Origin of the sequence: Rhodococcus sp. IEGM 1372 (assembly GCF_030056835.1) — a bacterium.
Taxonomy (GTDB): Bacteria; Actinomycetota; Actinomycetes; order Mycobacteriales; family Mycobacteriaceae; genus Rhodococcoides.
Window position 1 is genome coordinate 1 of record NZ_JASHKS010000002.1, and the last position, 57,671, is coordinate 57,671.

The 57,671-nt window shown below is 64.9% G+C and carries 48 protein-coding genes, 1 tRNA gene and 1 pseudogene (1 of these 50 running past the window's edge); 21 read left to right on the top strand and 29 right to left on the bottom strand.

What is annotated here, in order from left to right:
* Positions 1 to 634 precede the first annotated feature (634 nt).
* Together tyrS and QM590_RS02485 are read right to left on the bottom strand one after the other, a co-directional pair.
* A complete protein-coding gene (gene tyrS / locus QM590_RS02480; RefSeq protein ID WP_269593978.1) occupies positions 635 to 1,909 on the bottom strand; it encodes a tyrosine--tRNA ligase in 1,275 nt (424 codons plus the stop codon).
* A 38-nt stretch (positions 1,910 to 1,947) separates the two neighbouring features.
* Positions 1,948 to 2,592, bottom strand: a complete 645-nt coding sequence (locus tag QM590_RS02485) for a DNA-3-methyladenine glycosylase (protein ID WP_269593977.1) — start codon at positions 2,590 to 2,592, stop codon at positions 1,948 to 1,950.
* Between the two features lie 80 nt (positions 2,593 to 2,672).
* Here QM590_RS02485 and QM590_RS02490 point away from each other — a divergent pair, with 80 nt between their 5' ends.
* Positions 2,673 to 3,404, top strand: a complete 732-nt coding sequence (locus QM590_RS02490) for an ABC transporter ATP-binding protein (protein WP_269593976.1) — start codon at positions 2,673 to 2,675, stop codon at positions 3,402 to 3,404.
* Positions 3,401 to 4,156: an ABC transporter permease gene (locus tag QM590_RS02495; protein ID WP_269593975.1), complete on the top strand. Its 756-nt coding sequence runs from the start codon at positions 3,401 to 3,403 to the stop codon at positions 4,154 to 4,156. The genes QM590_RS02490 and QM590_RS02495 overlap by 4 nt, the downstream gene beginning before the upstream one ends.
* Before the next feature lie 45 nt (positions 4,157 to 4,201).
* On the opposite strand, the gene QM590_RS02500 is transcribed toward QM590_RS02495, so the two are convergent.
* The 17 genes from QM590_RS02500 to infC form a co-directional block, all read right to left on the bottom strand.
* Entirely contained in the window at positions 4,202 to 4,408 is a 207-nt protein-coding gene (locus QM590_RS02500; protein WP_037192601.1) for a Trm112 family protein, read from the bottom strand.
* An 86-nt stretch (positions 4,409 to 4,494) separates the two neighbouring features.
* Positions 4,495 to 7,515, bottom strand: a complete 3,021-nt coding sequence (locus QM590_RS02505) for an AMP-binding protein (protein WP_149406072.1) — start codon at positions 7,513 to 7,515, stop codon at positions 4,495 to 4,497.
* 105 nt (positions 7,516 to 7,620) lie between these two features.
* Positions 7,621 to 9,069, bottom strand: a complete 1,449-nt coding sequence (gene argH / locus QM590_RS02510) for an argininosuccinate lyase (protein WP_269593974.1) — start codon at positions 9,067 to 9,069, stop codon at positions 7,621 to 7,623.
* Complete coding sequence (locus tag QM590_RS02515; protein WP_094640067.1) at positions 9,066 to 10,265, bottom strand: argininosuccinate synthase; 1,200 nt, start codon at positions 10,263 to 10,265, stop codon at positions 9,066 to 9,068. Before QM590_RS02515 ends, argH begins: the two co-directional genes overlap by 4 nt.
* Positions 10,266 to 10,316: 51 nt before the next feature.
* Entirely contained in the window at positions 10,317 to 10,832 is a 516-nt protein-coding gene (locus QM590_RS02520) for an arginine repressor (protein ID WP_037192611.1), read from the bottom strand.
* Complete coding sequence (argF, locus tag QM590_RS02525; RefSeq protein WP_094640068.1) at positions 10,829 to 11,764, bottom strand: ornithine carbamoyltransferase; 936 nt, start codon at positions 11,762 to 11,764, stop codon at positions 10,829 to 10,831. The genes QM590_RS02520 and argF overlap by 4 nt, the downstream gene beginning before the upstream one ends.
* Entirely contained in the window at positions 11,761 to 12,966 is a 1,206-nt protein-coding gene (locus QM590_RS02530; protein ID WP_269593973.1) for an acetylornithine transaminase, read from the bottom strand. Before QM590_RS02530 ends, argF begins: the two co-directional genes overlap by 4 nt.
* On the bottom strand, positions 12,963 to 13,877 hold the full coding sequence (gene argB / locus QM590_RS02535; protein ID WP_269593972.1) for an acetylglutamate kinase: 915 nt from the start codon (positions 13,875 to 13,877) through the stop codon (positions 12,963 to 12,965). The genes QM590_RS02530 and argB overlap by 4 nt, the downstream gene beginning before the upstream one ends.
* Entirely contained in the window at positions 13,874 to 15,076 is a 1,203-nt protein-coding gene (argJ, locus tag QM590_RS02540) for a bifunctional glutamate N-acetyltransferase/amino-acid acetyltransferase ArgJ (RefSeq protein WP_269594004.1), read from the bottom strand. Before argJ ends, argB begins: the two co-directional genes overlap by 4 nt.
* A 32-nt stretch (positions 15,077 to 15,108) precedes the next feature.
* Positions 15,109 to 16,164, bottom strand: coding sequence for an N-acetyl-gamma-glutamyl-phosphate reductase (argC, locus tag QM590_RS02545; RefSeq protein WP_269593971.1), 1,056 nt, complete (start codon positions 16,162 to 16,164; stop codon positions 15,109 to 15,111).
* Between the two features lie 52 nt (positions 16,165 to 16,216).
* Positions 16,217 to 16,774, bottom strand: a complete 558-nt coding sequence (locus tag QM590_RS02550; protein ID WP_269593970.1) for a hypothetical protein — start codon at positions 16,772 to 16,774, stop codon at positions 16,217 to 16,219.
* 113 nt (positions 16,775 to 16,887) lie between these two features.
* The gene (pheT, locus tag QM590_RS02555; protein ID WP_269593969.1) at positions 16,888 to 19,374 is read right to left on the bottom strand and encodes a phenylalanine--tRNA ligase subunit beta; all 2,487 of its coding nucleotides are present in this window, start codon (positions 19,372 to 19,374) and stop codon (positions 16,888 to 16,890) included.
* A gap of 56 nt (positions 19,375 to 19,430) precedes the next feature.
* A complete protein-coding gene (pheS, locus tag QM590_RS02560; RefSeq protein WP_269593968.1) occupies positions 19,431 to 20,498 on the bottom strand; it encodes a phenylalanine--tRNA ligase subunit alpha in 1,068 nt (355 codons plus the stop codon).
* Positions 20,499 to 20,571: 73 nt separating this feature from the next.
* Positions 20,572 to 21,378 (bottom strand): TrmH family RNA methyltransferase, encoded by an 807-nt coding sequence (locus QM590_RS02565; protein ID WP_269593967.1) that lies wholly within the window; start codon positions 21,376 to 21,378, stop codon positions 20,572 to 20,574.
* 38 nt (positions 21,379 to 21,416) lie between these two features.
* Positions 21,417 to 21,806 carry a 50S ribosomal protein L20 gene (rplT, locus tag QM590_RS02570; protein ID WP_032378959.1) on the bottom strand — a complete coding sequence of 130 codons (390 nt, stop codon included), beginning with the start codon at positions 21,804 to 21,806 and terminating at the stop codon, positions 21,417 to 21,419.
* A gap of 86 nt (positions 21,807 to 21,892) precedes the next feature.
* Positions 21,893 to 22,087 (bottom strand): 50S ribosomal protein L35, encoded by a 195-nt coding sequence (rpmI, locus tag QM590_RS02575; protein WP_008715923.1) that lies wholly within the window; start codon positions 22,085 to 22,087, stop codon positions 21,893 to 21,895.
* Between the two features lie 116 nt (positions 22,088 to 22,203).
* A complete protein-coding gene (gene infC / locus QM590_RS02580) occupies positions 22,204 to 22,944 on the bottom strand; it encodes a translation initiation factor IF-3 (protein ID WP_045199680.1) in 741 nt (246 codons plus the stop codon).
* 382 nt (positions 22,945 to 23,326) lie between these two features.
* Here infC and QM590_RS02585 point away from each other — a divergent pair, with 382 nt between their 5' ends.
* A complete protein-coding gene (locus QM590_RS02585) occupies positions 23,327 to 23,713 on the top strand; it encodes a DUF1844 domain-containing protein (protein WP_068050975.1) in 387 nt (128 codons plus the stop codon).
* 112 nt (positions 23,714 to 23,825) lie between these two features.
* Here the strand turns inward: QM590_RS02585 and uvrA are convergent, their stop codons facing one another.
* On the bottom strand, positions 23,826 to 26,756 hold the full coding sequence (gene uvrA / locus QM590_RS02590) for an excinuclease ABC subunit UvrA (RefSeq protein WP_094640381.1): 2,931 nt from the start codon (positions 26,754 to 26,756) through the stop codon (positions 23,826 to 23,828).
* Positions 26,757 to 27,016: 260 nt separating this feature from the next.
* Here uvrA and QM590_RS02595 point away from each other — a divergent pair, with 260 nt between their 5' ends.
* The 3 genes from QM590_RS02595 (at position 27,017) to QM590_RS02605 (ending at position 31,505) form a co-directional block, all read left to right on the top strand.
* The gene (locus tag QM590_RS02595; RefSeq protein WP_269594003.1) at positions 27,017 to 27,706 is read left to right on the top strand and encodes an MBL fold metallo-hydrolase; all 690 of its coding nucleotides are present in this window, start codon (positions 27,017 to 27,019) and stop codon (positions 27,704 to 27,706) included.
* A gap of 137 nt (positions 27,707 to 27,843) precedes the next feature.
* Positions 27,844 to 29,034 carry a DoxX family protein gene (locus QM590_RS02600; RefSeq protein ID WP_269593966.1) on the top strand — a complete coding sequence of 397 codons (1,191 nt, stop codon included), beginning with the start codon at positions 27,844 to 27,846 and terminating at the stop codon, positions 29,032 to 29,034.
* A gap of 149 nt (positions 29,035 to 29,183) precedes the next feature.
* On the top strand, positions 29,184 to 31,505 hold the full coding sequence (locus QM590_RS02605; protein ID WP_269593965.1) for a HelD family protein: 2,322 nt from the start codon (positions 29,184 to 29,186) through the stop codon (positions 31,503 to 31,505).
* A gap of 70 nt (positions 31,506 to 31,575) precedes the next feature.
* Here the strand turns inward: QM590_RS02605 and QM590_RS02610 are convergent, their stop codons facing one another.
* Entirely contained in the window at positions 31,576 to 32,028 is a 453-nt protein-coding gene (locus QM590_RS02610) for a universal stress protein (RefSeq protein ID WP_068050983.1), read from the bottom strand.
* A 184-nt stretch (positions 32,029 to 32,212) separates the two neighbouring features.
* Here QM590_RS02610 and QM590_RS02615 point away from each other — a divergent pair, with 184 nt between their 5' ends.
* Positions 32,213 to 35,074, top strand: coding sequence for an alpha/beta fold hydrolase (locus QM590_RS02615; RefSeq protein WP_269593964.1), 2,862 nt, complete (start codon positions 32,213 to 32,215; stop codon positions 35,072 to 35,074).
* Positions 35,071 to 35,928: an ABC transporter permease gene (locus tag QM590_RS02620; protein ID WP_269593963.1), complete on the top strand. Its 858-nt coding sequence runs from the start codon at positions 35,071 to 35,073 to the stop codon at positions 35,926 to 35,928. Before QM590_RS02615 ends, QM590_RS02620 begins: the two co-directional genes overlap by 4 nt.
* Positions 35,929 to 35,934: 6 nt before the next feature.
* Here QM590_RS02620 and QM590_RS02625 read toward each other — a convergent pair.
* A pseudogene (locus QM590_RS02625) lies at positions 35,935 to 36,802 on the bottom strand (SCO6745 family protein).
* 19 nt (positions 36,803 to 36,821) lie between these two features.
* Entirely contained in the window at positions 36,822 to 38,984 is a 2,163-nt protein-coding gene (uvrB, locus tag QM590_RS02630) for an excinuclease ABC subunit UvrB (RefSeq protein WP_269593962.1), read from the bottom strand.
* Between the two features lie 78 nt (positions 38,985 to 39,062).
* On the opposite strand from uvrB, the gene QM590_RS02635 reads away from it, so the two are divergent.
* A complete protein-coding gene (locus QM590_RS02635; protein WP_269593961.1) occupies positions 39,063 to 39,608 on the top strand; it encodes a ribonuclease FAU-1 family protein in 546 nt (181 codons plus the stop codon).
* A gap of 16 nt (positions 39,609 to 39,624) precedes the next feature.
* Here the strand turns inward: QM590_RS02635 and coaE are convergent, their stop codons facing one another.
* Complete coding sequence (gene coaE / locus QM590_RS02640) at positions 39,625 to 40,842, bottom strand: dephospho-CoA kinase (RefSeq protein WP_269593960.1); 1,218 nt, start codon at positions 40,840 to 40,842, stop codon at positions 39,625 to 39,627.
* Positions 40,843 to 40,971: 129 nt separating this feature from the next.
* On the opposite strand from coaE, the gene QM590_RS02645 reads away from it, so the two are divergent.
* A complete protein-coding gene (locus QM590_RS02645) occupies positions 40,972 to 41,181 on the top strand; it encodes a hypothetical protein (RefSeq protein ID WP_068050934.1) in 210 nt (69 codons plus the stop codon).
* A gap of 157 nt (positions 41,182 to 41,338) precedes the next feature.
* Here QM590_RS02645 and rpsA read toward each other — a convergent pair whose 3' ends face one another.
* Positions 41,339 to 42,817: a 30S ribosomal protein S1 gene (gene rpsA / locus QM590_RS02650; RefSeq protein WP_027497255.1), complete on the bottom strand. Its 1,479-nt coding sequence runs from the start codon at positions 42,815 to 42,817 to the stop codon at positions 41,339 to 41,341.
* A gap of 215 nt (positions 42,818 to 43,032) precedes the next feature.
* On the opposite strand from rpsA, the gene QM590_RS02655 reads away from it, so the two are divergent.
* Positions 43,033 to 43,860 (top strand): class I SAM-dependent methyltransferase, encoded by an 828-nt coding sequence (locus tag QM590_RS02655; protein WP_269593959.1) that lies wholly within the window; start codon positions 43,033 to 43,035, stop codon positions 43,858 to 43,860.
* 15 nt (positions 43,861 to 43,875) lie between these two features.
* On the opposite strand, the gene QM590_RS02660 is transcribed toward QM590_RS02655, so the two are convergent.
* Positions 43,876 to 44,973 carry an isocitrate/isopropylmalate dehydrogenase family protein gene (locus QM590_RS02660; protein ID WP_269594002.1) on the bottom strand — a complete coding sequence of 366 codons (1,098 nt, stop codon included), beginning with the start codon at positions 44,971 to 44,973 and terminating at the stop codon, positions 43,876 to 43,878.
* A 10-nt stretch (positions 44,974 to 44,983) separates the two neighbouring features.
* Between QM590_RS02660 and QM590_RS02665 the strand changes: the two genes are divergently transcribed.
* The 3 genes from QM590_RS02665 (at position 44,984) to trxA (ending at position 47,157) form a co-directional block, all read left to right on the top strand.
* Positions 44,984 to 45,490, top strand: coding sequence for a 2'-5' RNA ligase family protein (locus QM590_RS02665; protein ID WP_269593958.1), 507 nt, complete (start codon positions 44,984 to 44,986; stop codon positions 45,488 to 45,490).
* A 210-nt stretch (positions 45,491 to 45,700) separates the two neighbouring features.
* Complete coding sequence (locus QM590_RS02670; protein WP_269593957.1) at positions 45,701 to 46,699, top strand: GlxA family transcriptional regulator; 999 nt, start codon at positions 45,701 to 45,703, stop codon at positions 46,697 to 46,699.
* 86 nt (positions 46,700 to 46,785) lie between these two features.
* Positions 46,786 to 47,157: a thioredoxin gene (gene trxA, locus QM590_RS02675; RefSeq protein ID WP_037192657.1), complete on the top strand. Its 372-nt coding sequence runs from the start codon at positions 46,786 to 46,788 to the stop codon at positions 47,155 to 47,157.
* Positions 47,158 to 47,241: 84 nt separating this feature from the next.
* Here trxA and polA read toward each other — a convergent pair whose 3' ends face one another.
* On the bottom strand, positions 47,242 to 49,983 hold the full coding sequence (gene polA / locus QM590_RS02680) for a DNA polymerase I (protein ID WP_149406088.1): 2,742 nt from the start codon (positions 49,981 to 49,983) through the stop codon (positions 47,242 to 47,244).
* 263 nt (positions 49,984 to 50,246) lie between these two features.
* Between polA and QM590_RS02685 the strand changes: the two genes are divergently transcribed.
* The 4 genes from QM590_RS02685 to QM590_RS02700 are packed head-to-tail and all read left to right on the top strand — an operon-like array spanning position 50,247 to position 54,471.
* On the top strand, positions 50,247 to 51,587 hold the full coding sequence (locus QM590_RS02685; RefSeq protein WP_269593956.1) for a branched-chain amino acid ABC transporter permease: 1,341 nt from the start codon (positions 50,247 to 50,249) through the stop codon (positions 51,585 to 51,587).
* 7 nt (positions 51,588 to 51,594) lie between these two features.
* Positions 51,595 to 52,584 (top strand): branched-chain amino acid ABC transporter permease, encoded by a 990-nt coding sequence (locus QM590_RS02690; RefSeq protein ID WP_068052136.1) that lies wholly within the window; start codon positions 51,595 to 51,597, stop codon positions 52,582 to 52,584.
* The gene (locus QM590_RS02695) at positions 52,577 to 53,671 is read left to right on the top strand and encodes an ABC transporter ATP-binding protein (RefSeq protein ID WP_230594646.1); all 1,095 of its coding nucleotides are present in this window, start codon (positions 52,577 to 52,579) and stop codon (positions 53,669 to 53,671) included. Before QM590_RS02690 ends, QM590_RS02695 begins: the two co-directional genes overlap by 8 nt.
* Positions 53,671 to 54,471 carry an ABC transporter ATP-binding protein gene (locus tag QM590_RS02700; protein WP_032394315.1) on the top strand — a complete coding sequence of 267 codons (801 nt, stop codon included), beginning with the start codon at positions 53,671 to 53,673 and terminating at the stop codon, positions 54,469 to 54,471. Before QM590_RS02695 ends, QM590_RS02700 begins: the two co-directional genes overlap by 1 nt.
* A 142-nt stretch (positions 54,472 to 54,613) precedes the next feature.
* On the opposite strand, the gene QM590_RS02705 is transcribed toward QM590_RS02700, so the two are convergent.
* On the bottom strand, positions 54,614 to 55,948 hold the full coding sequence (locus QM590_RS02705; RefSeq protein WP_068052226.1) for an ABC transporter substrate-binding protein: 1,335 nt from the start codon (positions 55,946 to 55,948) through the stop codon (positions 54,614 to 54,616).
* 173 nt (positions 55,949 to 56,121) lie between these two features.
* Positions 56,122 to 56,754, bottom strand: coding sequence for an ANTAR domain-containing response regulator (locus tag QM590_RS02710; RefSeq protein WP_269593955.1), 633 nt, complete (start codon positions 56,752 to 56,754; stop codon positions 56,122 to 56,124).
* Positions 56,755 to 56,874: 120 nt separating this feature from the next.
* On the opposite strand from QM590_RS02710, the gene QM590_RS02715 reads away from it, so the two are divergent.
* The 3 genes from QM590_RS02715 to QM590_RS02725 all read left to right on the top strand — a co-directional run.
* Positions 56,875 to 56,951: transfer RNA gene (locus tag QM590_RS02715), tRNA-Leu, on the top strand.
* Between the two features lie 64 nt (positions 56,952 to 57,015).
* A complete protein-coding gene (locus tag QM590_RS02720) occupies positions 57,016 to 57,192 on the top strand; it encodes a hypothetical protein (RefSeq protein WP_188078653.1) in 177 nt (58 codons plus the stop codon).
* Positions 57,193 to 57,195: 3 nt separating this feature from the next.
* On the top strand, positions 57,196 to 57,671 hold the 5' portion of the coding sequence (locus tag QM590_RS02725) for an AAA family ATPase (protein WP_269593954.1). Its footprint extends 256 nt past the window's final position; 476 of the gene's 732 nt are visible here — the first part of the coding sequence; it begins with the start codon at positions 57,196 to 57,198; its stop codon lies beyond the right edge, outside the window.

Below are 57,671 nucleotides of genomic sequence, written 5' to 3' on the forward strand. Positions count from 1 at the left end.
TTAAGCACGCCGCCAGCGTTCGTCCTGAGCCAGGATCAAACTCTCCGTAAAAGACTCTCGATCAACAGTCGAAACTGCAAATCAGTCATAAACATAAAGAGTCAAATCACTAGCAAAAAAAACTCAACTAGCAAAACAAACAAAACCTTCTCACCTCAGACGGGAAGAATGAAGCAAGAAGATGTCACACTCACACCCCAAAAGGTATGAGCGCCAAAAAGATTCGGCACTGACATTCATCGACACACTGTTGAGTTCTCAAAGAACACGCGCACACCTTTCACCTTCGAGCTGAAGCTCGTGGATGTCCGGGGCAACCGTTCCAGCTTAGATCAGATGATCAAGCGCAGTCAAACTGGCTTCACATCCGTGAAGAAGTCGAACCTTTCGGCTTTGACATCTTCATGGTGTCGGAAGCGAACTCCGCGTTGCTCAGGCCTTGCGGTCTGGGCTGGCGTCCGTGTCGCTCTGACCTGGACAAAGTTACGCCCCGGATAACAACGCGTCAAATCCCCAGGTCGTTCACGCGTGAATCACGTGAACGGCCTGGTCGCAACCGGTCACTTACCCACCTGACGGGCGTCGTAACCAAATTACATGGATGTGACTCCGCCCACTGACTACAACTGAAAACTCAGTCCGCGATTCGGGCGCCTGCGAAGTTCCGCTTTCCGCGTCGGACCACCAACCACCGGCCGTGCAGGAAATCGTCCGCACCGGGCGTCCATTCTTCGTCGGAAATCTTGACGTTGTTGACCGATGCGCCGCCCTCCTTGACTGCGCGTCGGGCAGCGCCCTTGCTCTCGCTCAACCCCGTAGCGACGAGCAGATCGACGATGGTGTTCGGTGCACCGGCCTCGATGTCGGCCACAGACGCTTCCTGTAGCGCGGCGGCGAGCGTCTTCTCGTCGAGTTCGTTCAGTTCGGCCCGCCCGAAGAGCGCCTGGCTGGCCAGTTCGACCGAGCGAGTCGCTGCTTCGCCGTGGACGAGCGTGGTCATCTCGGCGGCCAGGCGCTTCTGCGCCTCACGCGCGTGCGGACGCTCGGTGGTCGCCGTCTCGAGTTCTGCCAACTCGTCCTTCGACAGGAAGGTGAACCAGCGCAGGTACTTCACCACGTCTGCGTCACCGGTGTTCACGAAGTACTGGTACCAGGCGTACGGGCTCGTCATCTCCGGGTCGAGCCACAGGCTGCCGCCTCCGGTGGATTTGCCGAATTTCTTGCCGTCGGCGGAGGTGACCAACGGAACCGTCATGGCGTGCACCGACTCGGCGTCCTGGCGCCGGTTCAGCTCCACCCCGGCGATGATGTTTCCCCACTGGTCGGAGCCGCCGATCTGAAGACTGCAGCCGTATTGCCTGCGGAGCTGCACGTAGTCGTTCGCCTGCAACAGCATGTAGCTGAACTCGGTGTACGACATTCCGTCGCTCTCGAGCCTGTTCTTCACCGTCTCGCGAGCAAGCATGACGTTGATCGAGAAGTGCTTACCGATGTCGCGAAGGAAATCGATCGCGGACAGCTCCCCCGTCCACGACAGATTGTTCACCACCACTGCACCCGTCGGGCTCTCGTCCAGGTCGACGAACCGTTCGAGCTGACCACGGATACGCGAGGCCCACTCGGTGACGACCTCGGGGGAATTCATGGTGCGCTCCCCTACATCGCGAGGGTCACCGATGAGTCCCGTCGCACCTCCGGCGAGGATGATCGGGCGATGGCCGGCCCGCTGGAAACGCTTGAGCGCCAGCAACGGCACGAGGTGCCCTGCGTGCAGCGAGGGACCTGTCGGATCGAAACCGGAGTACAGCGTGATCGGGCCCTCGGACGTAGCCTTCTTCAGCGCGTCCACATCGGTGGACTGTGCGATCAGTCCACGCCAGGTCATTTCGTCGATGATGTTCTCACTCACGACGTCGATCCTCCCGTATGGACGCATCCAGGCGTCGGTCAGGCCTCCGAGCCACCGGGAGCGGCGGCGCGGGGACTGCGTTTGTAGCTCGACACCGCCTGCGACCCGAGCATCCAGAAGCGCCACGGACGATCGGCTTCCGAACTCACCCCTACCCGTGGGCCGGATACAACGGCCTTCTCGTTCAACGGGCGCTCGAGTAATTCGAGGGTGACGGCCGACGACGCGTCGAACACGTCCGATCCGTTGTCCGCCAGCGAGACGCCAAGGGCTCGACCAAGATTTCCGGGCCCGCGGGCCCAACCGGCCTCGACCCGTGCGGACCGTGGACCGCGGCCGGCGCGCCTGGTCTCGACGATGTGGTGACCGGCCACCACTTCACCCGCTCGAAGCAACACCGCAGCGGCGGTACCGTCCGGGCCGCAGCTCACGTTCACACAAAGATGCATTCCGTAGCTCAGGTAGACGTACAGACGCCCCGCAGGACCGAACATCACCTGGTTACGAAGGGTCGGGCCCCGGAAGGAATGCGCGGCCGGATCCGGCCATGGACCATCGAGCGGACCACCGTAGGCCTCGACTTCCACGATGCGCACCGACACGTCGCCCACGGTGACGGTTCCGCCGAGGATGCGTCGGGCTGCGGCGTCGGGTTCCCCGATCTTCAAGTCAGCGACATTCATCGATCCCATGATGCTTCGCCCTTGACCACCGTGCGCCGACGGGGCTATGACTTCGACATCCGACAAGTCTGGAGGCCGCTATGGCGTTCACCGGTGAACACGCCGTCGAGATCACAGGGCTGACGGTTCGCCGCGGCAAGCGAACGGTGCTGAACAATCTGTCCCTGACAATCCCCCGTGGTGTCATCACCGGACTTCTCGGTCCATCGGGCTGTGGTAAGACGACTTTGATGCGATCGATCGTCGGCACTCAGATCGTCAGCAGCGGAACCGTGACAGTACTCGGATCGCCGGCCGGCTCGGCACCGTTGCGCCGCACCGTCGGGTACGTGACCCAGGCACCGAGCGTCTACCGAGATCTCACCGTTCGCGAGAACGTGCAGTACTTCGGGTCGCTGTACGGTCGCCGGCGCGCGGACGTCGCGTCCGCCATCGAGACCGTCGGACTGGCCGACCACGCGTCGTCACGGGCGGGCGAACTCTCCGGCGGCCAACTGGGGCGGGTCTCCCTGGCCAGCGCGCTGGTTGCCAAACCCGAGCTGATCGTCCTCGACGAACCGACGGTCGGCTTGGATCCCGTGCTGCGCTCGGAGCTGTGGTCGCGTTTCGCCGATATCGCGGCAAGCGGCACAACGGTGCTGGTCTCGAGCCACGTGATGGAAGAAGCGGAGCACTGCAGCCGTCTCGTTCTGATGCGCGACGGCACCGTTCTCGCCCACTCGAGCCCGGACGCGCTACTCGCGCGCACGAACGAAACGACCCTCGATCGCGCATTCCTGTCCCTCATCAGATCCACCGAGGAGACATCGTGAACGCGCGGATCTACGCAGCCGGCACGGGCCGCATACTGCGACAGCTACGAGCAGACCATCGATCGGTGGCGATGGTGCTGCTCGTTCCGTCCCTGCTGATGGTGTTGCTGTATTACCTGTACCGAGACGTGCCGACCCCGCCTGATCAGCAGTCGTTGTTCGATCGGATCGCCATCACGATGCTCGGCATCCTGCCGTTCGTCGTCATGTTCCTGATCACGTCGATCTCGATGCAGCGTGAACGCTCCTCGGGAACGCTCGAACGCCTGCTGACGACTCCGATGTCCAAACTGGATCTGCTCGCGAGCTACGGGTCCGCGTTCTCGCTGGCCGCCGTCGGACAGGCGGTACTCGCATGCACCGTCGCGTTCGGATTTCTCGGGCTCGACATCGAGGGCTCGGTAGGTTGGGTACTGGTGATCGCAGTCCTGGGAGCGATGCTCGGGGTCGCCATCGGACTGCTGTGCAGCGCATTCGCTCGCACCGAGTTCCAAGCCGTCCAGTTCATGCCGGTGGTCGTGATTCCACAGCTGTTTCTCTGCGGACTCCTGGTGCCGCGCGACCAGATGCCGAACTGGCTGAGCACGATCAGCGATGTCCTGCCGCTGAGCTACCTGGTCGACGCGCTCCAGGAGATATCCAGGTACCCCGGAGTCACCGGGCGCATGTGGACCGACATCGCCGTGGTCACGGCGTTCACCGTCGCCGCGCTGAGCGGAGCCGCCGCGACATTGCGTCGACGAACCCAGTAGTCGACGAACCCTGTAGTCGACGAACCCGGCGCGCGGCCGAGAGTTCTAGGACGTGGCGCGAGCCAGGATCGACTCGTGCTCGGCGTCGTCGACATCGCGGGCGTCGTCGGCGAGCAACACCGGGATGCCGTTCTCGATCGGATATGCACGCCGCAGTCGCGGGTTGTAGAGCAGTTCCCCTTCGATCAACAGCAGCGGGCCCTTGTCCACCGGGCACGCGAGTATGGAAAGCAGTGTCGAATCGATTGCCACAGGTGTCCTTTGCTCTGCTCCGGTCGAACCGGAGTGGTGTACTCGCTTACGCTACCGAACCCGTATTCTTCCGTGCCGACTCGTTCCTACGACGATTTTTCGGCCGCGGCCTCGCGCCCGACGAACCGTTCGGCCACAACAGCTTTCGTCAATCGACGGTAGCTGTTCGACTCGGAGTCGTAGAACCACGAACGTGCACTCGGCGTCGGAATGCCGACCTTCTTCAACGCCGTCGCGGTCGGTCGGTACGCGCGTCCTACCGGAATTTCGGGCACCACGTGCACGATCGCCGGCCGCTCGGCCGGGAGCAGCACTCCGAGAGCGTCCGTCAATGCACGAGCGGTGATCACCGCCTCCGGTTGCAGCGAGATGGCGCAGACGGCCACCTCGGTGGCCGAAGCCTCGACGCGCACCGATCGTGGCCGATCGGATGTCACCCGAACTCCGTAGACCACGGCCGAATCGACCTGATCCAGGTCACCTACCGCATCGACGATCGGCTGGGTGTACACCGGACCGCACGCCGAGCGCACCACGGTGTCCTTGCGGTCGACGAGCCAGTAATCGCCGTCGGAATCGCGACGGAAGAGGTTCTCGGTGGGGATCCAGGCATCCGTGGGCTCGAAGACTCCACGCATGACATGGCTGGTCGCTTCGCCGTCCCCGCTCGGTCGGCCGAGGAGCAGCCCGATCTCGTCGTCACGGCACTGCCGGACGAAACCGTCGTCGTCCTCTTCGAGACGGCCGGTGATCGGGTCGTAGGCCGCCAACGCAACCCGTGCACTGCCCGGCAGCGGACGTCCCTTGGAGCCGATCTTCGAGCCGGCCACATTGGCCAGGATCACGTCGTTCTCGGTGGATGCGTAGAACTCGAGCACCCGAGCCGGGCTGAACCGCGCCAGCGTGCGACGCCACAGCCCCACCGGCATACCGGAGCCGATGAACAGGCGCACCGGGTGGCCGGAGTCGACCGGGAACCGGCCGTCGTCGAGGATCTGCCGCATCATCGTCCAGGTGTAGCTCACGACGGTGACGCCGTAGCGGTACACCTCTTCGCTGAACCGCTCGGGCTCGAGACCACGGGAGAGCGCGATGCGTGACCCGCCCGCAAGCGCACCACCGATAGTGACGAGAATCCCGGCCGAATGATGTAGCGGGGCAAGGCAATAGACAGTATCTCCGGGTCCGAGCGCGGCCGTCGTCGCGGTTCCGAACGCAGACAACGCCCAGCGATGATTGGTGATGTATCTCGGTTCGAGACCGCGATCTGTGGTCGTGAACAGGATCATCGCCAGTTCGCGGGCACGACCCGGATCCGGCTCGTACCACTGAGGCAGACGCACCGCGTCGGGATCGATGGCCTCGAGATCGACCACCTCGTAGCCTGACGGGATGTCGAGGCGCCGAGTCTCACCGCCGCCGAGCACCAGGACGTTCGGTGCCACCGGGACCGCCGCCGCAGCGTTTTCCGGATCGGCGATCACCGTGTCGACGTCGACGGTTCGCAGGGCTGCGGTCAGGTCGCTGCCCGGCTGCAGCAGAACAGGTACGGCCCCGATCCGCGAGAGGGCCGCCATCGCGGCCAACGCGCTCGGACGAGTCTCCATCAACACACCGATGCGCGACGCAGGTCGCACGCCGACACTGATCAATCCGCGCACCACATTGTCGATGCGGACATTGACCGCATCGTAGGTGTGCACCCGGTCGTCGAACAGGAAGCACTCGCCGTTCGGAGACTTACGTCCCTGCTCGGCGATCAAGCGCCCCAACGACACTCGACTGTGCGGCTGCATCTGCCCGAGGCGGGCGAGCCTCGGCAACGTACGCACGGCCTCGGACGAGATTTCGCGGGTTCCGCGCACCGCGCCGGTCGCCGCGGACGCCAGCCCGCGGCCGACACCGACTCCCACCTCGGCGATGGAGGCAGCGGTGTGGATCAATCGATTGGTGATCGACACACCGCTTTCGGAATCGCCGTGGTCCTCGCGCTCCATCACACGGACCGCCTCCGGCTTCGGTCCGAGATCCTCGCGCCACCGAATCCAGTTTCCCGTCGTCGGCCAGGTCTGTGCAGCCGCGGTACTTCCGACAACCAGTCCGAAATGGCCTGCGCGCAAGGTGGTTTCGAATACCTGGGCACGCGGGGCAGCGCGCTGGATGCCGCGCACGGCCAACGGTTGACCGATGTCGTCGACTTCGCCGACGAAGGCGAGCACGGGCACCGTGAGTTCGGCCAGAGTCAGCAATCTGTCCTTGATGACGAAACCGCCGGTCATCATGCGGTTGTGGACGACGAACTGTTTCAACAACTCCGCAACGGCCGGGCCGGACCACGCCACCCACCCGTCCATCGCCAGAAAGCGACGCTGCGGCTCGCGTGGGAGCAGCGCCTCACGATCGTGCAACTGCCGCAGGAAGTCCAAGCGCGACCGCACGGTCTTCGCCGGATCGAGCAACTGGAATCCCGTCCGCGCCATCCACCCCGACACAGCGAGCCGAGTGAACACGTGATCGGCGAGGAACTCCGCTCCCCGCGTCGCCACGCCTGCCGGAATCCCGAGCGGCAGACCGGCAAGCGTGTCGACCGGAGCTCCGAACGTGATGAGGCTGGCCAGATTTCGGCCACCTCGATAGGCGGCTGCCTGGTAGCAGAACATGCCGCCCTGAGAGTAGCCACCCAGGTGGACGTCGCGACCGGTGTGCTCGTGCACCTTGTCGACGACCTCGCTGATCGCCACGACGTGATCGGCGAGCGTACGGCCCCATCCACCCTCTTCGGTATCGGGTGACCCGAAATCGACAACCCACGGATCCAGACCCATGCCGTGCAGAATTCCGGCCGCACCTTGGTCGGTGGTGACGTCGTAGACGTCCGCGGAGACCATCATCGGCGGAATGAGCACCACCGGAGGACTGTCCGCGGGCACATCGTCGGGGAAATACCGCCGAAGCCGATACATCGGCTCGCGATCCATCACCCGAAACGGCGACGGATCCACCTCGGTTTCGAGCCCACCCAGACGAATGACCTCGAGACCGTTCTGGGCTGTGGCGATGGCACGCCGCAGTGGTCCACGTACGGCATCTGCATTCAGTCCCACCAATACACTCCTGCGTTCGGCCCGACGGAACGACCGGCATCGGTCTTCGCGTGACGAAAGCTTCTCACATCACACTCGAGGAAACCGGCGTGGATATCGATTGCCCTCTCAGTGCTGCAACACCGGTTCCTCGGCCCACGCACGCAGGGTCGCGGCAGTCGCCCGCACGCCCCCGAGCTGATGAGCAACCTGCACGGCGGCCGTCCCACCGCGGGCATCGCGCGACGAGATCGAGCCCTCCACCGTGAGCACCTCGCGAACGTCGGGAGTGAGTGCCGGATCGATCGCGGCGAGTTCCTCGTCGGTCAGATCCACCAGCCCGACGCCTCGCGCCTCGGCCGCCCGAACGCAGGCACCCGCGGCCTCGTGGGCAACCCGGAACGCGATCCCCTGCCGCACCATCCACTCGGCGATGTCGGTGGCAAGAGTGAACCCGGCCGGTGCCAGCTCGGCCATGCGTTCGGTGTGGAATTCGAGTGTCGCCGTCAACCCGGTGAGCGCCGGGAGCAACAACTCGAGCTGCGCGACCGAATCGAACACCGGCTCCTTGTCTTCCTGGAGATCACGGTTGTAGGCCAACGGTTGCGCCTTCAGCGTGGCCAGCAGGCCGGTCAGATTACCGATCAAGCGGCCGGTCTTTCCGCGAGTCAACTCCGCGACGTCCGGATTCTTCTTCTGCGGCATGATCGAGCTGCCGGTCGACCACGCATCGGCCAGCGTCACGTAGCCGTACTCGGGAGTGCTCCACGAGATGACCTCCTCGGCGAATCGCGACAGATCCACCGCCGTCATCGCCAACACGAAGGACGCCTCGGCGGCGAAGTCACGTGAGGACGTGGCGTCGATCGAGTTCTCGGCGGACGAGTCGAACCCGAGCTCGGCAGCGATCTTCTCCGGACTCAGCCCCAACGACGAACCGGCGAGAGCACCGGAACCGTACGGCGACACCGCTGCTCGCGTGTCGAAATCCGCGAAGCGCTGCACATCGCGCAACAACGGATGGGTGTGCGCGAGCAGATGATGCGCCAGCAACACCGGCTGCGCGGCCTGCGAATGCGTCTTGCCCGGCATGACGGCCGTCGGATGCGCCGCTGCCTGGGTGGCCAACGCGTCGACCACATCGAGAACGCCGACCGACACCCGGCGGACGGCGTCGCGCAGCCACATGCGGAACAGCGTGGCCACCTGATCGTTACGCGACCGGCCCGCACGCAGCCGGCCACCGACCTCGGGTCCGACCCGGTCGATCAAACCGCGCTCGAGGGCACCGTGCACGTCCTCGTCCGATTCGGCTGCCACGAATTCACCGGAGGCGACGTCATCGGCGAGTCGCTGCAAACCGTCGAGCATGGTCTCGAGGTCCTGCGGGGTGAGCAGTCCGGCACCGTTCAGCACTCGGGCGTGCGCCATGGATGCGCGGATGTCGTACGGCGCGAGGACCCAGTCGAAGTGCGTCGACTTGCTCAACGCTGCCATGGCGGCGGCCGGCCCCGATGCGAATCTGCCGCCCCAGAGCGAACCTTCGTTGGTTCCGTGTGCGGTCTCCGAATTCGTCACAGGCCCAGGTCCCTCTTCGCGGCGATCTTCGACGACAGTCCGTGCAGCTGAACGAATCCCTTGGCCGCGGACTGGTCGAACGTGTCGCCCTCGTCGTAGGTGGCAAGGTTGAAGTCGTACAGCGACTCGCCACTGCGCCGTCCGTTGACGATGATCCCGCCCGCGTGCAGAACCAGGCGAATATCGCCGGAGACGTGCTCCTGCGTGTGCTCCACGAACGTGTCGAGAGCACCCTTGAGCGGGGAATACCACAGGCCGTCGTACACCAGCTCGGCCCACTTCTGGTCGGTGTGGCGCTTGTAGCGACCGAGTTCGCGTTCGAGGGTCACGTGCTCGAGCTCCTCGTGGGCGCGGATGAGCACCATGGCACCGGGTGCCTCGTAGATCTCGCGACTCTTGATGCCGACGAGCCGATCCTCGACCACGTCCAACCGGCCGACACCCTGCGCTCCGGCACGAGTGTTGAGCTCCTGGATCGCTTCGAGCACCGAGACCGGGCGACCGTCGATCGCGACCGGGCGACCCTTGTCGAACGAGACGATCAGTTCGTCCGGAGCCTGGAAGTTGACCGTCGGATCCTCGGTGTAGTCGTAGACGTCCTTGGTCGGCGCGTTCCACAGGTCCTCGAGGAAGCCGGTCTCCACCGCGCGCCCCCACACGTTCTGGTCGATCGAGAACGGCGACTTGGTGGTCACGTTGATCGGGATGTCGTTCTCCTCGGCGAACTTGATCGCCTTCTCGCGCGTCCACGCGTAGTCGCGAACCGGTGCCAACACCTCGAGCTCGGGGGCGAGGGTGTTGAAGCCGACCTCGAAGCGAACCTGGTCGTTGCCCTTGCCCGTGCACCCGTGTGCGACAACGGTTCCGCCGTGCGCCCGCGCGTTCTCCACGAGGTGCTTGACGATGAGCGGACGACTGATCGCCGACACCAGCGGATACCGATCCATGTACAGCGCGTTGGACTGCACCGTCGGCAAGCAGTACTCGTCGGCGAACTCGTTCCTGGCATCGACGACGACGGATTCGACTGCGCCGCAATCGAGTGCGCGTTGGCGCACGACGTCCATGTCCTCGCCGCCCTGCCCCAGATCGATGGCGACGGCAACGACCTCCTTGCCGGTCTCCCTGCCGATCCAGCTGATGGCGACGGAGGTGTCGAGTCCGCCGGAGTAGGCGAGGATGACGCGTTCGGCCATGGTGTTCAAGCTCCTTCGTTGTTCTTGATGCGCATGATGGGTAACCGGATCTCAGTTACCGCGTCGAGCAAGCTTTTCGATCTTGTCCGCGACCTCGCCACCGGTATGTGGCTCGCGGGCGATCAAAAGAATCGTGTCGTCACCGGCGATGGTCCCGACGATCTCGGGCATCGCAGCACGATCCAGAGCGCTGGCCAGGTAGTGCGCCGCGCCCGGTGGCGTGCGGAGGACGGCCTGGTTTCCGCTGTGATCGGTGGACACCAACAACTCCCCCAGCAACTTCAGGAGGCGGTCGGTGCCGCCGGACACTCCCCGGACCGGGCTGCCGTCCTCGGGCACGACGTACACCCCCACTCCACCGTCCGGCGCGCGCAGTTTCACGGCACCCAGTTCCTCGAGGTCCCGCGAGAGTGTGGCCTGAGTGGTGTCGATCCCTTCGGCTGCGAGCAACGACGCCAGCTGCGGTTGACTGCGCACCTGATGGGTGGCCAGCAACGCGATGATCCGTGCCTGCCTGCCCGCGCGGGTCGACGCGGTCAACGGCACCGCAGTGACGTCCTCGCTCATGGTCGTCGGGCCTGTTCGAGGAGCCACACCAGCAGTGCCTTCTGCGCGTGCAGGCGGTTCTCGGCCTCGTCCCAGACAACACTCTGAGGACCGTCGAGCACCTCGTCGGTGATCTCCTCGCCGCGATGTGCGGGTAGGCAGTGCAGCACGACGGCGTCCGACTGGGCCTTCGAGAGCAGGTCCGAATCGATTCGATACGGCCGGAACGGGGCGACGCGATCGAGACCGTCGTTCTCCTGGCCCATCGACGTCCAGGTGTCGGTGACGAGCGCATCGGCGCCGGCGGCGGCCTCGACCGGGTCCTCGGTGATGGTGATGGTGGCCCCGGTTTCCTCGGCACGCGCATGCGCCGCGTCGAGAACGTAGCCGAGCGGGGCAAATTCCTTGGGCGCAGCGATCCGCACGTTCAGCCCGGCCGTCACTCCGCCGATGAGCAGCGAGTGCGCCATGTTGTTGGCACCGTCACCGAAGTAGGCCAAGGTGCGCCCCTGCAGATTTCCCTTGTGCTCGATCAGGGTCTGCAGATCCGCCAGAACCTGGCACGGGTGGAACTCGTTGGAGAGGGCGTTGACGATCGGAATCGTTGCGCCGGTCGCCATCTGCTCGAGCCGCTTCTGCCCGAACGTGCGCCACACGACCGCCTCGACGTAGCGCGAGAGAACCCGCCCCGTGTCCTGCAGCGTCTCCTCACGACCCAACTGGGTGTCGCGGCCCGTCACCACCACGGCATGACCACCCAACTGCGCGATGCCCATCTCGAACGAGAAGCGGGTCCGTGTCGAGTTCTTCTCGAAAATGACGCCGACTCCCTTGGGGCCCTCGAGCGGACGCTTCGAGAACGGAGCACGCTTGAGTTCGGCTGCCAGAGCGAGGATTTCACCCTGCTGCGCGGGCGTGATGTCGTCGTCCCGGAGGAAATGCTGAACGGTCATGGCTGATGAGCCTCCTGTGCTGCGTCGAGAATTGCCGGTAACGCCGTCACGAACGACGCGGCTTGCTCTTCGGTGATGATCAACGGTGGTGCGAGCCGAAGCACGTCGGGCTGGGCCGCGTTGAGGAGGAAGCCTGCCTCGCGCGCGGCGGCTTCGGCCGCCGGTGCGACGGCGTCGGTGAGGACCACACCGAGGAGAAGGCCCGAACCCCGAACATGGCTCACCAGAGGGTGATCCAGATTCTCTATGGAGTGTGCGATGGTCTTGCCGATGCTGTCGGCGTGCGAGAGCAGGTCCTCGTCGGCGATGGTGCGCAGCACGGCCAGAGCCGCCGCCGCGCATACGGGGTTACCACCGAATGTGGTGCCGTGCTTGCCCGGATGCAGCAACTCCCCCGCCGCTCCGATGCCGATGCAGGCCCCGATGGGCAGGCCGCCGCCCAGACCCTTGGCGAGCGTGATGACGTCGGGCACGATGCCGACCGACTGGTGAGCGTAGAACCAACCCGTTCGGCCGATGCCGGTCTGCACCTCGTCCAGGACCAGCAGTGCGCCGTGCTTCGCGGTGATCTCGCGGGCGGCGAGAAGATATCCCTCCGGCGGGACCACCACGCCTCCCTCACCCATGATGGGTTCGAGAAACACTGCGGCAGTGTCGGAATCGACGGCGGCTTCCAGCGCGGCCACATCGCCGTACGGAACGTGGTGCACGCCGGCAGGCATCGGCTCGAACGGGATCCGCTTGTCCGGCTGACCGGTCAGAGCGAGAGCGCCCATCGTCCGTCCGTGAAACGACTTCTCCGCCGCCACGATGTTGGGACGGCCGGTCAGGCGAGCGATCTTGAACGCCGCCTCGTTGGCCTCGGTTCCCGAGTTGCACAGGAACACCCGACCGGTGGCCCCGGCACCGAGCTGCGCGAGCAATTGCTCGGCCAACGCGATACCGGGTTCTGTCGCATACAGATTCGAGGTGTGCCCGAGGGTGGACAGCTGAGTGGTGACCGCCTCGATCACCGCCGGGTGCGCATGTCCGAGGATGTTCACGGCGATACCCGCGAGCAGGTCCAGATACTGCTTTCCGTCGGCGTCGGTCACCACCGCGCCCTCGCCGCGGACGAGCGCCACGCGCGGAACACCGTAGTTGTCCATCAACGAATTCGACCACCGCTGTTGCAGATCGAGGGTGGACTCGGTGCCGGTCATGGCGTGACTCCTGACGTAGAAGAGTGATCGGGGGTGACCATGGTGCCGATTCCCTCACCGGTGAACAGCTCCACCAGCACGGAATGTTCGACGCGACCGTCGATGACATGAGCCGACGGAACACCGGCTCGAACCGCCCGCAGGCACGCTTCCATCTTCGGCACCATCCCGGCGTCGAGTGAGGGCAGCAACGCCTCGAGCGTGGACGCGTCGATCTCGGAGGTCAACGAGCTGCGATCGGGCCAATCCGTGTACAGGCCTTCGACATCGGTGAGCACCACCATCTTCTCGGCACCGAGGGCACTGGCGAGCGCCGCTGCCGCAGTGTCGGCGTTGATGTTGTGGACGACGCCGTCGCGGTCGGGCGCGATGGTGGACACCACCGGAATACGTCCTGCTGCAATGAGATCGAAGACCGCGGCCGGGTTCACCGACGTGACGTCCCCGACGAGACCGATGTCGGTCTCGGTGCCGTCGACCAGCACGGTGCGACGCGTCGCGGTGAACAGGTGCGCATCCTCACCGGAAATTCCGACGGCATACGGACCGTGACCGTTGATCAGGCCGACGAGCTCACGCCCGACCTGACCGAACAGCACCATCCGCGCGACGTCCATGACCTCGGGGGTGGTGACGCGGAATCCGCCGCGGAATTCACCGGCCAGGCCGAGTCTGGTCAGCATGGCCGAGATCTGCGGCCCACCGCCGTGAACGACGACCGGATGGATTCCGACGGTGCGCAGAAACACCATGTCGGCCGCGAACGCCCGCTTCAGATTCTCGTCGATCATGGCATTTCCGCCGTACTTCACGACGACGACCTTGCCCGAGAATCGCTGCAGCCAGGGCAGAGCCTCTGCGAGCGTGAAGGCCTTCTGCGCGGCCGTCAACTGCAGTGCGGCCGAGGTCATGACGAGTACGCCGAATTCTCTTCGACGTACGCGTGCGAGAGATCGGTGGTTCGGATGGTGGCCGACCCTGCGCCGAGACCGAGATCTATGGTCACCGAGATGTCGACGCCGGACAGATCGACCTGCCGAGCTCCCGGCGCTCCCACGCCGTCGATGCAGACCGGATTTCCGTTGAAGGACACGGCAATTCGATCAGGATCGAGCTCGATCGGGGCAATACCGATTGCCGCGAGCACCCGGCCCCAGTTGGGATCCGACCCGAACAGGGCCGTCTTGGTCAGGGAGTCCCTGGCGACCGCGCGAGCGCCGATCAGGGCGTCGTCCTCGCTCATCGCGCCCGACACGGTGATCCGCACCCGCTTGGTCACGCCCTCCGCGTCGGCCATCATCTGGTCGGCCAAGTCGTCGCACACCGCCAGGACCGCGGCATCGAGTTCTTCCTGCGACGGTGCGACTCCGCTGGCCCCGGACGAGAGCAGCAGCACGGTGTCGTTGGTCGAGGACGCGCCGTCGACGTCGAGCCGGTCGTAGGACATCCGGGTCGCCGCGCGCAGTGCCTTGTCCAGCTGGTCTGCGGTGGCGACAGCATCGGTGGTGATGACGCTGAGCATCGTGGCCAACGACGGTGCCAGCATGCCTGCACCCTTGGCCATGCCGCCGACGTTCCATTTGTCGGCATGATGAACGGCTGCCTGCTTGGGCACGGTGTCGGTGGTCATGATCGCGTACGCCGCATCGGTGCCACCCGAAATTCCGCCCGCGAGTTCGTGCACCACCTCGGTCACACCGGGCAGCAGCTTGTCCATCGGGAGCCGGTCACCGATGAGACCCGTCGAGCACACGGCGACCTCGATCGCTCCGGTCTCGGAACCCCAATTGCTCAGTGCGGACGCCACTTCCTCGGCTGTACGGTGCGAGTCCTGAAAGCCCGGCGCACCGGTGCAGGCATTGGCACCACCGGAATTGAGGATGACCGCGCGCAGCCGTCCGGTGGAGAGCACCTGCTGCGACCACAACACCGGCGCAGCCTTGACCTTGTTGCGGGTGAAAACACCCGCCGCAGCGAAATCGGGACCCTCGTTGAACACCAAGGCCAGATCGGACTTGCCACTCGCCTTGATTCCGGCCGGAATACCGGCAGCGCGGAAACCTGCAGGACAGGTGACACCCTGCGTGCGCACGAGCTTGCCCGCAATCATGCCGACGGCCTCCGCCTGGCTCCCGACGCTGCTCATGGTGCTACTCCTACGGTAGAGAGACCCTCGGTCTCGGTGATTCCCAGTGCAAGATTCATGGATTGGACGGCAGCTCCCGCCGTGCCCTTGGCCAAGTTGTCGATGGCCGCGATCACTACGAGCAAGCCGGCGTCCGCATCGACCGACACGCTCATCTGCACGGCGTTCGACCCGATGACCGAACCGGTCTGCGGAAGACGACCGGCTGGAAGCACGTGCACGAACGGCTCTGCCGCGTAAGCCTTCTCGTAGACCTCGACGGCCTGCGCCTGCGTGACGGTGGTGATCGCGGTGCAGGTGGCCAGGATTCCGCGAGGCATCGGTGCGAGAACCGGCGTGAAGGACACCGCAACAGCGCTACCGGCGAGCGCCGAGAGGTTCTGCACGATCTCGGGAGTGTGGCGGTGTGCGCCCGCAACCGCGTACGCCCGAACCGAACCCATCACCTCCGAACCGAGAAGATCTGCCTTCGGAGCTCGGCCTGCACCCGAAGTACCGCTGACAGCAACGATATTGACGCGGGGCTCGATGATGCCTGCGGCGACAGCGGGTGCGAGCGCGAGCGACGACACCGTCGGGTAACACCCGGGGACGGCGATACGAGTGGCACCGACCAATCGCTCACGGCAGCCCGGCAACTCCGGCAAGCCGTACGGCCAACTGCCCGCGTGCGGACTCTTGTAGTACTTCTCCCACGCCGCACCGTCGGTGAGGCGGAAGTCGGCCCCGCAATCGATGATCACCACGGACTCGGGCAGCTGCAGCGCGAGTTCGGCGGACTTGCCGTGCGGGAGCCCCAGGAACACGACGTCGTGACCCGCGAGCTCGTCGACGATGGTCGGGGCGAGAACGCGGTCTGCGAGAGGCAACAGATGGGGATGGAATTCACCCAGCGTCGCACCGGCATTGCCGCCCGCGGTCAGAGTGCCGATGACCAACGAACCGTCGCGCACTCCCGGGTGCCCGAGCAGCAATCGAAGAATCTCACCGCCGGCGTACCCACTTGCGCCCGCCACCGCGATGCGCCTCGGCGTGGCCTCCGAAATAGTCATGCGGTTTATTATGCAGCATCATGCAAGCTCATTCATGAACGGGTCCGGTGTGTCAGCGTCCACCCATGGACCTGCGGATCTCGTCGAGCTTCTTCCGGCCGGCTTCCTGGCGTTCGTTCCACTGCTCGTCGAGGTCACGGCCCGCCCTGGACTCTCGGTCCAGTTCCTCCGCGCCGACGGCTGTACCCGATCGCTGTTCGACCTTGTCGCGCACACCGTCCCACGTGGGCACCCCCGAATCGGTGAAGTCACCGATCGGCGCGCTCACCGCACCGGAACCGTATTCGGTACCGACAGGCAGGTCGTCGACCAGCTCCGCATCGATGATCCCCGGTACCGTGCCGCCGAGCGGAGCCCCCGGTGGTGGATCACCGAGCGGCTGGTCGATCCGCGGCTTCGTCACCTGCGGAACGTCCACGTCGGGAACCGTTCCGGGTGGTGCGCCGCGATCGGGTCCAGTGGATTCGGGTTCAGCAGTACCCAACTCGGCGGCCAGAGCAGACGCGGCAGCTGCCACCGGGGCGAGTCGCGGACGACCCGCCACGGCGGCAAGAACCTCCTCGATCACCTGAAGATCCGTCGCCGCACCGTCTGTTCCGAATTCACTCATGCGCTGCTCCCGTCACCCGTGGTACTCGTGACTCCACGCTACGGACACACGAGCCCGGGCATGCACGGATCGACCCCGCAGCTGCGCTGGTTCAACTGCGCAGCTGCGCTGGTTCAACTGCGCAACTGCGCGCCGACGGCCTTCGATGCCGCGTCGACCGCCGCATCGCGGGCAGCCGTTGCCTGATCCTCGGTCAAGGTGCCGTCGGCACCTCGGAACCGCAGCGCGAACGCCAGCGACTTGCGACCCTCGCCGACCTGTTCACCCTCGTAGACGTCGAACAGTCGAATCGACTCGAGCAGGTCGCCACCGCCGATCGTGAGCGCGGCTTCCACCGACGCCGCAGGTACGGACGCGTCGACCACCACTGCCACGTCCTGCAGCACCGCCGGATACGGCGACACCTCGGGGGCAGGGAGCGACTCGACGACGGGAAGAGCGCTCAGGCTCAACTCGACGGCACACGTACGCGGCGGCAGGCCCGCCCGCTCGAGCACGGCCGGATGCAGCTCGCCCGCGTATCCGACGACCTCACCGTCGAGCAGGACCTCCGCGCACCGACCCGGATGCCACGGAAGGTGCTGCGCCGCCCGAAGATCGACGTGCACTCCGGACGCCTCGGCAACCGTACGTACCGCAGCGAACGCATCGGCGGCCTCTGCCGCGCGGCCGGGACCCCACGGACCCGACAACTCACGCTGACCGGTGAGCACCATGCCCACGTGCACCGGCTGCGCCGGCAGCGATCCACGAAGCATGGCGATCTGGTCGTCGGTGGGACGACGGTCGACCGGCAACGCGTCCACAGCTGCGGTGGCGTCGTGTCGGAGCACCACCTGAGCAATGCCGAACAGCGAGACGTCTCGCTGACCGCGCGCGATGTTCCGGCTCAGCATCTCGAGCAAACCGGGAAGCACAGTGGTCGCGAGCTCGGGACGGTCGGCCTCGAGTGGATTGAGCACCGAGGTGGTCGCGCGCCGTGGGTCGTCCGCGTCGAGACCCCACGTGTCGAACACGCCCTTGGGCAGGAACACCGGAGGCAACACCTCGACGTACCCGGAGAACGCGAGTGCCTTGCCGACGGCACGCCTGCGCTTCTGTTCGGCAGTGAGGCCACGACCGCCCGGGGCCGACGGAAGTACCGACGGGATCTGTTCGAGCCCTTCGAGCCGCAGGACCTCTTCCACCAGGTCGGCGCGCTGCACCAGATCCGGTCGCCAGGACGGCGGGGTGACGATGAGCTGGCCGTGCCCGTCGTCGTCGACCGATACCTCGACTCCGCAACCGATCTGCGTCAACCGTCGGGCAGCGGTTCCGTTGGGGTACTGCACTCCGGCGATTCGGTCCGGCAGGTCGAAGTCCATCGTGATCGTGGGATATTCGGCTGCCTCGCCGATATCGGTCAACACGGGCTCGATCCGGCCGCCGGCGATCTCGACCAACAACTGTGCGGCCCGATCGAGTGCTGCGACAGGCAGAGCCGAATCCACGGTCCGCTCGAAACGCTTGCTGGCCTCGCTGGAGAGCTTGTGGCGACGACCGGTGCGGAACACCGCGAGTGGATCGAACGATGCCGCTTCGAGCACGACCTCGGTGGTCGAGTCGTCGACTTCGGTGGACGCACCGCCCATGACACCGGCCAACGAGATCGCTCCCGAGCCGTCGGCGATGACGACGTCCTCGGCATCGAGGGAACGCTCGACGCCGTCCAGTGTGGTCAGCTTCTCCCCCGCGTTCGCGCGACGGACGACCAGATCGCCGTCGAGCTTGGCCGCGTCGAATGCATGCAGCGGCTGGCCGAGTTCGTGGAGCACGTAGTTGGTGACATCGACGGCCGCCGAGATCGGGCGTACGCCTGCCAGCAGCAGTCGACGCTGCATCCACCAGGGCGTCGTCGCCGTCGGATCGATACCGACGATCTTGCGCAACGCGAATCGCGATGCGCCCGAGTTCGGTTCGACGGTGACCGACCAGGCGTCACCGGTGACCTCGGTGGGGACCGTGCGCGCCGGATCAACGAACGGAAGGTCGAAACTGCAGGCCAGTTCGCGGGCAAGTCCGCGGACCGAGAAGGCGTAACCGCGATCCGGCGTCACGTTGAGCTCGATGACCGAGTCCAGCAGGCCTAGAACGGCTTTGGCGTCGTCACCCGGGGCGGCCGTGCCCTCGGGCAGCACCAGAATTCCGGAGTGATCCTTACCCAACCCGAGTTCGAGCGTCGAGCAGATCATGCCGTTGGAGTTGCGGCCGTAGGTCTTGCGCGACGCGATGGCGAATCCCCCGGGCAGGACGCTGCCCGGCAGCGCGGCCACGATCAGGTCACCCTCGGCGAAGTTCCTGGCCCCGCACACGATTTCCTGTGGCTCGGCTGCTCCGACGTCCACCAGGCAGAAGCGAATCGGTTTTTTGAACTCGGTCAGCTCCTCGATGGAACTGACCCGACCGACCACGAGTGGCCCGGTCACGTTGTCCAGCGAATCGAGTTCCTCGACCTCGAACCCGACCCGCACGAAACCGGCGTCGAGTTCCTCGGGCGAGACGGCCCAGTCGGGCGTCCCCGCGTGCAGGACCTCGGTCAGCCAGGATTGTGGGACTCGCACGTGTGCTCAGCTCTTTCTTGTATCCGAGAAGAAGTGGGGCGGGTGAAGAACGTCCGTCAGGCCTGAACACCGAAGGGCAAAGTGAACCTGATGTCGCCTTCGACGATGTCGCGCATGTCCGGGATGTCGTTGCGGAACTGGAGCGTCCGCTCGAGACCCATTCCGAACGCGAATCCGGTGTAGACCTCCGGATCGATGCCACTGGCCTGCAGTACCTTCGGGTTGACCATTCCGCAACCACCCCACTCGACCCAACCGGCCCCGCCCTTCTTCTTCGGGAACCACACGTCGACCTCGGCCGACGGCTCGGTGAACGGAAAGTAGTTGGGACGCATGCGTGTGCGGGTGTCGTTGCCGAACAACGCCTTCGCGAACGCATCCAGTGTGCCGCGCAGGTGCGCCATGGTCAGGCCCTTGTCGATCGCAAGACCCTCGACCTGATGGAAGACCGGAGTGTGCGTCGTGTCGAGTTCGTCCGTGCGGAACGTCCGTCCCGGGCAGACGACGTAGATCGGAACCTCACGCGAGAGCATCGACCGAACCTGCACCGGGGAGGTATGAGTACGCAGAACCTGACGCGAACCCTCCGGCGCGATGTGGAACGTGTCCTGCATCGTGCGTGCCGGGTGGTCGGGCAGGAAGTTCAGCGCGTCGAAATTGAAGTGTTCGGTCTCGACCTCGGGGCCTTCTTCGACTTCCCAGCCCATTCCGACGAACACGTCGGCAACCTGTTCGGCGATGATCGTGATGGGGTGCCGGGCGCCGATGGGAGCTCGGTCGGTCGGCAGTGTCACGTCGATGGTTTCTGCAACCAGGATGGCGGCGTCACGCTCGGCCGACAGCACGGCGCGTCGCTCGTCGAAGGCCTTCTGCACTCGATCACGCGCTGCCTTGACGCGTTTGCCCGCGTCCGCCTTCTGATCCCCCGGGATCGCACCGAGCGCGCGCTGCGCCAGTGCCAACGGAGCCTTGCCGCCCACGTGATCGATCTTGACCTTGGTCAGAGCATCGAGGTCCGACGCGTCGGCGAACGCCTGCTCGGCCGAGTCCACTGCGGATCCGAGCGCGGACTCCTCGAGAACGGACGGATCTACCGGCTCGGGTCCGCCATCTTTCTTCGCCACGACAGCTGCACTCCTCGAGTAATAGTCGGTGTCTGCTCAGAACAGACAGGTATCGATCCTAGGTGAGACCTGCTCACGGGGTTTCGGAGCGTCGCTGCGCCCTGGCACTCGCGTACAGGCAGATCGCCGCGGCGGTCGCCAGGTTGAGGCTCTCGGCGCGGCCGTGGATCGGGATTCGAATGCGGTGATCGGCGTCGCGCGTCACGGACTCCGAGAGCCCGTGTGCCTCGTTGCCGAACAACCACGCCGTCGGCTGCGTGAGCAGCTCGTCCGCGTCGTCCAAGTCCACTTCGCCATCGGCGGCCGTCGCGACGATGGTCAGACCCGCCCTGCGCAACGCGTCGATTCCGGACTCGATCGATCGCTCCCGAGCGATGGGCAGATGGAACACGCTGCCCGCCGAGGCGCGGACGCATTTGCCGTTGTGGGGATCCACCGAATCGCCCAGCAGAACGACCGAATCCGCTCCTGCCGCGTCGGCGACGCGAATCACAGTCCCGGCATTGCCCGGCTCGGCCGTCTCCACCGGTACGGCCACCAGCCGCGGTGTTCCGGCCAACGCACGGTCGATCGGGACGTCGACCAACTCGGTGACTGCGATGAGACCCTGCGGAGTGACCGTGTCGGACAAGGCTTTCGCAGCACGGTCGGTGATCGGATGAACTCGTACGCCACCCGCCTCGACGGACGCGATGAGGTCATGGTGGCGCTCGAAAGCATCCGCGGTGAAGAACAGCTCACGAACCAACCGGGACCGGGCCGCCTCTGACACCGCATTGAAGCCTTCGGCCAGAAAGAGCCCGGTCTTCTTGCGTTCCGCGGCTCGAGCGAGCTTGACGGCCGAAACGACCCGCGGAGTTCGCTCGGTCAGCGAATCCACGGGCCGTTTCGGTGTTGAGTCGTCGTACGTCGACTCGCTCAGGCTGCTTCTCCGGCCGGAGCGTTGACATCGGCAGGCAGTGCGGCCTTGGCGATGGCGACCAGGCTTGCGAACGCCGCAGCATCCGACACAGCGAGCTCGGCGAGGATCTTGCGGTCGACCTCGACTCCCGCGGCCTTGAGGCCCTGGACGAAGCGGTTGTACGTGATGTCGTTGGCGCGAGCTGCAGCGTTGATACGCGTGATCCACAGCTTGCGGAAGTCACCCTTGCGCGCGCGGCGGTCCCGGTACGCATAGGTCAGCGAGTGGAGCTGCTGCTCCTTGGCCTTGGTGTACAGACGTGAGCGCTGTCCGCGGTAGCCCTTGGACGCTTCGAGAATCGAACGGCGCTTCTTCTGGGCGTTGACGGCCCTTTTTACGCGTGCCACTGGTGAATCCTGTCGATCTGGGGGTGTGTGAAACCCCGAATGGTAATGGGATGAAGCCGACCGAAATCAGTCGGCGGCGGGCCGAATCAGATGCCGAGCAGGCGCTTGATCCGCGGCACGTCGGCCTTCTTGACAACGGCGACACCATCGAGGCGACGAGTCACCTTGGTGGGCTTGTGCTCGAGCAGGTGGCGACGGCCGGCCTTCTGGCGCAGGATCTTGCCGCTGCCGGACACCTTGAATCGCTTCTTGGCACCACTGTGGGTCTTCTGCTTGGGCATGAAATCCTCTTCTTCTGTAATAGCTCTTCGGTGTTGCATGGCACAGCCGCACATCGCTACGGAAATGCTGTGCACCGAAGCAGGTGTAGGGCTGTCTTACTGGTAGAGCGCGAGGCTCAGTTGGTCTGCGCCGGAGTAGCCGGAGCTGCTGCGGCCGGTGCTTCGGCAGCCGGGGCTGCATCGGCGGGCTGTTCCGGCGCGGGGGCCGGTGCGCGCTGCGCGGGCGGAGCCGCTGCGCTCTCCTGTGCCTTGACGCGAGTCTTGGCACCCTTGTGCGGCGCCAACACCATCGTCATGTTGCGGCCGTCCTGCTTGGCCGAGGTCTCCACGAAGCCGAGCTCCGCGACGTCCGCGCCCAGGCGCTGCAGCAGACGGAAGCCGAGTTCGGGACGCGACTGCTCACGACCGCGGAACATGATGGTGACCTTGACCTTCGAGCCGGCTTCGAGGAAGCGAACGACGTTGCGCTTCTTGGTCTCGTAGTCGTGCGCGTCGATCTTGGGGCGGAGCTTCTGTTCCTTGATCACGGTGAGCGTCTGGTTCTTGCGCGATTCGCGCGCCTTCTGCGCAGCCTCGTACTTGAACTTCCCGTAGTCCATGATCTTGCAGACCGGCGGACGTGCGTCGGGAGCTACTTCTACAAGATCGAGGTCGGCTTCGAGAGCCAAGCGGAGTGCATCTTCAACACGCACGATCCCCACCTGTTCACCGCCCGGTCCGACAAGCCGGACCTCGGGAACTCGGATGCGATCGTTGATGCGGGTCTCAGTGCTGATGGGGCCTCCTAGGTAGTGCGGTGTGGTGTGTAACCCGACCGCCTGCCACTGGCACAGCCCGTCGCCGTCGATCCTCGACATTCCCCGCAGCGATGTGAACCGCTGCAACGAAAAAACCCTGCTCTCGGTGTGATCCGATGGCAGGGCCCGATGTCGACCGGTCGACCCGCACGACAACTGTCGTCGTACAGTCTCCTCACTGGGAGGAAGCACGTAGGAGGCCGATGAAGACTTCCTTCGTGCGACCGGACCGGGAAGTAGCTTGTTGAAGGCTACGTGCCGGTGGGAGTCGGGCTCCACTTGCTGCCTCCGTGCGGTGAACTCCATCGAGGAGCGCACGCCGAAGACGGTCGTCGAGTCACACTACCAGCCGATTCGAGAAACCGACAATCGAGCCCGATCGCCCCCGACAGCGTCGGCACCCGATTCTCCCCGCTGCAGGCGGCGTGGGATTCTCGTAGGCATGACCAGCGCCCCCACTCCCGCCGATGGCGATCCCGCGGGTGCCGACCCCGTCGGCACCGAGCCCGAAGTCCGTGAACTCGCCGAAGTCCCCGCGGTCGAGGTCATCAGCCGCGCTGCGGTGATGCTGATGAGTTCCGCAGCCGAGAAGTTGGGACTGTCCGAGCCGGATCCCGCGGAGAGCCCCTACCTCGACCTCGACGAGGCACGCCGCGTCATCACCGCCTTGGCCGGCCTGGTCACCGCGTCGGTGGAATACCTCGGCCCCCATGCCGGACCCATCCGCGACGGCCTGCAGGCACTGCAGCGCGCATTCCGGGAAGCGTCGGCCCATCCGGACGAGCCGGGAAAGGGCCCCGGCGAGAAGTACACCGGTCCGGTGCACTGAGCACTACACCAGCCAAGTCGAGACCGACGCACGAAGCCGCATCCGGTGACTACCGGATGCGGCTTCGTCGTTCGCGGGGTCCGAATCGGACGGCTTCAGCCGACGGCAGCGCTTATCGGACGGCGGCAACCTTGCGAGGCCTACGCTTCTTCGCAGCCGCCTTCACCGGCGGGGCGACGACCGACTCCCGGGTGAGCGCCTCCTGCAGGAACTTGCCGGTGTAGCTTTCCGAGACCGCCGCCACTGCCTCCGGATCACCCTGCGCCACAACCGTTCCGCCGCCCGAGCCACCTTCGGGGCCCATGTCGATGACCCAGTCCGAGACCTTGATGACGTCGAGATTGTGCTCGATCACGATCACCGTGTTGCCCTTGTCCACCAAGCCGTTCACGACGCCGAGCAGCTTGCGAATGTCCTCGAAGTGCAAGCCGGTGGTCGGTTCGTCGAGAATGTAGACCGTGCGGCCGGTGGACCGCTTCTGCAGTTCCGCTGCCAGCTTGACGCGTTGCGCCTCGCCGCCGGACAACGTCGTTGCCGGTTGGCCGAGTCGGACGTACCCGAGACCGACCTCGACGAGTGTCTTGAGGTAGCGGTGGATCGAGGTGATGGCCTCGAAGAAGTCGGCAGCCTCCTCGATCGGCATGTCCAGGACCTCGGCGATGGTCTTGCCCTTGTAATGGACTTCGAGTGTCTCGCGGTTGTATCGCGCTCCCTCACAGACCTCGCACGGAACGTAGACGTCCGGCAGGAAGTTCATCTCGATCTTGAGTGTGCCGTCTCCCGAGCACGCCTCGCACCGGCCGCCCTTGACGTTGAACGAGAATCGACCGGGCTGATAGCCGCGCACCTTGGCCTCGGTGGTCGCCGCGAACAGCGTGCGGATCTTGTCGAACACACCGGTGTACGTGGCCGCGTTCGAGCGCGGCGTGCGTCCGATCGGCGACTGATCCACCCGCACCAGCTTGTCGAGCTGATCGAGGCCGTTGATGCGCGTGTGCCGACCGGGAACCTGGCGGGCACCGTTGAGCTTGTTGGCCATCACCGTCGCGAGAATGTCGTTGACGAGTGTGGACTTGCCCGAACCCGACACCCCGGTGACCGAGGTCAGCACACCGAGCGGGAAGCTGACGTCGATGCCACGGAGATTGTGCTCGCGGGCACCGACCACGGTGACCTGACGCTTCTTGTCCACGACACGACGGGTGTCGGGCAGCGGAATCTCCATCCGTCCGGACAGGTATGCACCGGTCAGCGATTCCTCGTTGGTCAGCAGGTCCTCGTACGAACCGCTGTGCACGACGCGTCCGCCGTGCTCACCCGCCAACGGACCGATGTCGACGATCCAGTCGGAGGTACGGATGGTGTCCTCGTCGTGCTCGACGACGATGAGGGTGTTTCCGAGGTCGCGCAACCGCGTCAACGTGTCGATGAGCCTACGGTTGTCGCGCTGATGCAGTCCGATCGACGGCTCGTCGAGAACGTACAGAACACCGACGAGTCCCGATCCGATCTGGGTGGCGAGTCGGATGCGCTGGGCCTCGCCGCCGGACAGCGAGCCGGCGGTCCTGGCCAGTGACAGGTATTCCAGACCGACGTCCAGCAGGAAGCCGAGGCGAGCCTGTACCTCCTTGAGGACCTGCCCGGCGATTGCTTCCTCGCGGCGACCGAGAGTGAGGCTGTTGAGGAAATTCGCGGTGTCGGCGATCGACAATTCGCACACCTCGGCAATCGACTTAGGGCCGAAGTCGCCCGCCGCGATCGTCACCGACAGGATCTCCGGCCGCAGCCGCGCCCCGTTGCAGGTGGGACACGGCACGTCGCGCATGTAGCCGTCGTAACGTTCCTTCATCTGCTCGGACTCGGTCTGCTCCAACCGGCGGTGCAGGAACGGCATCACACCCTCGAACTCGGCGTAGTACGAGCGCGTGCGACCGTAGCGGTTCTTGTACTTCACGTGCACCTGGTGATCGCTGCCCTCGAGGACTGCGCGCTTGACCTTGGCGGGCAACTTGTTCCACGGCGCGTTCAGGTCGAATCCCATGGCGTCGGCGAGCCCGGAGAGCAGGCGGCCGAAGTACTCCGACGTCTGGCCCATCGACCACGGTGCGATGGCACCGTCGGCGAGGCTGAGATCGCCGTCGGGAACGACCAGCTCCGGATCGACCTCCTTGCGCACGCCGAGTCCGACGCAATCCGGGCACGCACCGTACGGCGAGTTGAAGGAGAACGACCGCGGTTCGAGATCGTCGATGGACAACGGGTGTCCGTTGGGGCAGGCGAGCTTCTCGGAGAACCGGCGCTCACGGTCCGACGCATTCTCGTCACGGTCGACGAAGTCGAGCACCACGATGCCGTCGGCCAGCCGAAGGGCGGTTTCCACCGAGTCGGTCAGACGCTGCTTCGAGCTCGACTTGACGGTGAGGCGGTCGACGACGACCTCGATGTCGTGCTTCTCCTGCTTCTTGAGCACCGGCGGACTCGTGAGCTGATGTACGACGCCGTCGACGCGAACACGCGAGTAGCCCTGAGTGTTCAACGAGTCGAACAGGTCGACGAACTCACCCTTGCGGGTACGAACCACCGGGGCGAGAACCTGGAACTTCAGGCCCTCCTCCATGTCCAGCACCTGATCGACGATCTGCTGCGGAGTCTGCTTGGCGATCTGCTCGCCGCACACCGGGCAGTGAGCCGTTCCTGCACGCGCGTACAACAGCCGGAGGTAGTCGTAGACCTCGGTGATGGTGCCCACGGTCGATCGCGGGTTGCGGTTGGTCGATTTCTGATCGATGGAGACCGCAGGCGAGAGGCCCTCGATGAAATCGACGTCCGGCTTGTCCATCTGGCCGAGGAACTGCCGCGCGTATGCGGACAGCGACTCCACGTAACGACGCTGTCCTTCGGCGAAGATCGTGTCGAAGGCGAGTGAGGATTTGCCCGATCCGGACAGACCCGTGAACACGATCAGCGCATCCCGCGGCAGGTCGATGTCGACTCCCCGCAGGTTGTGCTCCCGTGCACCTCGCACTATCAGGCGATCCGCCACTGTGTTCCCTTCTTTCCGAACGAGCACGTCCAGCCGAGTTGCTGCGGGGCGCAGCACTGCACGACCTTCGAGTCGCGTGATGACGTGTGATGCCGACGCACCGGTCACACGTCGTGTAACCGTGGACCCCACGTCGAAAACCTGTTGTGGTGAGGGACGAACCTCACGCAGTAGCAATGGTAGATCCAGGCACCGACACACTTTTCCAGCTGCGCGACCCCGACGCCCATCATGCCGTCGACGACGGTAGCGTCCTGGAAATGGACGAGCACCTCATGGTCATCGATGACAACTACACCGGCGTCGTCTCTCAGGGATCGCAGCCGCAGCGGCGAACGATTCCCGGAGCGACGATCACGAAGATGTCGGTCGGCCCCATGGACAACAACACCTACCTTGTCGTCTGTTCCGCAACAGGTCACTCGGTGCTGATCGACGCCGCCAACGAGGCCGACCGGATCTCGTTGCTCATCGACCGGAACGCGCCGACACTCTCACTCATCGTGACAACTCACCAGCACGCCGACCACTGGCAGGCGCTGGCAGACATCGCCGGCGGTACTGACTCGCCGACCGCAGCGCACGAACTCGATGCAGGCCCCTTACCGGTGGCTCCCGACCGCCTGCTCGCCGATCGGGACACCGTGTCGGTGGGACAGCTCACGTTCGATGTGGTGCACCTGACCGGACACACTCCCGGCTCCATCGCACTCGCACTGACCGATTCCGACGGAAAGCGCACCCACCTCTTCACCGGAGATTCCCTCTTTCCCGGTGGCGTCGGCAAGACGGGCAGCCCCGAGGATTTCACCCGTCTGCTCGACGACGTGACAGCGAAACTGTTCGACCGCTTCGACGACGAGACCGTTGTCTACCCGGGCCACGGAAAGGACACGACGCTCGGTACCGAGCGCCCTCACCTGGACGAATGGCGCGCCAGGGGTTGGTGACGATCGGCGTGCTTGAGACCGCGAACCACGGGGTATGAATAGTGTGACAAAAGAACGCACAGCGGTAGGTTTTCGGACCGCCGTGCCGTCCATGGTTCCACCGCCGATGACACGAGAAACTACGCAGGAGGCTGTCAATGCTGGTCCGCCGTATCGCCCGTCCGCTGATGTCTACGATTTTCATCGCAGGGGGCGTCGACGCACTCCGTAATCCCACCGGCAAGGCCCAGGCCGCCACCCCGTTGATCGAGCAGGGCAAGGACGTCCTCCCCAACGAGGTCACCGCGAACGTGCCGAACGACCCGGAGACGCTGGTCCGTATCAACGGTGGAATCCAGGTCGCGGGCGGCATTCTGCTGGCCACCGGCAAGGCACCGCGCATCGCCTCGCTGGCTCTCGCCGGAAGTCTCGTACCGACGACGCTCGCCGGACACGCCTTCTGGAACGAGACCGACCCGGAGACCAAGGCTGCGCAGCGAATCCACTTCTTCAAGAACCTGAGCCTGCTCGGCGGACTGCTCATCGCAGCCGTCGACACCGAGGGCAAGCCGTCCGTCGCATGGCGTAGCAAGCGGGCAGCACGCCGCGCGCAGGAGACCGTCGTCTCGGCCCTGCCGGGTCACTCCACCCACGAGACCGGTGAGCGCGTCAAGGAAATCGCAGCCGTCGCCGCGAGCCGCAGCGCCGATCTGGCCGAGGCTGCACAGCCGAAGCTGGCCAAGTTCGCCGACGCCGCCCAGCCCAAGTTGGCCAAGCTCGCCGATATCGCTACCGAGAAGGGCTCGGAGCTGGCCGACGTAGCTCAGCCGGCGCTGAACCGCTGGGCTCACGTGGCCGCCGACAAGGGTTCGGTGCTCGCCGAGGAAGCACAGAAGCGTGGATCCAAGCTGGCCGAACTGGCCGCCGACCGCGGCAGCGACCTGGCCGAAGAAGCACAGAAGCGCGGCTCCAAGCTCGCCGACAAGGCAGCCCATCGCGGGACCGACCTCGCGGAGCTCGCACAGAAGCGCGGCTCCAAGCTCGTCGACGTCGCTGCAGATCGTCGCGGCGAATTGGCCGATGTCGCGCAGAAGCGTGCGTCCAAGCTCGCCGATCTGGCTGCCGAGAAGGGTTCCGTCCTCGCCGACGAGGCGCAGAAGCGCGGAGTCACGTGGGCCGATCTGGCATCCGATCGCGTCGACACGCTGAGCAAGCGCGCTCGCAAGCGCGCCGAGAAGCAGAGCAAGGAACTCGAGAAGGTGACCGAGCAGGCTCGCGCCAAGCTCGAGAAGCGAGTTGCCAAGGCTCAGAAGAACTTGGACAAGAAGCTGCAGCAGTACGCGAAGTAATTTTTCGCAGACAGCCACACAGCGACGTTCGCGTAGACGGCCCTGCCCCGGAACCAGCGGTTCTGCGGCAGGGCCGTTGTGCGGCGTAGACTGCTCTGGCTGATTTCGAGGCGATATCTTCGCCTCGGCCGAACTCCCGAGGAGACCCTTTGCCGGACGACGGCCACACATCGAGCGACTCCGTGGTGCCGCTCGAAGAAGACTTCGAGCAGGCGCATCTGACGCGGCTGTACACGCAGCTCGACGCGTTACGCGAGTATGCCGCGAACCGACTGCGTGCAGTGCTGTTGGAGACCGGCGGCACCCCGCAGGCCCGCAGCGAACGGGAATCGTTCAACCAGATGTACACCGAGGACATCGCCAAGTACGACGCCGCCGAGAACGGATTGTGCTTCGGGCGCATCGACCTCGATCCCGAGACCCTCGACCCCAAGGTCGACGACCGGCCCGAGCGATACATCGGCCGCGTCGGGATTCTCGACGACAAGAACGATTACGAGACACTGCTGCTCGACTGGCGAGCACCGATGGCCCGGCCGTTCTACCTGGCGACGCCCGCCGCACCCGAAAACGTGTTGCGGCGCAGACACATTCGTACCCGCGGCCGGCGAGTGACGTCGATCGCCGACGAATTCCTCGACCTGAACTCCGCCCGATCGTCGAACGATGCCGCCGTGGCAGGCGGCGTCGCGAGCGAAGGCGCGCTGCTCTCGGCGCTCGATGCCGCACGTACCGGTCAGATGAACGACATCGTCGAGACGATCCAGAGCGAGCAGGACGCGATCATCCGATCGCAGCATCGCAGTGTGTTGGTGGTTCAGGGCGGACCGGGCACCGGCAAGACTGCCGTCGCGCTGCACCGCGCCGCCTATCTGCTCTACACCTACCGTCAACAGCTCGGTAAGAGCGGCGTGCTGATCATCGGACCCAACGCCACGTTCCTCGATTACATCGGTCAGGTACTGCCGTCACTCGGCGAGACGGGAGTGCTGCTGTCCACGATCGGCGACCTCTACCCGGGAGTCCGCGCGCAACGCGAGGACTCGGCCCTCGCGACCGAGGTCAAAGGCAGGCTGTCGATGGTGGAGGTGCTGACGCAAGCGGTTCGCGACCGTCAGGAAGTTCCCACGCAGCCCCGTCGGCTGAAGTTCGACACCTACGACATCACGCTCGATCGCAAGATCGTCACCAGGGCTCGCGGTCGTGCCCGCTCGTCCCGGCGACCGCACAACCTGGCTCGTCCGCTGTTCGTGTCCTCGGTCATCGACCAGTTGGCCAACCAATTGGCAGCGAAACTCGGGCAGAACCTCGTCGACGGGTCCAGCCTGCTCAGCGCCGACGACATCGCGGACATGCGCGACGAGATGCGCGAGGACCAGGACGTCATGGCAGCCGTCGACGAACTGTGGCCGGATCTGTCTCCCCAGCAGGTTCTTCGCGACCTGTTCGCCTCGCCCGAGAAAATCGCCTCGGCCGCGCCTGCACTGGACGAGATGGAGCGTGAGGCCCTCGTCCGCCGAGGCCACGGGTTCTCCTCGGCCGACGCTCCCCTGCTCGACGAACTCGCCGAGCTACTCGGCGTCGACGACGCGGCCGAACGTGAACAGGCACAACGTCAGTGGCGCGGCCAGATCGCCGACGCCCAGGGTGCCCTGGACATCCTGACCGGTTCGGCACCTCAGGACCTCGAGGACGAACTCGATCCGGAGATCCTGATGGCCTACGACCTCATCGATGCCGATCAGCTTGCGCGACGGCAGAATTCGGGCCAACGACTCACGACGGCCGAACGGGCCGCCGGTGACCGAACGTGGACCTACGGGCACGTGATCGTCGACGAAGCGCAGGAACTCTCTGCGATGGCGTGGCGAATGGTCATGCGGCGCATACCGAATCGGTGGATGACACTGGTGGGCGATACGGCGCAGACCGGTGATCCCGCCGGTACCTCGTCGTGGGGTTCGGTTCTCGAACCGTATGTGGCCAAGCGCTGGAAGCGAACCGAGCTGACGGTGAACTACCGAACACCGTCCGAGATCATGGCGGTGGCACACGACGTGTTGGCTGCCATCGATCCCGAGCAGTCCGAGCCGCGGTCCATCCGCAGCACCGGGACACGACCGTGGGCCCAACGGGTGGCACCGGACGATCTGATCACCGCGGTCGAGAAGCGAGTGGCCGAGCACCCTCGCCCAGGCCTGAGTGCCGTGCTGGTTCCCGCAGGCCACGTCGACCGATTCCGCCATCTGGCATCGGAACTGGTCACCGTATCGACGGTCAAGGACGCCAAGGGACTGGAATTCGACTCGGTGCTGATCGTCGAACCCGGTGCCATCGTGGCGGATTCGGTCAAGGGCATGAACGATCTGTACGTGGCGCTGACCCGAGCGACTCAGCGACTCGGCGTCGTGCACGCGGACGCACTACCGGGTGAACTCTCGGCGCTGCAGCCGTTCGAGCCGGAAGCCTAGAGAACCGCACACACCACCGGCCCGCTCCGTCGATTCGACGGAGCGGGCCGGTGGTGTGTGCGGCGTGCAATCAGCGGACGGTGTGCACGATCAGAACGTCGCAGGTGGACTTGCGAGCGGCGTCCGACGGAACCGAACCCAACAGACGGCCCGTCAACGAGTTCAGGCCGCGGTTGCCGACGACGAGCAGGTCACCCTTGACCTCGTCCACGAGTGCCAGCAGCGACTCGACGGGAGCACCGACGATCGCCTTCTCCTCGATGTTCTTCGCACCGGCCTTGGTGGCGTGCTCGCGCGCCGTGCGCAGAATCTCACGCGTCGGTGCCGATCCGGTGATCTGGTAGGCGTCCTCGCGCAATGCGTCGGCGGCAGCGGACGTGTCCTTCGGATCGGCCGGGTAGTACGCACAAGCGATCACCAGGGTGGCAGCGGCGTCTCCCGCCAACGCCGCGGCCTTCTCCACTGCCCGCAGTGACGATTCGGAGCCATCGGTCCCGACGACGACGGTGCGGTAGGCGCTCATTCATTCCTCCATTTGTCGGTCACACACACAGATGTGACACTTCTGCTCGAACTCGATTGGTGCAAGTCACAGGACCGAAAAACGTGGTCCGGGGACTGATTCGCTGACATTAGCCGGAACTGGCCGATCGGCACGTGAACTTGGGGAACAACACGATCCGCGCCACTCACATACATTGGTTTCCATGCCGATTCCCCGCCCGCCACTGTCGAGACGGGCCATGACTGTCGGTGCCGCCGTGATTGCGGTTCTGGCTGTAGCCGCCCTCGCATTCGTACTCCTCCCCCAGGATTCGAGCGCCGACACATCCACGCGTGATGCGCGCATCACGCTACCGGACAGCCCCGGATCGACGGGCACCGTCGACATCGACGCTCGTCTGTACGTCCCCGCCGTCACCCCCGCACCGACGGTGCTGCTCGCCCACGGCTTCGGCGGCAGCAAGGACTCGGTCGACGGCGAGGCACGTGACCTCGCAGCCCGCGGGTACACCGTGCTCGCCTACAGTGCACGCGGATTCGGCGACAGCACGGGTTCGATCTCGCTCAACGACCCCGACCGCGAGGTCGCCGACGCACGCGGACTCATCGACTGGCTCGCCGAACAACCGGAGGTGGAACTCGACGCCCCCGGTGACCCGCACGTCGGTGTCGCCGGCGGATCGTACGGCGGCGCACTGGCTCTGAGCGCAGGCGGCACCGACCCCCGGATCGATTCGATAGCCGCAGCGATCACCTGGAACGACCTGGGTCAGGCGCTGTTCCCCAACTACGGCGTCACCTCCGCCGAGGGCCGAGAAGCCCTCGGCGACACCGCCACCCCCGCAGCTGCCGAATACGGCGGACCCGGCGTCCTCAAGCGCGGCTGGGCGGGAGTGTTCTTCGGAGTGGGCGCCTCCAGTGCAGCACCGGCCGGAGACGGTGACGGCAACGGCACCGACGGCAACGAAGCCGGCACCGCCGAGGAGACATCCGCCTGCGGACGGTTCGCACCCGAGTTCTGCGACGCCTACGCCCAGTCCGCAGTGACCGGAATCCCCAGCCAACAGCTCCTCGATCTGCTCACGGCCCACTCGCCGGTCGCGGTGGCGTCGAACATCACCGCGCCGACCCTGCTGGTTCAGGGCAGCCAGGACACGCTGTTCGGTCTGGATCAGGCCGACGCGACGGCTCGTCAGATCGCGGCGGCCGGTGGGAACGTCACCGTGCGATGGTTCGACGGCGGTCACGACGCAGGTGGGACGGACGGCACGAGCGATCAGGCCATCGCCGACTTCTTCGACACGACCTTGCGTGAGAGCGATGCTGCTACAGACAGCCAGCCGTTCGTCTACTCCACTCAGCGGGCAGCCGACGAACGCGGCGGCGACCGCAACCGCCGAATGACGGCTCCTGACTACCCGGGGCTCATCTCCGACTCCGACCCCACCGAGACTCGATCGGTGACGTTCACTCCCGCTGCGGAGAACCAGTCGATCATCCGTCCGCCCGGGGCGTCGCCGTCGGCGATCTCGTCGATACCCGGTTTGGGCTCGGTGCTCTCGACCCTGGGATCGACCGGGGCCGGAGCAGCCCTGACCGCGGACCTGCCGGGCCAGTCGGCAACGTTCACCAGCGAACCCGTCGATTCGTCCGTGACGGTCACCGGTGTGCCGCGGGTGAATCTGCGCGTGGCGTCGCTGGCCTCGCCGGGTCAAGCGGTCCTGTTCGCGAAGCTCTACGACGTCGCACCGAACGGCACGAGAACGCTTCCGGGCGGGGCCGTCTCGGCGATCCGCCTGCCCGACACCGAGGGCATCGATCCCGTCGACGTCACCGTTGCCCTGCCTGGCATCAGCTACCTCGTCCAGCAGGGTCATCGCCTCGAACTGAGCATCTCCACCACCGATCAGGCGTATGCCGTGCCGCTCGAACCCGCACAGTTCAGCGTGGCCATGACCGACAACACCATTGCGTTGCCCACCGTCCCCGCGGAAGCGAGCGCCAACAGCACTGTTCCGGTGGCACCACTGATCGGCATCGGGGTCGTCCTGCTCGCGGTCGCCGGTGCGATCGTGGCCGGAGTCGTGCAGACCAGACGCCGCGCGGTCGCCGAAGTGGACGAGAGTCTGATCGACACCCCTCTGGTGATCACCGATCTGGCCAAGACGTACTCCAACGGTTTTCGGGCAGTCGACGGCGTCAGCTTCGAGGTGAAGCAGGGCCAGGTTCTGGGTCTGCTCGGGCCGAACGGTGCAGGCAAGACCACGACCCTGCGCATGTTGATGGGCCTGATCACTCCCACCGGTGGTGACATCAGGGTCTTCGGTCACAAGGTGACGCCAGGAGCACCGGTGCTGTCCAGGTTGGGCTCCTTCGTCGAGGGATCGGGCTTCCTGCCGCACCTGACCGGAACACAGAATCTGCGGCTGTACTGGGAAGCGACCGGTCGCCCGATCGAGGACGCCCATCTCGAGGAAGCCCTCGAGATCGCAGACCTCGGCACCGCGATCGAACGCAAGGTCAAGTCGTACAGCCAGGGCATGCGGCAACGGCTCGCCATCGCCCAGGCCATGCTGGGGTTGCCGGACCTGATGGTCCTGGACGAGCCGACCAACGGACTCGACCCACCGCAGATCAGGACGATGCGCGACGTGCTGATCAACTACGCGAAGACCGGACGAACCGTGTTGGTGTCGAGCCATCTCCTCGCCGAAGTGGAGCAGACCTGCACCCACGTGGTCGTCATGAATCGCGGATCGGTGATCAGTTCCGGCACTGTGCGCGAACTGACCGCGGCAGGCGGACAAACGGAGATCAGGGTCGACGACGCCACCCGCGCACAGACGGTGCTCGGTACCTCCGGCCACGACGGCGCAGTGATCGTCGACGACGGCACGGTGACCGTCGACCTGACCGACGCGGATGCCGCCGTCGTGATCCGAGAGCTCGTCACCGCGGGGATCTCGGTGCGCGGATTCTCGCAATCGACGCGCCTCGAAGACGTGTTCCTCGATCTCGTTCACCGAGACACCCCAGGGTCCGCCACCAGCAAGGATCGTTCATGAGCACCACACACGCAGACGGGCGCGCTGCCGGATACACCGGCGGCAGCACCTTGCCGTTCCGTACCGAGTTACGCAGGCAACTAGGACGTCGACGCACTCAGCTGGCGATCGGCTTCCTGGCGCTGCTGCCGGTAATTCTGGCCATTGCGTTCACAGTCGGCAGCTCGGATGCGGACTCGGACGCCGGTGGGCTGATCGAACTCGGCACTCGCGGAGGCATGAACTTCACGGTCTTCGCTCTGTTCATGTCCGTGGGATTTCTGCTGATCGTGGTGGTGGCCCTGTTCTTCGGCGACTCGGTGGCAAGCGAAGCCTCGTGGTCGAGTCTGCGGTACCTGCTGGCCATTCCTGTGCCCCGGAGTCGACTGCTGACGCAGAAGGCATTGGTGTCGGCGACGCTGTCCAGTGCTGCGATTCTGGTGCTCGTCGGGGTGTCCCTGCTGATCGGCACCGTGATGTATGGCGCGGAGTCGCTGATCACCCCGCTGGGCGAGGGGCTGCCCTACGGCACCTCACTGGTTCGGCTACTGATCGCGGTCGCGTACATCGGCATCAACCTGTTGTGGGTCGCGGGCCTGGCGATGCTGCTGTCCGTGCTCACCGACGCCCCTCTCGGGGCCGTCGGCGGCGCGGTGATGACATCGATTCTGATGCAGATTCTCGACCAGATCACGGCACTGGGATCACTCCGCAACTACCTGCCCGGGCACTACGCCAATTCGTGGATCGATGCATTCGGCACGAGCATCGACTGGAACGACATGGTGGTCGGCTCGTTCTCGGCCGTCACGTACGCGGCACTGTTCGGGTTGATCGCGTGGCGACGTTTCGGCACCAAGGACATCACCAGCTGAGGCGGGCTACTTCTTCTTGATCGCGGGCCCGAACACACCATCCGGAATGACGCCCGCACCGACGATCGACTCGCGCCACGGCGTCCCGAGCGAGACCAGCCGCGCCGCACCGTCCTCGCCGAGCGCAGCCCACGGCGCGGCGGCGAGGTCGTTGGTGATGTCCTCGACCAACGTCCGGAGATCCTTTCCGTCCTGAGTCAGCGCGCCGTCGGACGAGAGCAGCTCACGGTCGGCCAGAGACGCAACGGCCCCGTCCCACTGCTCGGTCGACCATCCGCGACGCTTGCGGGCGAACTCCTTCTCGAAGCCGTAGCCGGTGGCGGTATGGGTGATGAGTGCTTCGAGACCGCTCAGTCCCGCCGTCTGCAGCGCCGCGAGGTGACCGTCGCCGCGGTATTCGCGAATCAGAGTCAGGGCGTGCCACAGCACGAGATGCGGAGCTGTCGGCCAGTCGAGCTCGGCATACGCGGAGTACAGGGGTCGGCCGTCGTCACCGGGAATGCCACGGGGCTGCGATCGATGCCAGGTCTGCGGCCTCGGCCATGTCCGCGGACGTCAGGACCTCGGGCCCGAGCAGTCGGGCGAAGGCGGCATCGAGCGTGTCGTACCGGATTGCCATGATCTCGTCGGGTGACGCGATGTCCCAGGCGGCCGGAATCAGCGGCGCGATCAGTTCACGATTGAAGTTGTAGAACGTGGCGGTGACGACACCTGCACCGACCCGCCCCAGAGGCGCTGCCCGGCCAGCGAAATAGCAGGCCCGCGGCGGCAACCCTGCGGCGACGAGAGCGTCCTGCGTCTCCGGAAGGAAATAGGTCATCGAGTGAATGAGCTCGAGCGCGCGAGAGGTGCGGCCGGCGGTGGTTGCGTCCATCGTTGAACCGTAACCGAACCTATTTGAGGCCTGCTGCATCCATCCCGCGCAGTTCTTTCTTCAGATCCTGGATCTCGTCGCGCAGTCGGCCGGCGAGCTCGAACTTGAGCTCGCGCGCCGCGTTCATCATCTGATCGGTCATGTTCTTGATCAGATCGGCCAGTTCGGCGCGCGGCATCGACGAGACGTCCTGGCCCTCGTACACCCCGGTGCTGACCGACCGGCCCGCCTCGCCCTGCGCTCGCCGACCCCGGCTGGCGTTGCGCCCAGATCCCCCGACTTCGACGACCGACTCGGTGTCCTCGGCTTCCTGGTACACCTGGTCGAGGATGTCGGCGATCTTCTTACGCAGCGGCTGAGGGTCGACGCCTCGTTCCTTGTTGTACGCGATCTGCTTCTCACGCCGACGCTCGGTTTCCTCGATCGCGTAGGTCATGGAATCGGTCATCTTGTCGGCGTACATGTGGACCTCGCCGGAGACGTTTCGGGCGGCACGGCCGATGGTCTGGATGAGGCTGGTGCCGCTGCGGAGGAAGCCTTCCTTGTCGGCGTCGAGAATCGCCACCAGCGAGACCTCGGGCAGGTCGAGACCCTCACGGAGCAGGTTGATGCCCACCAGCACGTCGTACTCGCCGAGTCGGAGCTGCCGGAGCAGTTCGACGCGGCGCAGCGTATCGATGTCGGAGTGCAGGTAGCGGACACGAATGCCCAATTCGAGCAGGTAGTCGGTCAGATCCTCCGACATCTTCTTGGTCAGCGTGGTCACCAGCACACGCTCGTCCTTCTCCGCGCGTTCTCGGATCTGATGGACCAGGTCGTCGATCTGGCCCTTTGTCGGTTTGATGACGACCTTGGGATCGACGAGTCCGGTCGGACGGATCACCTGCTCGACGAACTCTCCCCCGGTCTGGCCCAGCTCGTACTTGCCCGGAGTTGCCGAGAGGTAGACCGTCTGACCGATCCGCTGAGTGAACTCCTCCCACGTCAACGGCCGATTGTCGGTCGCGGACGGCAGGCGGAAACCGAAGTCGACGAGGTTGCGCTTGCGGGACATATCGCCCTCGTACATCGCCCCGATCTGCGGAACCGTCACGTGAGACTCGTCGATGACGAGCAGAAAGTCCTCGGGAAAGTAATCGATCAACGTTGCAGGCGCGGTACCTGCACCGCGTCCGTCGATGTGCCGCGAGTAGTTCTCGATACCCGAGCAGAATCCGACCTGCTTGATCATCTCCAGGTCGTATTGCGTCCGCATCCGCAGCCGCTGAGCCTCGAGCAGCTTTCCCTTGCCCTCCAGCTCCGCGAGCCGACCTTCGAGTTCGGCTTCGATGTCCTTGACGGCTCGTTCCATCCGCTCCGGCCCGGCAACGTAGTGCGTGGCCGGGAAGATGCGCACCGAATCGACCTGCCGAACGATGTCGCCGGTCAGCGGATGGAGGTAGTACAGCGCTTCGATCTCGTCGCCGAAGAACTCGATGCGAATCGCCAGTTCCTCGTAGGACGGAATGATCTCGACCGTGTCACCGCGAACTCGGAACGATCCGCGGGTGAAGGCCATGTCGTTGCGGGTGTACTGCACGTCCACGAGCAACCGGAGCAGCGCGTCACGCTGCACTTCGACGTTGACCTCCAGCTCGATCGACCGATCGACGTACGACTGCGGAGTACCGAGACCGTAGATGCACGACACCGACGCCACCACGACCACGTCGCGGCGCGAGAGCAGAGATGCCGTCGCCGAGTGCCGCAGACGCTCGACATCGTCGTTGATCGACGAGTCCTTCTCGATGTAGGTGTCGGTCTGCGCGATGTACGCCTCGGGCTGGTAGTAGTCGTAGTACGAGACGAAGTATTCGACTGCGTTGTTGGGCAACATGTCTCGCAGCTCGTTCGCCAACTGCGCCGCCAAGGTCTTGTTCGGTGCCATCACCAGAGTGGGGCGCTGCAGCTTCTCGATCAGCCAGGCAGTGGTGGCCGACTTACCGGTACCGGTGGCACCGAGCAACACGATGTCCTTCTCGTCCGCCTTGATCCGCCGTTCCAGCTCGGCGATGGCGGTCGGCTGATCGCCTGCCGGCGTGTGTTCGCTGACGACCTCGAACGCCGGTCCGGTGCGCTCGATTGCGCCCACCGGACGGTGCTCGGAGTGCGCGACAACGGGATGTTCGGATGCAAACGCCATTTCACAAGCGTAGACGCGACCACCGACAAGTTCCGTCGGGCAGACCCCGGACGTCGGTTCCCGGTAGCTTCTACAGGCATGGTCGCTCACACGTCAGCCGGTGCGCACACCGTCGTTCATGCCCCCAAGCACGAGACGTTCGACCTCGTCGCCAAGACGAACGTGGATCCCAAGGGGTTCGTCCGGGTCGTCGACGAATACCGCGTCGAGCCGTGGGGGCTGTACATGGCCCGCCCGTCCGATCACGCCCACTTCGACTACCTGGAGTCCTGGTTGCTGCCCGCTCTGGGGCTACGGGCCTCGGTGTTCCACTATCTGCCCGCGCACGCCCGCGATCAGGACTACTACGTCGACATCGGCGAGTACACCGCCGGCACCACCCGATGGACATCCGTCGACCACTATCTCGACCTCAGCGTGCGTACCGGCCGCGATTACGACCTGCTCGACGTCGACGAGTTGTTCGACGCTCGGGTGGCGCACCATCTCGACACCCCCACGGCCGAACTCGCGCTGGCCAGATCGATCACGGCCATCGAAGGACTGACGCGGCACGACTACGACCTGAACGCGTGGCTCGCATCCCTCGGAATGCCGACCGAGTGGAACGGCAAGCCGTCCTGACTCGGTCGGCCCCGATTCACGCGGTCCAGTCGGTCTGCTCCGCCCACTGCCATGCCCGACGGTATGCCACGTCGAACCATGGGGCTTTCGCGTTCTCGTAGGCCTCGATGGCCGATTCGAAGTCGGTGATTCCGGCAGCGGCCTCGGAGGCGCGTCGCTTGATTCCTGCGTACTCGGTGGTGATGTTGTCGTCCGCTCGCAGCCAGTCCCGGAACAGCAGGGCGAACGTCTGATTCGGCCAGCCGTCGACCCGGATATGTACGTTCGCCGGCCGGCCGGGGTCCGCGCTGCCGTGAAAACGCTTGGCCCACACGGCAGGATCGGCTTCTCCGCCGATTCCGTATGCGGGCTTTGGATAGTCGAAGTTGCTGGCCTCTCGCCGAGGGAACCCTGCCACGCGCAGCTGCTCGGCGACAGCATCGGCGTCGTCGAGCCCCTGCACGGTGATCTGGATGTCGATGACATCCTTCGCGTCGAGACCGGGCACCGCGGTGGAGCCGATGTGGTCGATTCGGACCGCTTTGTCCGCGCAGGCAAGGGCCAGGCGCGAGATGATGCGTCGGGCCTGCGATTCCCACGTGGGGTCGGCTGTCACCTGTTCCGGATGAACGCGCGCGATGATCCCCTCCCTGATGTTGCGCTCGAAGGGAATCAGACGTTCGCTCCACAGGGCTCGGACGACGTCGTCGACGCTGCCCGGCGCACCGGTGTTGTCGATCCACACGTCTGCTGCGGCGCGGCGCGCATCATCGGTTGCCTGTGCTGCGATCCGCGCGCGAGCGTCGGCCTCGGGCATGCCTCGCTGTCCCGTCAGACGACGAACCCGTTCCTCGGCGTCGACCCACACGATGACCACCAGGTGAAAGAACGGGCCCATCGATCCCTCGACGAGGAGCGGAATATCCTGCACCACTACGGCATCCGGCGCTGCACCGTCGATGATCGCGGCGGTGCGCTCGCCGACCAACGGATGAACGATGGCGTTGAGCTTCTTGCGGGATTCCTCGTCGCCGAATGCCTTGGCCGCCAATGCCGGACGGTCGAGCGAGCCGTCGGGTGCGAGAATGTCGGCTCCGAAGGTGTCCGTCAGTCGTTGCAGCCCAGGTGTTCCCGGCTCCACGACTTCACGGGCAAGCACGTCGGAGTCGACGAGCACTCCCCCGAGTTCGGTCAGCACCTTGGCAACGGTCGATTTTCCGGCACCTATTCCACCGGTCAGTCCCAGTCTCAGCATGCACCCAGTCTGACACTCGAACACGCCGAATCACACCAGCCTCAAATGCACCGTTTTCGGAGGTGGGTCGGTTATCTTCGACGAGCGCGACCTCGATGTGCCGACCCACAGCTATTGAAAAGGACACCCATGCGAAGCAATCAGATCCAACCGGGTCGGCACCGCCTTGGCATGGATGCAGGCGTTCATTGCATTCTCATCCCGGAAGTAGCCTCGGCGTTGGCCGACCATCGGCGTAACTGGTTCACCAACCTCCTGACCCCCGCCCGCCACAGCTTCGCCAGCATGCGCAAGCGCACGGAGAGCGTCGGCCAGTGGAGTCCAGCCACCGCCGCGTAGTTCGCACTCCCCCTCACACATGGGCCCGGTTCATCGGAACCGGGTCCATTGTCGTGTCCGCAGCTTCTCTGCTCCCCTGATTCGAAACGAGAAAGCCCCGGTTTTCACGTGGAGAACCGGGGCTCGGTGTCACACCCTCACGGGTGGACCACTTTTATCAGGCGTTGCCCGACAGCTTCTCGCGAAGTGCAGCGAGCTGCGCATCGCTGGCCAGCGAACCACCGGTCGAGGCCGGAGCCGACGCTGCGGGAGCGTCGCCTTCTGCATCGGCGGGGGCCTGACCCGACTCGGAGGAGTAGTTGGTGTTGGCGGCTTCGGCAGCTTCGTCCTTGGCCGTCTTCTCCATCTGAGCGGTGTGCATCTTGTGGCGACGCTCCGCCTCGGCGTAGCGACCTTCCCACTCTTCACGCTGCTTCTCGTAACCTTCGAGCCATTCGTTGGTCTCGGAGTCGAAGCCCTCGGGGAAGATGTAGTTGCCACCCTCGTCGTACGAGTCGGCCATGCCGTACTTGGACGGATCGAACTCTTCTGCGTAGTCCTCGTTGGCCTGCTTGAGGCTCAACGAAATCCGGCGACGCTCGAGATCGATGTCGATGACCTTGACGAGTGCGTCGTCGCCGACACCCACGACCTGGTCCGGAACCTCCACGTGGCGCTCGGCCAGCTCGGAGATGTGCACGAGGCCCTCGATGCCCTCTTCGACGCGCACGAATGCACCGAAGGGAACGAGCTTGGTGACCTTGCCGGGCACGATCTGGCCGATCGCGTGGGTGCGAGCGAACTGGCGCCACGGATCTTCCTGAGTTGCCTTGAGCGACAGCGAAACACGCTCGCGGTCCAGGTCGACGTCGAGAACCTCGACGGTGACCTCGGTGCCGACCTCGACAACCTCGGACGGGTGATCGATGTGCTTCCAGGACAGCTCGGAGACGTGCACGAGTCCGTCGACGCCACCCAGGTCCACGAAGGCACCGAAGTTGACGATGGAGGACACGACGCCCTTGCGGACCTGGCCCTTCTGGAGCTGGTGCAGGAACTCGCTGCGGACCTCGGACTGGGTCTGCTCGAGCCATGCACGGCGCGACAGGACCACGTTGTTTCGGTTCTTGTCGAGCTCGATGATCTTGGCCTCGATCTCCTTGCCGACGTACGGCTGGAGGTCGCGGACGCGACGCATCTCGACGAGCGAGGCGGGAAGGAAGCCACGAAGACCGATGTCCAGGATGAGTCCACCCTTGACGACCTCGATGACGGTGCCCTTGACGGCCTCGTCCTTCTCCTTGAGCTCCTCGATCGTGCCCCAAGCGCGCTCGTACTGAGCTCGCTTCTTGGACAGGATCAGACGGCCTTCCTTGTCCTCCTTGGTGAGGACGAGTGCTTCGATCTCATCTCCCACGGAGACGACCTCGTTGGGGTCGACGTCGTGCTTGATGGAGAGCTCGCGGGAAGGAATGACGCCTTCGGTCTTGTAACCGATGTCGAGTAGAACCTCGTCACGATCGACCTTGACGATGGTGCCCTCGACGATGTCACCATCGTTGAAGTACTTGATCGTGGCGTCGATGGCGGCGAGAAAATCCTCTGCGGAGCCGATATCGTTGACGGCTACCTGCGGTGAGGTTGTGGTTGAGGGCATGTGTTGAGTTGCTCCGGACGGGTTGGGTATCGGTTGATGGATGTTCGGTCGGACTTGGTGAAACGTGTGCAACACGAGCATCTTCGGCGAATCCGTTGCCGGATCCGTGTGCGCCGAGGTCGAGGGAACCTGACCTGGGCGCAGCATGAACACACTCGCGTTGAACAGGGTACGCGATGCCGCAGTACCAGCACAAACCCGGATAGAGTCGGCGTGTGACCGATCTTTCCACACCGTCGTCCACTCCCGGCCGCGGCCGAATCGATTCGGTCGCGAGTGACCGCGCGAGTCGTCTCTGGTGGGATTCCGACGCCGAGAGCTACCACCGTACGCACGGCGCGTTTCTCGGAGTGTCGACCGAATCCGGGGAGTTCGTCTGGTGCCCGGAGGGGCTGCACGAGGGCGACGTGCATCTGCTGGGCGACGTCGCGGGCAAGGACGTCCTCGAAGTGGGCTGCGGCAGTGCACCGTGCGCCCGCTGGCTCGGAACCCAGGGTGCGCGCGCGATCGGTCTCGACATCTCGATGGGCATGTTGCAGCGCGGCGTCGATGCAATGACCGCGGGCGGGTCGACGGTTCCGCTGGTGCAGGCCAGTGCCGAGTCCTTGCCGTTTGCCGACGAACGATTCGACATCGTCTGCTCGGCCTTCGGTGCGGTGCCGTTCGTCGCGGACTCGGCCAATGTGATGAAGGAAGTCGCGCGGGTACTCCGGCCGGGCGGGATCTGGGTGTTCGCCGTCAACCATCCGATGCGCTGGGTGTTTCCGGACGATCCCGGGGTCGGCGGTCTGACCGCGACGATTCCGTACTTCGATCGAACCCCGTACGTCGAATACGACGCCGACGGGACTCCCAACTACGTGGAGCATCACCGCACGATCGGTGACCGCGTGCGCGAACTGGTCGCCGCAGGTCTCGAGGTGCGCGACATCGTCGAACCGGACTGGCCGGAATGGCTCGACCGCGAGTGGGGACAGTGGAGCCCACTGCGCGGCCAGCTCTTTCCGGGCACCGCGATCTTCAGCAGCCGCAAACCGCACTGACGGAGTCCGCCGCGATCAGCGCCGGTGCACCCGGGCTTCCACGGCCTCGGTGAATGCGCTGGTCGACGCCTGCCCACCGAGGTCGGCTGTCGCGACCCCGGATTCGACCGTGGCGTCGACGGCGTCACGGATCCGGCCGGCGGCCGCGGCCAGCCGATCGTCCCTGTGCCGCGGGGCGAGCCACTCGAGCAGCATCGCAGCTGACAGGAAGAGTGCCGTCGGATTGGCACGGTTCTTGCCTGCGATGTCCGGGGCCGATCCGTGCGAGGCCTGCGCCATCGCCTGGGTTTCCGAGGAATTGATCGACGGCGCGGTGCCCAACGACCCGGACAGCTCACCCGTCAGATCCGACAGAATGTCACCGAACATGTTCTCGGCCACGATGACGTCGTAGTCCTCGCCCCGCCGAACCAGGTGCGCCGCGAGCGCGTCGACGTGCTCCTCGGTTACCTGGACGTGCGGAAATTGCTCGCTCACGGCGCGGCACGCATCGCGGAACAGCCCCGTCGTCATGGACAGCACGTTGGTCTTGTGCACGATGGTCAGTTTCCTGCTGCGTCGCTCAGCCAGCGAGAATGCCTCACGTGCAATGCGTTCGCAGGCCGCACGCGTGAACACTCCGACGGCCAACGCCACATCGGGAGTGGGCATGAACTCCCCGCTGCCGACGAACATGTTGCGATCGGCGTAGAAACCCTCGGTGTTCTCCCGCACGACCACCAGATCCATCCGCGGAGACACCGCCCGTACGCCGGGCAGTGCCTTCGCCGGCCGAATGTTGGCGAACAGGTCGAATTTCTTGCGAATCCGTCCGCCTGGAGTCAGTTCGGATCGGAACGGCTCCGGATACGACGCGCTGTCGTGCGGTCCCAGAATCCAGCTTTCGAGCTCACCCAATTCGTCCAGCGTGTTCCCGGGTATCGGCGTTCCGTGGTGGTCGATGGCGTCCATGCCCAGAGGGAGGCGCACCCAGTCGACGGCCGGTCCGCCGACGGACGCCAGGGCCGCGTCGACCACCCGGATCGTCGCGGGCACGATCTCGTGGCCTATCCCGTCGCCGGTCATGGCCCCGATCCTGAGCGTCGTCGTATTCCGGCCGTCCGTCTGCGACATCATGGGCTCCATGGTGCAGTCCGCAGAACTACTACTCGACTCCGGCCTCGACGCAGCGGTGCGCCGCGAGTGGGCGGCGCTGTCCGAGGCCGGGCTCCCGAGTCAGAACCGCCACGGCGGTGAGTCGAATCGCCCGCACGTCACCGTCGCAGTGGCGTCGTCGATGCCGGCCGCGGTGGACGACGGCGATGCGGTCCGCTTCGATCCGTTCGATGTGCGCCTGGGCGGGCTCGTCGTGTTCGGCGGTCGAACGATCACCCTGGCGCGACTGGTCGTTCCGTCGAGCGAGTTGCTCGATCTGCACGCCCGGATGCACGAGGCAGTGGGCGAACGTTCGCTCGACCACCTCGAACCCGGCCGATGGACGCCGCACGCGACGTTGGCTCGACGGTTGACGCCCGAGGAGGCAGGAGCGGCGGTGCGCCTGCTCTCGGCGGACATCGATGATCTGGTGGGATCTGCGGTGGCGCTGCGCCGATGGGACGGCGAGGCCAAGCGCGAATGGCGGATCGGCTGACCCGGGGCACTCTAGAACCGGAAGTCGCCGAACTGGGTCACCTCCGCGTGGGTATCGGGAGCGAAGCCTGCGAGCACGACGGCGTCGAGGGCCAGGAACAGCAGCACAACTACCAATACAATTGTCATGCCGCAAGCTTCCAACCTGCGAAGAATGCGCACGAGTGGCAGTAAAGCCATATATCGACGACTTTCTGCCATACTTCTTTTCATGCTGAAACGAGTGGTTGTCGCGCTGATGCCGTTGACCGAACAGTTCGAGCTGGGCGTCGCCTGCGAGGTGTTCGGATTCGATCGCTCGGACGAGGGCCTACCCACCTACGACTTCTCTCTGATCGCAGGTGTCCCCCAACCGATCCGCACCCGCGTCGGTTACACCATCGACGTCCCTCACGATCTCGACAGTCTCGACAGCGCCGATCTGATCATCATTCCGGCCGGCGGCACCGAAGCCGCCGAGGACGGTACATACGTCTGCGGAGCTGGACACAACTCGTCCATCGAGCCACTACTGGCCAAACTTCGCGCGGCCGTCGACAGGGGTGCCATGGTCGCCAGCCTGTGCAACGGCGCGTTCGTACTGGGCAAGGCCGGACTGCTCGACGGCCGCCCCTGTACGACGCATTGGCGGCACTCCGCTTTGCTGGCCGCGAAATATCCACTCGCGCAGGTCGATCCGAACGTCCTCTACGTCGACGACGGAAACGTGCTGACAAGCGCGGGCACAGCGGCCGGAATCGACCTGTGCCTGCACATCGTGCGCAAGTACCAGGGCAGCGTCGTGGCCAACGGGATCGCTCGCCGGATGGTCGTTCCTCCGCATCGTGACGGCGGCCAGGCTCAATTCGTCACCAGTCCCCTGCCCGCCACTCGTACCGAGACACTGGCTCCGCTGCTGGACTGGATGACCGAGAACCTCGACTCCGAGCTGACCATCGGTCGACTGGCGGCGAGGGTGAACATGTCGGCGCGAACCTTCGCCCGCAAGTTCGCGGCCGAAACCGGAACCACGCCCGCGCGCTGGCTCAACGACCAACGAGTACTGGCGGCGCAGCAGCTGTTGGAGAACTCGGATCTGCCGATGGATTCGATCGCCGAGGTGGTCGGTTTCGGAAATGCGGCAGCCTTGCGGCAGCATTTCGTGAGGTTGCGATGCACCACGCCGAATGCGTATCGCCGCACGTTCCGTGCCGCACCCCAGCCCGCCTGACGCAGGCGCTCCGACCCGGCCGGGATGATTCCGGTGAGTACCTGCGTTGGAACACTCCAGAAGCGCAATCAATCGAAAGGGACCGCGTGGCCACTCAGACTTTGACCCAGCAGAATTTCGACGAGATCGTGACGAACAACGACGTGGTGTTGGTCGATTTCTGGGCGTCCTGGTGCGGACCGTGCCGCCAGTTCGCGCCGACGTTCGAGAAGTCGTCCGACGCGCACCCCGACGTGGTGCACGCCAAGGTGGACACCGAGGCCGAGCAGGGACTTGCTGCCGCGGCGCAGATCCAGTCGATCCCGACGATCATGGCGTTCCGCGAAGGAATTCTGGTGTATGCACAGCCCGGCGCACTGCCTGCGCCGGCGCTCGAGGACCTCGTCGGTCAGATCAAGGCACTCGACATGGACGTCGTGCGCCAGCAGATCGCCGAGCAGGCTCCCGCGGCGGAGTAGTTTCTCGCCGCTGCACACGACGCGAAGGGCCGCTCACCGAATTCGGTGAGCGGCCCTTCGTCGTTCGTCCTGCGCGGCCTCGAATCAGTGCGCAGCGGCATCCCAGCTGCGGCCGGTGCCGACCGAGACTTCCAAGGGCACCGACAGTTCGATGGCCGAGGACATCTTGTCGCGTACGAGCGCTTCGACTTCCTCACGCTCGGATTCGACGACCTCGAGCACCAGTTCGTCGTGGACCTGCAACAGCATTCGTGACTTCAGCGTCGACTCCGCCAGTGATCGGTGCACGTCGATCATCGCGACCTTGATGATGTCTGCGGCGGTGCCCTGGATCGGGGCGTTGAGAGCTGCCCGCTCGGCGACCTCGCGGCGCTGACGGTTGTCGCTGTTGAGATCGGGCAGGTAGCGGCGCCTGCCGTACAGCGTGGAGGTGTATCCCACCTTGCGCGCTTCCTCGACGGCGTTGCGCAGGTAGTCACGGACGCCGCCGAACCGCGCGAAGTACGCCTCCATCTGCTGCTTCGCCTCGTCGGTGGAGATCTTGAGCTGCGCGGCGAGACCGAATGCGCTGAGTCCGTATGCCAATCCGTACGACATCGCCTTGACCCGGCGACGCAGTTCGGGGGTGACCTCCTCGATCGGCACGCCGAACGCCCGGGCACCGACGAAACTGTGCAGATCCTCGCCGGTGTTGAACGCCTCGATCAGACCTTCGTCGCCGGATACGTGCGCCATGATGCGCATTTCGATCTGGCTGTAGTCGGCAGTGAGCAGTGTGTCGTATCCGGCCCCGACGACGAAGCCGTCACGGATGTGGCGTCCCGCCTCGTTGCGCACCGGAATGTTCTGCAGGTTCGGCTCGGTGGACGACAGTCGTCCGGTGGCCGCGACCGTCTGATTGAACGTGGTGTGAATGCGGCCGTCGTCGGCGACGGATTTCAGCAGGCCGTCGACCGTCACCTTCATCCGCGTCGCGTCCCGGTGATCGAGCAGGAACTTCAGGAACGGATGCTCGGTCTTCTCGAACAGCCCCTGCAGCGCATCGGCATCGGTGGTGTACCCGGTCTTGGTCTTCTTCGTCTTGGGCATGTCGAGTTCCTCGAACAACACCACCTGCAACTGCTTCGGAGACCCGAGGTTGATCTGCTTGTCGATCACGCCGTAGGCGGAGTTCGCGGCCTCGTCCACCTGCGCGGCGAATCCGGATTGCAGCGCGCGCAGGTGATCACCGTTCACGGCGATACCCGTTGCCTCGACATCTGCCAACACCGTCAGCAAAGGCAGCTCCATCTCGGAGAGCAGGGTGGTCGACTCGATGGCGGCGAGCTCGGCGTCCAGCGCATCGGCCAGGTCGATGACGGCCCGCGCCTTGAGAATCTCGCCCTCCGCGAACGCCGCATCGGCGGTGTCCTCCGCGTCGAGCAACGACATCTGACCTTCACCCGCATCCTCCACCCGGAGTTCGCGCTTGAGGTAGCGCAACGACAGGTCGTCGAGATTGAACGATCGCTGACCGGGCCGCACCAGGTACGCCGCCAGTGCGGTGTCGGTGGTCAAGCCGCCGAGGGTCCAGCCGCGCCCACGAACCGCATGCAGAGCCCACTTGGCCTCGTGCAAGGCCTTGGGTTGCGCTGCATCTGCGAGCCAGGCCGCGAGTGCCTGCTCGTCGGATTCGTCCAGAGCGGTCGTCGTGACGAACGCGCCCTCGCCGTCGGCCGCGGCGATCGCCACCGACGTCGCATCGCTGTCGAACGGCCGACGCGGGCCGAGAATCGACAGCCCACTGCGCCTGCCGTCGGCTGCGTGTTCCGCCAACCAGGCGGCCAGTTCACCCGGTGCGACGATGCCGCCGCGGACGTCGAACCCTTCCTCCGCCTCGGGTTCGACCGACGCGAGTGTCTCGAACAACCGGTCCCGCAGAATGCGGAACTCGAGGTCGTCGAACAGGGCGTGAATCTTTTCCCGGTCCCACGGGGCCAGTTCGAGCTGATCCGGGGTGTAGGGCAACGGCACATCTCGGACCATCTCGGTGAGCTCGCGGTTGAGCACCACACTGGACAGGTTGGCGCGCAGTGCATCTCCCACTTTGCCCTTGACCTTGTCCACGTTGTCGACGAGGGCGGTGAGGGAACCGTATTCGATGATCCATTTGGTGGCCGTCTTCTCGCCGACCCCAGGAATGCCAGGAAGGTTGTCGCTCGGGTCTCCGCGCAGGGCCGCGAAGTCCGGGTACTGCGACGGCGTCAACCCGTACTTGGTGGCGACCTCGTCGGGAGTGAACCGAGTCAGATCCGAGACGCCCTTGCGCGGATACAACACCGTGACGTTGTCGGTCACCAGCTGCAGCGCATCGCGGTCGCCGGTGACCACCAGGACGCGGTAGCCGAGCGCCTCCGCCTGGGTCACCAGAGTGGCGATGATGTCGTCCGCCTCGAAGCCGGCCTCTGCCATCACCGGGATACCCATGGCCCCGAGTACGTCCTTGGTGATGTCGACCTGGCCGGCGAACTCGTCCGGAGTCTTGCTGCGGTTGGCCTTGTACTCGGGGAACCGCTCGGCGCGGAAGGTCTGCCGCGAGACGTCGAACGCCGCCGCGATGTGCGTCGGCTTCTCGTCCCGCAGCAGATTGATCAACATCGAGGTGAACCCGTACACGGCGTTGGTGGACTGACCGCTGGTGGTCTTGAAGTTGTCCGCAGGCAACGCGAAGAAGGCACGGAACGCCATCGAGTGGCCGTCGATGAGCAGCAACGTGGGCCGCTCCCCGCCCGCCTTCGCGTCGGTCTCGGCTGCGGGCGCTGCACTTTTCTCCGTTACTGGGCTCACGGTTGACCAGTCTAGGGAGCGGGTCCGACAACTCGAAGCCGGATGCAGGTGCCGCGACGCGATCGCTCTCACGGCGCGCGTCGTGCACCGCGAAACACAACCGATACTTTCCGGAAATCTCAGTCGCCGATTTTGCGTCGTTTCAGCGGATAGAGTCCGACAATTGCAGGAAACCCCACATACCCGTGGCTCAACGACAACCCGTCCGGAGGACGTGCGTGGCTCCAAATGTTCGATGGACCAGAAAGGTGCAACCGCCGAGGTTGCGCGCAAGATCTGCCGTTCGGCTCTTCCAGCGAACACTCCTACTCGCCGTTCTGAGTTCCATTGCCGCGCTGCTGTTCAGTGCGCCGGCATTGGCCCAGGAACCTACCCCCACTCCCCCGGCAGCACCGGGGACCAGTGCCGAACAGGCACCGCCGGCGGACGCCGTCAGCGTCGCCGGATCTCTCAACAACGGTGGCGAACGACTCATCGGAGTCGACGTCGCGGCGCTGGACGCGTCCGGCGCCGAAGTCGCCCGCACCACCAGTGAAACCGGCGGCCGGTGGACCCTCGAATTGTCGCCCGGCACATACACATTCCAGGTGGTTCAGGAAACGCTCCCCGACGGCGTCAGCGTCCAGGGCGAGGTCCAGCGCGATGTGCAGGCCGGGCGTTCCAACACCGTCATCTTCTCGTTCGGTGAGGCCAGAACCGCCACCAGCATTCCGTTCTACGAGAAGTTCGTCCGCACCACGGTCGACGGCTTTCGCTTCGGCCTCGTCATCGCGCTCGCCGCGGTCGGACTGAGTCTGATCTTCGGCACCACCGGTCTGACGAACTTCGCGCACGGAGAGATGGTCACGCTCGGTGCCGTCGCGGCGTGGTTCTTCAACGTCAGTGTCGGGATACAACTCATCCCGGCCACGCTGCTGGCAATCGTCGTAGGAGTCGCGATCGGCTGGCTCAACAACGCCCTGATATGGCGTCCGTTGCGCAAGCGACGGACCGGCCTCATCGCGCAGCTCGTGGTGACGATCGGCCTCGCGATCGCACTGCGCTATCTCATCCTGATCTTCTTCTCGGACCGCTCCGAACCCTTCGACGACTACCAGGCTCAGACCGAGAACAACTGGGGTCCGCTCTCGATCACCAACGTCAACCTCGCCTGCATCGTCATCAGCATCGTCGTCCTGGTCGGCGTCGCACTGATGTTGCAGCGCACCAAGATCGGCAAGGCCATGCGTGCGGTTGCCGACAACCGGGACCTCGCTGCGTCCTCCGGCATCAACGTCGAGCGTGTGGTCACGTTCGTCTGGTGCCTCGGCGGCGGCCTGGCTGCCCTCGGCGGCGTGTTGTTCGGGCTCTCCGAACTCGGCGGTCGCGTCCAGTGGGAGATGGGCTTCAAACTCCTGTTGCTCATGTTCGCCGGCATCACACTCGGTGGACTGGGAACGGCCTACGGCGCCTTCCTCGGTTGCGTCATCGTCGGTCTGCTCGTGCAGTGGTCGACGCTGGTCATCAATCCCGATCTCAAATACATCGGAGGGTTGCTCGTCTTGATTCTCATCCTCGTCGTCCGTCCACAGGGCATCCTCGGCTCGCGACAAAGGATCGGGTGACCTTCACATGGATATCATCGGCGCACTTCAGATCTCACTCGCTCAGCTGGTCGGCCCGTCGGCCATCTTCTACGCTCTACTCGCCATCGGCCTGAACCTGCACTTCGGTTACGCCGGACTGCTCAACTTCGGTCAGATCGGCTTCGCACTGCTCGGCGGCTACGGCGTCGGCATCACCACGATCACCTACGAACAACCGCTGTGGCTGGGCATTCTGGTCGGCCTCGCTGCAGCCGGATTACTGGCCCTGGTTCTCGGCATTCCGACCCTGCGACTGCGAGCCGACTATCTCGCGATCGTCACCATCGCCGCCTCGGAGATTCTCCGATTGGTGTTTCGTTCCACCGCAACGGATTCGGTGACCAAATCCACCAACGGCATCACCGGCTTCGCCGGCCCGTTCACCAGCATGAGCCCGTTCGAGGGTGGTAAGTCCTACGAATTCATCGGCGTGCGGTTCCTCGGCAACGATCTGTGGGCCATGCTCGTCGGCTGGACGCTGGTCCTGCTGCTGTGCGGCGTGGTCTACCTGCTGACGCACAGCCCGTGGGGACGCGTCCTCAAGGCTGTCCGTGAGGACGAGGACGCAGCCCGTTCGCTGGGCAAGAACGTCTTCGTCTACAAGATGCAGGCACTGGTTCTCGGTGGCGTCATCGGCGGTATGGGCGGTGTGTTCAACGCACTGCAGACCCAATCCATCAACCCGGACTTCTACTCGACAGCCCAGACGTTCTTCGCCTTCGGCGCACTGATTCTCGGTGGGGCGGCAACAGTGTTCGGCCCGGTACTGGGCGCGATGCTCTTCTGGTTCCTGCTGTCCATTCCCGATGCGATTCTGCGGCAATTGATCTCCGGCGACGACCCGGTGCTCAACCTCACCGGTGCCCAGGTCGGTGCCACGCGATTCGTGCTCCTGGGAATCCTGATCGCCGTCTTGATGGTGTTCAGACCTCAGGGCATTCTCGGCAACAAGCGAGAGGTTCAACTCAATGCCTGACCCGAGCAAGGATGCTGCTGCAACGGCCGCACCGAGCAAGAAAGCAAGCACACTCGAATCACGCGCTGCGCAGGCGTTGTCGAGCGATCAACGCGCGGCCCTGTTCGCCGGTGTTCCCAACGAACCCGGCGCACCGAAACCGGACGCCACCATGGTGGTCGACGGCGTCTCGCGCACCTTCGGCGGCCTCAAGGCCGTCGACGTGGCGCACCTGGAGATTCAGCGTGGCTGCATCACCGGGCTCATCGGGCCCAACGGCGCAGGCAAGACCACCCTGTTCAACCTGCTCACGGGATTCGATCGACCCGACACCGGGACCTGGTCGATGGACGGCCAGGAACTGGGCCGGATGCATCCGCACCAGGTGGCCCGCAAAGGTGTGGTGCGCACGTTCCAGTTGACCAAGGCACTGTCGAAACTGACTGTGCTGGACAATGTTCGGCTGGGTGCAACCGGTCAGCGCGGTGAGCGTATGATCAACACCTTCATGCCGTGGACCTGGAAAGCCCAAGAACGTCAGATCACCGAACGCGCCTACGAGCTACTGGGCCGCTTCAAGCTCGACGCCAAGGCCGACGACCTCGCCGGCTCGTTGTCCGGCGGCCAGCGCAAGCTGCTGGAGATGGCGCGTGCGTTGATGACCGATCCGTCGGTGGTCATGCTCGACGAGCCCATGGCCGGGGTAAATCCAGCTCTGACGCAGTCACTTCTGGGGCACATCAAGTCGCTTCGCGACGACGGTATGACGGTGGTGTTCGTCGAGCACGACATGGACGTCATCCGCGACATCAGTGACTGGGTGGTGGTGATGGCTCAAGGCAGCATCATTGCCGAGTCCACCCCCGAGGAGCTCTCCAACAACGGAGCCGTCGTCGACGCGTATCTCGGTAGCCATCACGATCAGGCTCTCGAATTCGATGCCGACGGCAATCCGGTCGGGGCAACCGCCGAACTGGCGGAGGCACTGAAGCAGGCCGAGAAGGAAGAACTCGAAGCGGGAGGCGATCTTTCGGAACCGGAGTTCGTCAGCCCAGTGACGCCCGACGTGGCCGAGGGCGGCTCACACCGGGCCAAGGAGGACAACTGATGAGCGAACAGACATTGACGCCGGCGGAATTCGCCGCGACACCCGAGGAACATGCTCGACTCGCCGAAGGTGCACTGCTGCGCGCCGACGGACTGGTGGCCGGATACATCCCCGGCGTCAACATCCTCAGCGAGTGCAACTTCTTCCTCAACGACGGGGAGATCGTCGGCATCATCGGACCCAACGGTGCCGGAAAGTCGACCCTCCTCAAGACCCTGTTCGGGCTGGTCGCCGTCCGTGAGGGCAGCGTCAAACTGCGCGGCGACAACATCACCTCCGCGGAAGCGCATGTGTTGGTCACCAAGGGAGTCGGCTACGTTCCGCAGACGCAGAACGTGTTCCCGTCGCTCACCATCGAAGAGAACCTCGAAATGGGAATCTATTTGCGTCCCAAGAAGTTCGGTGAGCGTTTCGAGTTCGTCAGCGAGCTGTTCCCGCTGCTCGGCGAACGCAAGAAGGTCAAGGCAGGCGCGCTGTCCGGCGGCGAGCGACAGATGGTCGCCATGGGACGCGCACTGATGATGGAGCCGTCGGTACTGCTGCTCGACGAACCGTCGGCCGGATTGTCACCGATGTTCCAGGACGAGGTGTTCATCCGCTGCAAGAAGATCAATGCAGCGGGCGTCTCGATCATCATGGTCGAGCAGAACGCCCGTCGCTGCCTCCAGATCTGCGACCGTGGCTATGTACTCGATCAGGGCCGCAACGCCTACACCGACACCGGTCCGGCATTGATGAACGACCCGAAGGTGATCGAGCTGTACCTCGGCACACTGGCGGGAAGCAAAGAGAAGAAGTAGCTGCTCGGCAAACGACGAAGGCCCCGGTTCGATGTCGACCGGGGCCTTCGTCGTTGCGGTCGAACGTGCGACACCTACGAAAACCTCTGGGCCCGAGTCCTGATCGAGGACTCGGGCCCAGAGGCTGTGTGACAGTTACAGATCACTCACCGACGACGATGTAATCTTCCGTCGTCAGGGTGTTGTCCGGTCCGAAGACCAGGTTGCCGTACGAACCGGTGGCGGGCTCTCCTGCGTCACTGAAGTTCAGCGCGCCGGTGATTCCGTCGTAGTCGATATCGGTTCCGGCCTTGACGAGCGGAAGGCACTCGGCGTAGCTGGTGCACTTGGTGCCGTCCTTGGTGACGCTGTTGATGTTGGCCGCGATGTCGGTACCTGCCGTCGACTTGGCCTGCTCGGCAGCGAGCGCCGAGATGATCACTGCGTCATAGGACTCACCCGCGTAGTTGAAGTCGACCAGAGCCGGATCGACGACCTTGAGACGATCCTGGAATCCGGTGCCGACATCGGTCAACGGAGTGGTGCCGCGCATCGTGTCCAGCAGACCCGCTGCGACCGACTCACCGAGGGCGTTGCCCATGTTGCCGTCGACGCCGTAGACCAGCGTGCCGTCGGACGGTCCGATGCCGATCTCGTGCATACGGGTGATGATCTTCGCGGACTCCTCGAAGCCGATGATGGCCACGGCGTCCGGGTTGAAGTTCTTCACACCGTCGACCTCGGCGTTGAACGACTGTGCGTTCGGGTCGTAGATCGTGGTCTGGATCTGGTCCGCCGCGATGCCTGCCTCTTCGAGGTTGTCCGCGGTGTTCGCGGCCAGGCCCGTGCCGTACGGGTCGTTGAGCGCGAGGATGGCGACGCGCTGCGCACCGTCCTGGGCGATCAGCTGGGACAGGGCCTGCGCCTGCAGCACGTCGGTGGGTGCGGTACGGAAGTACTGACCCTTGTCCGGGTAGCAGACGAACTGATCGGACGTGTTGGCCGGCGAGAACTGCACGACGCCTGCGCTGGCGATCTTGTCGATGACCTTGAGCGAGACCGAGGACGACGCTGCACCGACGATGACGTCGGAACCGCCGGCGAGCAAGCGGTCCACCGTGGTGTTGGCGGTATCGGTCGTCGTGTCGCCCGAGTCACCGGGGATGAGCGTGACGGGCTGCTCGAGGACGCCACCGGCTTCGTTGACGTCGTTGACGGCCAGCTGCACACCGGCAACTTCGGGCGGGCCGAGGAAGGCCAGGGTTCCGGTCTCGGGGAGGAGGGTTCCCACCACCAGCGGGGCCGTGTCGGGGGTTGCCCCGGCAGTGGCCTGCTCGGGCGTGCAGTCGGTGGAGACGGTCGTTTCCGCGGCTGCAGTGCCGCCGCTGGCACTGGTGGAGTCGGTCGAGCCCGAGTCGTCGCTCGACGAACAGCCGAACAGTGCGAGCGAGGTAACGCTCAGCACCGCAGCCGTGCGGACATAGGTCCGAATTGCCATCTAGGTTCTCCTTGAAATTGCTCGTCGATGAAGCGCACCTGAGTTACATGTGGCTCACGTGTGGGTCAGACGCTAATGCTCGGAGCCGATTCGCAAGGCCTAGAACGACGCTCGTGACCTGACTGTGACCTAGAGAGTCGAAGTTTTACGTGGCCGTAGCTTTCGCCGGCCGATCAGCTGTCTCCCACGGGCTTGTTCGCAGGGGTACCGAGCGTGTCGATCACGACCTCCGCGACGGCCTTCATCGTCGTCCTGCGATCCATCGCAGCGCGCTGAATCCACTTGAACGCCTGCGGTTCTGTGAGCGATTGCGATTCCATCAGGATGCCCTTGGCCTTCTCGATGAGCTTGCGCGTCTCGAGCCGATCCTGCAGATCGACGATCTCGGATTCGAGGGCGGAGATCTCACCGAAACGGCTGGCGGCCAACTCCACCGCAGGCATCAGATCGGCTTTGGTGAACGGCTTGACCAGATACGCCATGGCCCCGGCATCGCGCGCCTTCTCCACGAGCTCGCGTTGACTGAACGCGGTGAGAATGACGACGGGCGCGATGCGCTTCTCGGCTATCTCCGACGCCGCATCGATTCCGTCCCGACGCGGCATCTTCACATCCATGATGACCAGATCGGGACGCAGTTCGACGGCCAACTCCACCGCCTGCTGACCGTCGGCCGCTTCACCGACCACGTCGTACCCCTCCTCACGGAGCATCTCCACGAGGTCCAATCGGATCAGGGATTCGTCCTCTGCCACCACCACACGAAGCGGGGGCTTGCCAGTACCGTGCGCACCAGGAGCATTCATCTGTATCGGTCTCCTTTGACAGTCATCGCCCATCAGGGCCGTCGAGCATCTGAAGGGTACCGGTGCGCGAGGCCGAAAGCGCATCTTCTAAACTCGTCAATCGTTGCTTGAAAGACGCCAGCCCTCGTATCCCAATTGGCAGAGGAAACGGATTCAAAACCCGTCCAGTGTGAGTTCGAGTCTCACCGAGGGCACCACAGCACAGCGTTCGACTCTTCGGGTCCGGTAATGGTCACCCTCGATCGCGCCTACAGTGGAGTGATGTACATACCCAGCAGTCTTCGTTGCCACGACACCAGTGCGGGCAATTTGTGCGCAGCGAAGGTCGACCATCGTTTCGGGGATTCGGCGGACCAGTCCGCCCAGTGGGTCTTCTACACCTGCAGCGCCGATTCCACCCACGAGACCGGTTACGTGGACCGCCTGGTCACTGCCTGAAACATGTTCGTAGAACGCGCGTACGTCCATGCCGACGATGTCGGATCGGACTGGCCCTTCACCGTGCCTGCTGTCGCCGACCTCGCTCGCGACGGACTCGAGTTCCTGGCACCGGTCACAATTCTGGTCGGAGACAACGGTTCCGGTAAATCGACGCTCGTCGAAGCAATAGCCGAGGGTTTCGGAATCGATGCCCGCGGCGGTCGCGCGGCGCAGCAGTCGCGTCGACTCGACGAGGTGACCAGCGCGCTCGGAGAGGTACTCGAACTCGAGACCACGCCACGAGGTTCTCGAATGCTTCGTGGCCCACGACTGAACAAGCGCGGCTTCTTCCTGCGCGCCGAGACCGCGTTCGACATGGCCGAGAACCTCGGCGGCGTGCCGGGTTTCTGGGACGAGAACACCGCCGAGATGAGCCACGGTGAAGGGTTCCTGACCATGTTCGGTGCAATGTTGGCCGAACCCGGTTTCTACGTTCT

Excerpts from the sequence above, each read along its gene's own strand:
- QM590_RS02485 (WP_269593977.1), bottom strand. The coding sequence starts at position 2,592 with ATGAATGTCGCTGACTTGAAGATCGGGGAACCCGACGCCGCAGCCCGA.
- QM590_RS02490 (WP_269593976.1), top strand. The coding sequence starts at position 2,673 with ATGGCGTTCACCGGTGAACACGCCGTCGAGATCACAGGGCTGACGGTT.
- QM590_RS02515 (WP_094640067.1), bottom strand. The coding sequence starts at position 10,265 with ATGGCCGAACGCGTCATCCTCGCCTACTCCGGCGGACTCGACACCTCC.
- QM590_RS02520 (WP_037192611.1), bottom strand. The coding sequence starts at position 10,832 with ATGAGCGAGGACGTCACTGCGGTGCCGTTGACCGCGTCGACCCGCGCG.
- argF (WP_094640068.1), bottom strand. The coding sequence starts at position 11,764 with ATGACCGTTCAGCATTTCCTCCGGGACGACGACATCACGCCCGCGCAG.
- QM590_RS02530 (WP_269593973.1), bottom strand. The coding sequence starts at position 12,966 with ATGACCGGCACCGAGTCCACCCTCGATCTGCAACAGCGGTGGTCGAAT.
- argB (WP_269593972.1), bottom strand. The coding sequence starts at position 13,877 with ATGACCTCGGCCGCACTGCAGTTGACGGCCGCGCAGAAGGCCTTCACG.
- argJ (WP_269594004.1), bottom strand. The coding sequence starts at position 15,076 with ATGATTGCGGGCAAGCTCGTGCGCACGCAGGGTGTCACCTGTCCTGCA.
- argC (WP_269593971.1), bottom strand. The coding sequence starts at position 16,164 with ATGACTATTTCGGAGGCCACGCCGAGGCGCATCGCGGTGGCGGGCGCA.
- QM590_RS02550 (WP_269593970.1), bottom strand. The coding sequence starts at position 16,774 with ATGAGTGAATTCGGAACAGACGGTGCGGCGACGGATCTTCAGGTGATC.
- rpmI (WP_008715923.1), bottom strand. The coding sequence starts at position 22,087 with ATGCCCAAGCAGAAGACCCACAGTGGTGCCAAGAAGCGATTCAAGGTG.
- infC (WP_045199680.1), bottom strand. The coding sequence starts at position 22,944 with ATGTCGAGGATCGACGGCGACGGGCTGTGCCAGTGGCAGGCGGTCGGG.
- QM590_RS02585 (WP_068050975.1), top strand. The coding sequence starts at position 23,327 with ATGACCAGCGCCCCCACTCCCGCCGATGGCGATCCCGCGGGTGCCGAC.
- QM590_RS02595 (WP_269594003.1), top strand. The coding sequence starts at position 27,017 with ATGGACGAGCACCTCATGGTCATCGATGACAACTACACCGGCGTCGTC.
- QM590_RS02600 (WP_269593966.1), top strand. The coding sequence starts at position 27,844 with ATGCTGGTCCGCCGTATCGCCCGTCCGCTGATGTCTACGATTTTCATC.
- QM590_RS02610 (WP_068050983.1), bottom strand. The coding sequence starts at position 32,028 with ATGAGCGCCTACCGCACCGTCGTCGTCGGGACCGATGGCTCCGAATCG.
- QM590_RS02615 (WP_269593964.1), top strand. The coding sequence starts at position 32,213 with ATGCCGATTCCCCGCCCGCCACTGTCGAGACGGGCCATGACTGTCGGT.
- QM590_RS02620 (WP_269593963.1), top strand. The coding sequence starts at position 35,071 with ATGAGCACCACACACGCAGACGGGCGCGCTGCCGGATACACCGGCGGC.
- uvrB (WP_269593962.1), bottom strand. The coding sequence starts at position 38,984 with ATGGCGTTTGCATCCGAACATCCCGTTGTCGCGCACTCCGAGCACCGT.
- QM590_RS02635 (WP_269593961.1), top strand. The coding sequence starts at position 39,063 with ATGGTCGCTCACACGTCAGCCGGTGCGCACACCGTCGTTCATGCCCCC.
- coaE (WP_269593960.1), bottom strand. The coding sequence starts at position 40,842 with ATGCTGAGACTGGGACTGACCGGTGGAATAGGTGCCGGAAAATCGACC.
- QM590_RS02645 (WP_068050934.1), top strand. The coding sequence starts at position 40,972 with ATGCGAAGCAATCAGATCCAACCGGGTCGGCACCGCCTTGGCATGGAT.
- rpsA (WP_027497255.1), bottom strand. The coding sequence starts at position 42,817 with ATGCCCTCAACCACAACCTCACCGCAGGTAGCCGTCAACGATATCGGC.
- QM590_RS02660 (WP_269594002.1), bottom strand. The coding sequence starts at position 44,973 with ATGTCGCAGACGGACGGCCGGAATACGACGACGCTCAGGATCGGGGCC.
- QM590_RS02665 (WP_269593958.1), top strand. The coding sequence starts at position 44,984 with ATGGTGCAGTCCGCAGAACTACTACTCGACTCCGGCCTCGACGCAGCG.
- QM590_RS02670 (WP_269593957.1), top strand. The coding sequence starts at position 45,701 with ATGCTGAAACGAGTGGTTGTCGCGCTGATGCCGTTGACCGAACAGTTC.
- QM590_RS02690 (WP_068052136.1), top strand. The coding sequence starts at position 51,595 with ATGGATATCATCGGCGCACTTCAGATCTCACTCGCTCAGCTGGTCGGC.
- QM590_RS02695 (WP_230594646.1), top strand. The coding sequence starts at position 52,577 with ATGCCTGACCCGAGCAAGGATGCTGCTGCAACGGCCGCACCGAGCAAG.
- QM590_RS02700 (WP_032394315.1), top strand. The coding sequence starts at position 53,671 with ATGAGCGAACAGACATTGACGCCGGCGGAATTCGCCGCGACACCCGAG.
- QM590_RS02705 (WP_068052226.1), bottom strand. The coding sequence starts at position 55,948 with ATGGCAATTCGGACCTATGTCCGCACGGCTGCGGTGCTGAGCGTTACC.
- QM590_RS02710 (WP_269593955.1), bottom strand. The coding sequence starts at position 56,754 with ATGAATGCTCCTGGTGCGCACGGTACTGGCAAGCCCCCGCTTCGTGTG.
- QM590_RS02720 (WP_188078653.1), top strand. The coding sequence starts at position 57,016 with ATGTACATACCCAGCAGTCTTCGTTGCCACGACACCAGTGCGGGCAAT.